The sequence below is a fragment of the Spirochaeta dissipatitropha genome, from assembly GCF_054657935.1.
On sequence record NZ_BAAHXT010000001.1, the window covers coordinates 1 to 57,671 of the forward strand.

A 57,671-nucleotide genomic window follows, 5' to 3' on the forward strand; every position below is an offset into this window, starting at 1 on the left:
GACCGAATGAAAGCCAAACCTGCGAGCTCAGCTATGCCATTGCGCCCGGTGTTGCCGATTCTGTTTTACCATGGCCCCCAGCGCGAACTCCCGGACCGCTTTTCCACCGCCATGCTCCCGCCGGACCTTCACCCTGCAGACCTGGAGAACCAACCGGATTTTTCTGTACACGTATTCAATCTTGCCACCTTGCCGGATGATAAAATCCAGGGCTCACTTGAGCTGCAGGCGGCCCTGTTCGCCATGAAGTATGCACGCAGCAACTTTAATCTGCTTCTGCGTAAGCTGAACGAACTGGCAAAGACCGGAGGCTTGCTGTTGATTCACACCCCACGATTCAGACTGATCGAGCTTTATCTATTGTATACCGCAGGCTTGACGAAGGAAGAATTGAAGCGGAAAATAGAAAGTGAAGTGACAGACCCCGTACTTCAGGAGGACTTTATGAGCACCGCTCAACTACTGAAAATGGAAGGCAGGCAGGAGGGCCGACAGGAAGGCAGGCAGGAAGGCCGACAGGAAGGCGAAATCCGAAAAGCCCTGAAAGTAGCTCGTAACCTTGAAGGCACAATGCCACTTGAGGAAATTGCCCGAATCGTTGAGCTTCCGATTGAAGAGCTGCGCCGACTTTTGCAGGATCAGCAGATGAAAGAAGACTGAGTTTTTTCTTTCTCTTGCCTGAGCCTACGCCCAAGGTGATCAGACACATAGAACGACAGTTGAAAGAAAAGTTCACCATTTCCAGAAATCATCCCGTGAATTAAATGTAAACAGAGCATAACCCCGTATATATCTATAGGGGGCCTCAGTTTTTGGCACAGAAAAAAGATCATTTCATACACAAGCATGGCTACGGCATACTGTTCTCCAACCGGACCCTGCTTCGTCAGCTCTTTGAGAGTTTCGTTGATGAGGAGTTCGCGCGCCGCATTGATTTCACCCATGCCGAGCCGCTGCTCGAAAAGTCATATATCTCGGAGCACCTACGGGATTTCGCTGATGACTTACTTGTTCGGGTTCACCTTAAAGACCGGAAAGAACCTGCTTACCTTTATCTTATGATCGAGTTTCAAAGCACCCCCGACCGCTTCATGAGCTTGCGCTTGCTGAACTACATTACACTTTTCTATCTTGATTATCTGGCTGATACCAAAGACGTCCGCATGCTTCCCCCAGTGTTTCCTCTGGTTCTGTACAATGGCACCGGGAAATGGAACTCACCAACAAGTATCCGCGATATAATTGAGCCGGATAATTTTTGCCGGCAGTTCACCCCGGACTTCCAGTATCTGACTATTGTCGAAAACAGCTATTCAGAAGCACAGCTGCTGCAGGTGAGGAATGCAGTATCCACGGTTTTTCTGCTGGAAAATACCAGTGATAAGGATTTCGAACAACTCGCCGGACGACTTTCAGATCTACTCGATAGCGAATCTGCTGAAACCATTGCTCTACTCTCGAAGTGGATACGGCATCTGTTCATAAACAAAAAGGTGGACATGAGCGTCTACAATGAGATAACTTTAATAGAGAACACGCAGGAGGCCAAAAGCATGCTTGTAGAAACCATAGAAAAAGTAAAACAGAACTGGTTGGAGCAAGGCCAGGAAAGGGGTATCGAGAGAGGCATAGAGCAAGGCATAGAGCAAGGCATAGAGCAAGGCATAGAGCAAGGCGTGGAAAAGAAAGCTGTAGAAGATGCCCAGAAAATGCTGGAAAAAAAATACCCTCTAAGCGACATTGCCGAAATAACCGGCCTTTCCCTGGAACGTATTGCTGAACTTGAACAGGAAATGCAGAAGGATGACTGAACTTTTCTCTTGCGTGAGGCTATACACTGAAAGGTCAGGCTTCTTTGCCGTATAAATCTTTTCATGAGTATGTGAATAGAAAAAATGTGGTCATATGTCCAAAACCTCTACCTCGTGTGGGAACAACTACAGCAACATGGCAGATCTGCCATGTTCGTGAAGAAACTTCCACAGGACATGGAGATTTTGGATCAGGAGATTCAGTAAGCTTGACGAAGGAAGAATTGAAGCGGAAAATAGAAAGTGAAGTGACAGACCCCGTACTTCAGGAGGACTTTATGAGCACCGCTCAACTACTGAAAATGGAAGGCAGGCAGGAAGGCCGACAGGAAGGCGAAATCCGAAAAGCCCTGAAAGTAGCCCGCAACCTTGAAGGTACAATGCCGCTTGAAGAGATTGCCCGGATTGTCGAGCTTCCGCTTGAGGAGCTGCGCCGGCTTCTGCAGGATCAGCAGGAATAAAATAGCTGAGCTTGAAAAGGAAATGTAGACAAATGTGTGACAATGTAATATTATCTTTTTGAGGTATAGTTATGAAATTTATTACAGTACGGGATTTTCGGACCTCTCCAGCTAAAATATGGCAAGAACTACCAGGCGAACATGAAATGATAATAACTAATAATGGAAAACCAATAGCCCTCTTGACTCCAATAAGTGATATCGACTTTGAAGAGTCTATTAAAACAATTAGAAAAGTAAAGGCTATTCAGGCTGTAAAAAAGATGCAGGAAAGTTCTGTTAAGAATAACAACTCAAGCATGACAAATAGTGATATCGATGAAGAGATAAGTAATTTTAGAAAATCAAAATGAATATTGTATTAGATACCAATGTTTTAATTTCATCATTAATTAATCCTAATGGCTCTCCTTCATCAGTTTTGAACTTAATATTAAATGAGCAAATAACGATACTATATGATAATAGAATTATTCATGAATATCGAAATGTATTATCACGAAAAAAGTTCAATTTCAGCAATGAAATCTACGAGCCACTTCTGGATTTTATTGGTGATTTTGGTAATTTCATTGTGGCAGAACCATTAAAAATGGATTTTGTGGATAAAGACGATTTAAAATTTTATGAAGTCGCTGTTAGCGGTAAAGCGAGATTTCTTATTACTGGTAATATCAAGCACTTTCCTGATGATAGCTTGATCATTACACCTGCAAATTTCATTGATTATTATGTCAGGGAAAAATAGTACACAAAAAGTCTCTTGCCGTTAAATTTATAATGAACACTCGCCCACCGGCCCACAAGCAGGAGGGATATCAGCCTGTGAACTATCTGTGTTCGTAGACCTGGATGTTGATGCCGCTGCGGCTGGCGAATTCGTTGAAGTCTATGTAGATCTGGCTCATGTCGCTGCCGCGGGGGCGGCGGATTTCGAGTTCGAGTTCAAGGGCTGGGCTTTTTTCCTTGCCGTTGGGGCGGAATGCGCTTTCGCCGCGGGTGCTGACAATTTTATATCTGAGTCCAAGCGAGCCAATGTATTCTTCAATGGCTCGCTTTTTTTGTATGTGGTCGGATTTGATCTTGCAGCGGGCTATGAAAAAGTTTCGGCTGGGTAGAATATGCGGGATGCTGAGGACCATAATCGACAGGGTTATAAACGCGACGAGGGAGAGCAGGTACTGATGGGTGCCGACGAGGACGCCAAGTATGACGGAAAACAGTATGAAGGTGATGCCTTTCTGATCGGTCAGCGCTGAGCGGAAGCGGACAATGCTCAGGACGCCAAAGATGCCGAAGAAGGTTACGGCCTGGACGGAGTTGTCAATCTGCATCATGACCGACATGAGTACGGTCAGGAGGGGTATGACTTCGGTCAGGGAATCATCGAGTTTCCGGTATCGGTTGCTGAGGACGTAGACCATGAGAATGGCGAGTCCTGTCAGGAAGCTGATGGTCAGGCTGGCAATGGTGTGGATGCCGACCACGCTGCCTGTTGTGGCAAATGACTGAAAAAGAGATTCCATGCAAAGGATCATAGCGCGGTTCCGGGCATTCTGCAATCGTTACCTTCCAGGCTTTCGGACGGTCCTCGGATTGACTGCTGCATTCTGCTGGATTAGTATTGCAGAAGCTGACGGTAGGCCAGGTGAGAGACCAGCAAAGGATTATTTGATTGAGACGCATGAATGCATTCCAGCGGAGACCCCGACACGTGGTATCATTTCTTATATATGTGATTTTGATGCTCGGGCTTGCGAGTCTGCCTGCGCTTGCTGCCGGGAGAGATGGACCCACGGGACACACGGTTGTGGAGGTCTACCAGGAGCTGCTGCCGGATCCTGCGCTGCGTGATGCGGTTCGGGAGGAACTGGGTTTACCGCCGGATCATCAGTTGAGCCGTGCTGATCTTGAAGAGCTTGAGATTCTTGTGGCCCGTGAGGCTGATATCCGGAATCTGTCGGGTCTGGAGTATGCTGTCAATCTTCGTGAACTTGATCTTCGTACGAATAATGTGCAGGATCTGGGGCCGATTTCCTCTTTGACCGGGCTTGAGTGGCTGAGTCTGCGTGAGAATCCTGAGCTGTCCGATATTTCTCCGCTGGCGGGGCTTTCGGAGCTTTCATACCTGAACCTGAATCTGGCGGTTTCCGTACGGAGCATCCGGCCGCTGCGGCGGCTTCGGAATCTCGATGATCTTTTACTGCGCGGTGTTCGTGTGCTTGACCGGCCTGAAGAGCGCGCGGTCTTACTCGAGATCGGGCCGGTCGACCGACTGAACATTCGGGATACGGGTTTACGCTCGGTTGCCGTACTGATTCCCGGTCTGGATGCCGGTGGCTATCGTGATCAGCTTGATCTGCAGGAGAACCCGATTGAAGATATCGAACTGCTGCTGCCCTACCGCTCGGGGATTGCCGATTTCAGTCCATCGGGTCCTCGATTTTCCGGCCGGGTCAGGGTTCGTGGCGCGGCGGCATACGGGATTCGCTATGGCGACTGGCCGAATCTGCTCCCTGCATCCTGGGAGCTGAACGGCAGCGAAAGTTCGCTTGGTTTTCCCTACGATTTTGATCTGCGGCTGAATATTGATTTGCGTCCACGATCGGATCTGCGTTTCTATGCCCGCTTCGAGAGTGATTGGGATCATGATTCCCTGCGCATGAGCCGACCGGCTGTTGATCAGGCATGGATGGCCTGGTCTCCCTTTGACCGCGGGCTCATCAGTCTTGGTTTGCAGGATGAAAGCTGGGGTCTGGAGGGCCATTTTGCTTCACCGGGAAATCTCATAGCTGGTATTGATGATGGCTACTCACTGCTTTCCAGCCTTGGGCATGGGCCAATTCGCCTGGATGCAGCCGTTCTTGGTCCGAATCGTGCCGGACCCGGCGGGGTCAGCGGGGCTGGCGACGGCAGCGGCGGTGATGGCGTGCCCAGCCGTGATCCCGAGTTCCCGCGTCTGGATGAGCTTCTGTACGCTGGACGCAGCCGTGTATCGCATGGACCCCTGCGACTTGAAGCAGCTATGTCATACAGTCATCTGGCGATTCTGCCGCTGCGGACTGTGCTCGGTGGCGAGCTTCGTGCCTGGGATTTCGCTCTTGCGCTGGAAGCAAGCGCACACTGGAATCTCAACAACCTCCCGGATGGTGACGGCTGGCTTCTCGCCCGCCTCGGCTGGGAATCAGCGGGCCGGTCAGACGGCCAGTCAGACGGCCAGTCAGATGCAAGCGCCGGCTGGCGTGTGGAAGCTGAATATCTCTATGACAGTACCTACTACGATGCCAGAGGCCAGTTCATTGGCCTGCGGATCGACGCCCCCGGTCCGGGCCTGGGGGCCGGTCGGGGCGCCGGCAGCAGCACCGGCGACGACAGGCTGGGAGAGATGCGCATTATCCTTGACTGGGAGCACACAATCATCGATCACAGCGGTCTGGTAGAGGCCAGGCTCCTCCAGAATCTGGGAGATTACTCCCATGTTTATCTGCAGATACCCGTATATTATGGACCGAAAATCAGCAGCTATATGGAAAGTCCTGATTTTCACGGAGGCTTTCCCACCGGAATCGCTATTGGCTTTGAAACCATGTATAGATTTTAGAGACTTAATTCAAAAATCTCTATCTCGTGTGGGAGAAGCTACAGCAACATGGCAGATCTGCCATGTTGCTGAAAGACTTTCCACAAGACAGTGAGATTCTGGAGATTTAACAGAACGCGGAGCTGATCCGGCTCACTTAACTCACGGCCACGAGAGTTTCTGCTCCACCCACCAATGCCCGGGGTTGTTGGCGATAACCCACAGACGTTTTCGTTCCTGTACCACAGGATCGCGTTCGGTCAGAACATCATAGATCTGTGCGGCTACGGTGCCGCGCCGGATCTGCTGCAGGAATCCGAGCCATTCCCGGGCTTCGGTTTCACGACCAAGTTCCCATGCGGCGCGCATAGCCATGATCGCAGGCAAGGGATGCTGTCGCCCATAGCGCTGCCGGATCAAGGACCCCATATACATCCAGGCATAATACGCGTCCTCAGGAAACTGTTCGCCGTACGCTTCAGGAAAATTCAGGTGAAAATATAGATCACGGTTGTTGATCGATGGGTCGCGTCCGGCCAGTCTGCGCATGTCGAGTACTTCATCGACGGCCCGCCCGAGTCCCTGCGGGGCTTTGGGATTCTCCAGACCTTCGAGATAAGCATCGAGCAGCAGCAGGAACATGCCGTCCCGCGGGCTTGGGTTGCCTCCTGCCTGATACAGTACCCAGAATGGAATAAGCGGTTCAGTGTAGATGCGGTCGAGCAGACCATCACCGATTGAATCGAGTATGAATTCTTCCCGGCCGTCCCGATGTTGTCGAAAGCCGAATGCGACGGGGGGAGATCCGGCAGCCTGGACCATGAGCAGCTGCGGTACGTCGCGCATGCCTGGTCGCGGGTACCCAATGAAAACTTCGATGTCCTGCCATCCGAATTCACTCACCGGCTGGAAGGATGCCCTGGCCGGGCGGAACAGGGCTTCCTGGTAAAGCTTGAATGCGGTCTGGTTGAGGTCGGTTCCAATTTCAAAGCGCCCTGGAACCTCGGAAACCTCGGGAACCACAGGAGTCCGGGCACCGAGCTGCAGCGCCGTTGATGTAATCATAATCAGCAGGAAAAACCTGAAATTCTTTCTCATGGCAGCAGTATAACCGCAGAACATATTTTTTGTTACGTCTTCCCGCAATAAATAGATTTTTCCAGACAACATGGATATAATATATTTTATTACCAAATAAATGGTATGATGGAGAAAAACATGAAAAAAAGCGGACCTCTTTTTCCGTGGCTTGCCGGTTTGGTGCTGACCGCAGCCATAATCCTCTCGGCGTGCAGCTCGCCCTTCGACAGGGACAGGTTTGAAACCCGCCGCGTAGTAATCGAAATGAATTCCTTTCTGGGTATGCAGCCCGTGAGTGGATCCGGCGGACGCTTCCTGGCCCCTGACATTACCCGGGTCACCCTGACACTCACCCCCAAAGGCAGCGGCCCGATCCGCAGTGAAAGCGGCAGCCTCAGCTATGACAGCACGAGCGACAGCCTCAGCGGCCGGATCGTTATCGATGCCGTCCACCCGGGCCAGTACAGCCTTCGCGCTGAAGCCCTGGACAGCCGCGGAAAATGCCTTGCACTCTGCATCAGCGACATTGAGGTCACCGCCACCGGACAGCAGCAGATCAGCATACTCCTCACACCGCCTGATGAAGAACTTTTTTCTATCCCTGCGGGATATGAGTATTCCGGCGGGGCGCCTGGTGGGAGCGGAACCATCACATTAGCGCCGGGTCGCCGTCTCGTCATCAGCAGCAGCCAGCAGAGTCTGGCGAATCAATCCTTATTTGGGATTACAGCGCAGAGCAGCCAGCAGGCTCTGCAGATGCAGCTGCGGAACAACAGCGGCGAGCTCGTAATCAATCCCGACATAACAACCGAGGGCAGTACGCAACTTGTGAGCACAACCGCCAGCAGCAAGGAAGCTCCATGGTACCTGCTTCTCTACAATTCTCACAGCAGTGAGGACATCGTACTGGAAAACATAAAAGCCGCGGCCTGCCGACCCGCTGGATCATGGTTCAGCTCGGTACAGGCTGTACCCGTCGACAACGATCTGCAGATAACTGCCGATTATAATGGACCCGGCAGCCCTCAGTTCCAGCTCAGCTGGCAGAATGTCTATGGTGAAGTGCAGCTTTCCGAGCCGTCTGTCTACCCTGAGTTCAGTATTCCCGGGGGCGGGGAGGAAACCCTCTGGCAGATCCAGGCCGTCATCGGCTCAGGCGCAAGGCAGGTATATCACCTGAGCCAGGAATTTACCGGCATCCTCGAGCCCGGCGAACCCGGTGAGCCCGGAGATACCATGCCCAAGGAGCACTATGTAGATGAGGCAGCTGAGCCAGGAGGCGACGGCAGTCAGGATGCTCCGTTTGATAGCATTGCCGCAGCCTATGCTGCAGCCGCCCCGGCAGGAGATACGATCCGCCTGGCAGCGGGTGAGTATTATATCGGCTCGGAGGGCCAGCCCCTGCTGCTTGAAAAGAGCGTACATATCCGTGGTGATGCAATGAATCCTCCGCTTATAAGGACTATTGCAAGCCCGGACTTCAGCGATACTGTGCTTGTCGGCAGCGGCGTTACTGTGCGTCTGGAAACAATAGAACTGCATGCATCCAGTTTTGAAGGGGAGCGCAGCGCTGTTCGGGTGCAGGACGGTGGAGAACTGGATGTTCAGAATGTAACATTCAGAGGTTCTGCCGGAACCGGTGGATCTTCCTCTCTGATTGTCATGGAGGGCAATTCAAGTCTGCTGCTTCAGGGCAGTGAGCTGTTCCCCTCGTTTGCCGAAGGCGTACCGGAAGTCTACGGAATTTTCGCCCGCAGTACCTTCATTGGTGACATTCAGATTGGCGGCAGCGAGCCCTGGCAGAGCAACTATTTCCTCCCGGATGCCTCACTGGATTTCCAGGCACAGTACGTGCTGCGGCACGTTTATCTTGAAGGTGAGGACCAGGGACCTGGTGCCGCCGGCTCGGTCATGGTTGAGGGAAATGTCTTTGGAGATTTCAGCAGTGACTACGAGATCGGTAAGCATTTCCGGGTTTTCGGTGCTGAGCTAAGCGGCGACTTTTATGAAGACCTCAGTGCGGTTGTATACGCAGAACAGGGCAGCGCCGCGGACATTCGAATCAACGGGAATCAGTTTGCCGGAATCAATATGTATGTTAACGGCGATCTCGATGAACTCATGGGAGTGTTCAGTACAATCAATATTGAATCTGCTGATCGGCTCGACATTTCCGGAAACAGCTTCATAAGTAAAGCCCTTGTACGGGATAGTCTGACCAGCGTAATGATTGGCGAGATCGCGCAGCCAGCGCTTTTTCACCGGAACTACATGCATCTCTCAGGTGATTCCGGTTACTACGGAGTAACAGCATTTGCCAGCTCGTCGAGTGCCTATGTGTTCAGCAATGTCATTCATAGCATGTCCGAAATCGATAAATTTCAGGGACTGGTGGTCGCTCCGGGATCGATTCTCTACGGAAATACTATTATTTCTGATCGCGAACAGGAAGATGGTGACAGTCCTGGACTCATTGTAATAATGGATGAAGGATCCTCCAGCACAGGCGATGTCTGGATTATCAACAATCTTCTGCGTACTGCCTCCGCTGATCAGTCAGTTATAGTTGACGGTGCAATGTATGCGGAGATGGATGTTCATGTGCGTGGCAACCTCATGCAGAAATCGCCGATAACGGAAATCAACGAATTTACCTACACTCATCTTGCTGGCCTGAATAATGTACATGCTTTTTCCATGGGCAACAGATTCCTCGAGTCTGACGTAGACCTGCAGCTGAATACCGGGCTCAAACTCCAACCGATCACCAGCGGTGAGCAGCAGGTGAGCAATCTGATCCGCTTCGGCGGGGTGGATGTTCTGAACGTGCTTCCCTCCGGCCTGCTGTCATCTCTACCTGCAGAGGTGCAGAATGCCCTGAATACCGATTTCTCCGGCATTGATCGCAGCGGCTCGCATTCGATCGGGGCCTATGTAGTCAGTGAGGATGGCTATGTGGATCTGTATTCCGGCAGGATTGCCCAGCTTAAATTTGATGAAGAAATGGGGCCTGTTCCGAGTGTGTTCATAAGTGACATGGTCTATGAAGCAGGTAGTGTTTTTGTTGAAAAAGAGGCTGAACTGAATCCATACAGACAGTCGCCATTCTATGATGATACGACACTGAGTCTGGATTATGGACATGTAACGGTAGATTACTCTGCAGTCAATGCAGTATCAAAGTATGCCATGGGGGATTTTACGACCAGTCAGAGCTGGAGTTTCTGGATTGAACGCCTGTATCAGGATCAGTTCCTTGAATATGGTTCGGGCAGTATTCTATGGTTCGGTGATTCAGAGTATGGCCAGTATGCCTGGAATTTTGGCTATGAGCAAAACTGGGATACAAATCAAGTAGAATATATTCTGAGTTTCGCGGAAGGAGAGTCTATTTCAATTCCTTTTACGGATCTCCAGGATATGTGGAATCAGTTTGTCCTGGAGTGGGATGCCTTAGCCAAAACCTTCCGACTTTACATAAATAATACCGAGTATGTGCTGCGGGAGAATATATCCCTGGACCTTGGTGGTGGAACCTGGGAGAACTTCCGTCTGGGAATCGGTCATGTCTATATGGACTACGGCTATCTCAGTATGACGGATATTCGAGGATTCAACAGGCGGCTGACCGAAATGGAGCGAGAGGCATTATTTCTGGATAACAAACGTCCCGCCCCGTCTTTGGAGTACAATCAGATAGTGAATAATCATGAAGAACTGATAGTAACGGGGTGGCAGGAATTTGCTGACCTTGTATACGTAGAGTTCCTGACTGAGGTAGCCGAGACATATCCGGACCGGCAGATTGAAATCTATTTTTCAGAGGAAGGATCTGAGCCTCAGTTAATTTATATTACCGGAGAAGATAGTGAAGTACTGAGACTGAGCGATGTATTGGGGATTACAGGCCAGGGAGAGCTTGTGGATCCAGAAGTTGAGAAACGATACGAGTGGTTCCTGATTATGAAATATCCTGGTGGAAGCATTGAAGGTGAAAAAATGATATTCAGGTTTGTTCCGGAAGGGCCAGTCGGTACCTGATTGTTGCTGAGCTGAGTTGAGTGGCTCCCGGGGAGGCGCGCGACCATGTGCGCGCCGGGGGGCGCATCTCATGCTGACAGAGGCCTGGCCCGTGGGCAGGCCTCTGCGGGGCGATGCATTAGCGCCCCCCTGATTGTGGAAGCAAAAAAAACAGCAGAAACGCGCAACGCACGCTTCTGCTGTTAATGGAGGATTAAGCAGCCGGAAAACGGCACCTGCAGTGTTGAAAGCCCCAAGGAGGTAAAGGCCTTGAAAGCACTGCGGCGTCATATACATTCCGGGCTGCGGCCTGGAATGCCTCGTCGGTTGGGGATGTCCGGCGGTACGAGGTGCCGCTTTCCTGCTACTTGCAATCAACTGTTAAACCGCTTTCCTGCATTGCCGGTTACAAAAAAATGAATTATTTTCTTGATTACTGATCCCCTGGTTTTTCTGTGTGCAGGCGGGCGGGTATTATGTTACTATGTATTCAACTGTGTGTGAGAGGTGCGGGATGATTATTGTTCGTGGTTATGATATGTACATTCGCAGCGGTATTGATGAGGTTTTTTTTCTGACTGCCAGCCGCAAGGAATTCGATTCCGAGGCTGATCGTTCGGCCTATTATTATCGCTGGGCTGGTTCGTATCTGGATTATTATCCGCAGTGGGTGTATACGGCCCGTGAGGATGACAAGGTGCTTGGGTATCTGCTGGGCTGTCCGGATACCAGGTCAGCTATCGGTACGCTTGAGGTTTCCGAGATTCCCGAGTTTCTGGCTGAGTATGATCGATTTCCGGCGCATCTGCATATCAACGTGCATCCGCATGCGCAGGGGCGGGGGATCGGGCGGAAGCTCATGGATACCTATTGGGCGGATCTGCGGGCTGAGTCTATTCCTGGTGTGCATCTTATAACGACTGAATCGGCGAATAATGCGGGGTTTTACCGCTCGGTGGGATTTAACTATGAAGTGAGGATTCCGCAGGAAAGTGATGCTCTCTTGTTTTTAGGTAAAGAGCTTTAGTGTGCGCTAACGCACAGACTGCCTAGCGCCTTGGTAGTAACTTCTCCATAACCATCAGGTAAAGGAGAATCTTCAGATGATAAAAAGAATCGCAACCCTCGTTCTTGTCGGGCTGCTCGTTTTGTCCACAAATGCATTCGCCCAGAAAGGGCATGATGACTTCGCTATTGGGGCTCAGGTGACGAGCTCAAACTTCAGTGGGGCTGGGGGTATGCTGACGTTGCATATTCCGGGAGTGCCGATGTTTTTTGCTTTCGGTGCAAACTCCGGACCCGAAATGCAGCTCGCGATGACGGCTGACTATTGGCTGCATCACGCGCAGATCGCCGGTATTCTGCATTCATATCTTGGTCTTGGAGTGTACGGCGCGATAACTCCGTCAAACACTACGCAGTCTCTCGCTGGTGTGCGCATGCCCGTGGCGCTTCAGATCTGGCCGCTTGACAGCGAGCTTCTGGAGGTGTTTCTTGAGATCGCTCCAGCGTGGCTGCCGATTACCGGTACCGGGATTGATGCGAACAACTTCCAGGCGCAGCTGGCTGTCGGATTCAGGTTCTGGCCGTAGAGCACTGCTGGTACATGGTCGGGGTTCGGTAACGACGCCCCGGCCATGTCATTGTCCGGACCTGACATTGTCAGGATCGGACATCGATGTGAATCTTTGTCCTCCGGAATTACTTGCCCAGCACGATGTTTCTACTCGTCGCTGCTGACCCACCTTGTACGGTCCCAGTTTCCCTGTATTCCCCTGTCACGGTATGAATCTGCCCAGAATGAGATAACCTGATCCCTGAATTCGGTCGGTTGGCTGACTGACCCGTTCCAGGCGAGTTCGGCGAGGGCGAGGACTCTGGGGTAGGCCATGTATTCCAGGCGTTTCACGCTGTCTATTACCTCGGTCCAGATGCAGCATTGCAGGCCGTCGGCGTCTGCGGGGGGCTGGTAGCTGAGGACCCGCGTCAGGCTGATTGTGTTCGGTCTGAAGTGGCTTGGGCCCAGCTCATCGCTGAGGTCTGTTTGATGATGATCAAGATAGACCCAGTTCTCGGGACAGGCGACAAGAGGCAGACCGGTGTGGCTGGCTTTCTCGATGCCGTCGATGTGCCAGCAGAGGAGTCTGATTCCTTCGGGGAGCTGCTGGTCCTTGAAGGCTTCCAGGACGTCATCCCATAAATCAAGCTGAATTCCAAGTCTGGCAGCGATCTCGATGCTGCGTTTCATAAACACGGTAAACAATGCACGGCGTGCGGGATGCTCGGCCCAGACCTGCATATCCTGGAATTCCATGGGGAAATCGGGAAGGCCCTGCTCAATCGCCCAGCTTCGGCATTCGGGTATGCTCTGCCAGTTCAGTCCCAGGCATTCATCGCCTCCAAGGTGGATGCGACTGGTTTCAAAGAGTTCGCTGCAGCGCAGCAATACAATCTCCAGAAATTCGTAGGTCTTTTCCGAGAGGGGGTTCAATGCCCAGGGGTTGATTCCGTGTGCCTCCCAGGGGCCCTGGGGCTGTCCGCCGTCGAGTTCTCCGAAGGCGAGTTCGGGCATGTAGGCGAGGGCGGCCTGCACGTGGCCGGGCAGATCGATTTCCGGGACCACGGTGATTCCCAGTTTCCCGGCATGCGCGGTAACGCGTTGTATGTCTTCTTCGCTGTAGTGTTCCTGATTTTCAGGGCAGAGCTGCGGGTACTCGAGAATGGGGATGCGCCAGCCCTGGTCATCGGTCAGGTGCCAGTGGAATCGGTTCAGGCTGTGCAGGGCCATGTTGTCGAGCATGCCGCAAACGGTGTCGGCGCTGAAGAAGTTGCGGGCGACATCAAGATGCAGTCCGCGGTCCTGGTAGGTGGGTTGGTCCTCGATGTACAGGATGGTGTCGGTTTCTGCGCTGGATTGTGAGCTGGCGTCGGCGCTGGGGCCGGTTTGTGGGCTGGCGCCGGGCTCGCTTGCGAAGCGCATGCCGCGCTCGAGCATTGTGAGCATCTGGATTATGAGGGCACCGGCTCTCATCGCGCTCTGCTGATCACCGGCCTCAACACGGGCAGATATACCTGATGGATCTGCATTGCTTCCTGCTGGAATGTTCAGCCAGAGCCTGCAGGGGGCCTTGTCCGGGTCGGCGGTGACGGCTGAGGGTTGAATTCGGGGGAAATCAGTCTTGAGTCCGACACGTGAGGCGAGCCCGGGCAACTCCTGGTACCAGTCCGGATCTCCACCACAGAGCATGCTTCCGGCCTCGGGCAGGGTATCTCGTTCTGATCGGGCCTGGTCTGCAGAGAGAATCTGCACAATGGCCGGGGTTGGCAGAAAGGAAAGGTCGTTTGCCTGCTGAATAATTCTTGTTTTTTCTGTCATGATTGTTCTCCTGTTGCTATAATTGCTCCTGTAATATGTTACAGAGAAATACCTTATTCTGCTTTTATGGTGCCATTTTCTGACGACTCATTATGTGATCAATAGCAAATAGTCCAGCACCTAAAATCCCGGCTTCGCTATGCTCGGCTATGCGTATTGCGGTCTGGCTGAGCATGGGGCCGTAGGTGTAATGCACGAGGTATTTCTGGAGGCAGTCCAGAATAAGGTCTCCGGCTTTCATTACTCCGCCGCCGAGTATGACGGCTTCCGGGGCCAGCGATGCAATGACGGCACCGATTCCGCGGGCCAGCATTTCGCTGGTCAGCTCGTTAACGGCCCGGGCCAGGCTGTCACCCTTTTCGAGGGCCTGGTAGAGTTCGTGGGCTTTGACTGTGGCTTCGGGATCGGCTGCCAGTCTATCTGCGAGTCTGGCTGCCAGGGGGCTGTTCTGGAATGCGCCGGTGTCGGCGAGTTCGCGTGCGCTGACCGAGATGCCGGTGGCGCTGGCGTAGGCTTCCAGATTGCCGCGGATGCTGCTGTTGCCTTCGCGGCCGTAGGGCTCGACGACCATCATGCCGAACTCGCCGGCCAGGCCGTTGTGGCCGATGACCAGCTCTCCATCGGCAATTACTCCGCCACCGAGTCCGGTTCCCAGGGCCAGCATGACCATGGAGCGGCAGTCGCGGCCGGCACCGGTTTTGAATTCTGCGTAGGCGGCGGCGTTGACGTCGTTTATGACACACACGGGCTGGCTGCAGTGCTGCTGCAGGAGTTCCTGAACTGCGAGCGGGCCCCAGCCCTGGATGTTTTCCGAGGTGCTGACGAGGCTGCCTGTCTGGTCGACAAGTCCGGGGGTGCCGATGCCGATTGCGTCGGCCTGGCTGTTGCGACAGAGTTCGCTGAGCTGCTCCAGTAGTGTGTGTCCGGCTCCGGGGCCTTGGGGGGTGGGGAATCGCTGTGGATTCTCGAGACTGCCGTCTTCGCCGACAAGACCCGTTTTTACGGTGGTTCCTCCGACGTCAATTGCCAGGGCTTTTTTCATCTCTTACTTCTCCAGGCGTGAAAATATATAGTCCCAACTCAGATTGACGCGGTCCTGCTGGGCACCGACCTGCGGAATCGTAAAGAGTTTGTTCAGCACCATGGCGGCTGCTCCGAATGCGATTTCATTCTGGCCGAGGCTGCTGGGAATCAGTTTGCTGAGGTTCATGTCGGCTCCGAGCCAGGTGTCCTTCAGTCGCTCCCGGATCACTTTCTGAACCATGGGAAAGGAGCTCTGCAGATCACCGCCGACATAGATTTTCTCGGGGTCAAAATTACCGAAGGTCACCGATAGCTGGCCAAAGACATAATACAGAAAGCGCTCCATGAGCTCCGGCTTCTCTGTCAGCTGCAGTAGTTCGTCCTCATCCAGTCCGATGTATTCGGGGCCGTTCTTGCCGGTCCAGTACTGACTGTAGTACTCACCGCCGCGGTAGTTGGCACCGTAGTAGATATTTCCGTCGATTACCATGCCCAGCCCGATACCGGGACGGTCCATAAGTGTGCTGTGATGGTAGAAAAACCTGGTCAGCAGATAGAGAAAATTGCTGGAACCGTTGCCGTTCTGTTTCCAGAGTTCTCCGAGCGCGCAGCAGTTTGAATCGTTCTCTATATACAGTGGCAGCTGCAGCCGCGGGCTGAGTTCCTCGAGGTAGTTGAAATTCTCGATTTTCAGGGTATGCGATTGCAGAATAATCCCGTTACTCTGATCGATCGGGGCGGGAAGTCCAACGCCGACGCCGACCAGAGGGCTTGTCAGATCACCGAATGCATTCACGGCTTTCTCGTAGACTGCGAAGAAGAAATCGGTAAAGCTGCCGTATTGATCGGGGTCGAGGCTTTCTTCGGTGGAGGCAACGGCTTCACCGCTGAGGTTCATGAGTACTGCCCGGTAATATCCAATTTCGATTTCCAGCCCCAGAATATGGACTGCTTCCGGGTTGATTCCCAGGAAGGATGGGCGCCGCCCGCCCTGCGCAGTGGACGTACCCTGCGAAAGGGTGCGGACAATGTCGTATTCCATAAGATTAGTTACGATGTTGGTGACAGTGCTGCGTTCCAGACCGAGATGCCGGGCGATATCCACCCGGCTGATTTCAGTGTTCTGCTGTATGGTCTGCATAATCAGGGCAATGTTGGCCTGCCGCTGAAAGGTGCGGTTTCCCGCCCTCATCATATGCTGTTCGTAGCTCATAGGCGTTTATTTTCAAGTTTAAGATTGATTTCCGCGGCTTCGATCTGGCGAAAATATTTCACGGTTCCAACCTTGAGCTCGTTGGTGGCTTCTTCATCACATACAATTATGGTTTTTTCATGCATCTGCAGGGCGCTGAGGGTGCACATGTGGTTAATGCCTTCCTCTATGCCCTGGCGCAGGGCGACCGCCTTGGATGCACCGCATGCCAGAATCATGATTTCGGCAGAATCGAGAATGGTTCCGACGCCGACTGTCAGTGCCTGGGTGGGAACAGCGCTGGCATTTCCATCGAAGAAGCGGGAGTTGGCAGCAATTGTTTCCTGATTCAGACTTTTGACTCTTGTGCGTGATCCCAGGGATGATCCGGGTTCGTTGAATGCGATATGTCCGTCCGAGCCTACACCGCCGATAAACAGTCTGATTCCGCCATAGCCCTGGATTTTCTGTTCATAGCGCTGGCACTCAAGCTCGGGATCGCTGGTTGTTCCGTCGAGTATGTTGACGTTTTCTTTTTTAATATCGATGTGCGAGAAAAAGTTGTCCCACATGAAATAATGGTAGCTCTGCGGATGGCTGCTTTCCAGCCCGAGGTATTCATCCATATTGAATGTCACAACATGCGCGAATGATACCTTGCCGGCTTTGTGAAGCTCGATCAGTTTCTGGTACATTCCCAGTGGGGTTGATCCGGTGGGGAGTCCCAATACAAAAGGGCGGCCTGCGGTTGGTGCGAACTCATTGATCCGCTCTACAATGTGAGCCGCAGCCCAGTCTGCTGTCTGCTGCGGGTTGTCCTTGATAATCAGTCTCATTGCTCAAGCTCCTTTTTTGTAGCACTGGCGGCCCTGAACGTAGGTCGCCTGTATTTCTATGTTTTTATCGCAGATTACAAGATCTGCGTTATGACCCGGTAGCAGGGATCCGATCTGCTTGTCCTTCTGCATTATATGCGAAGGATTGCTGGATGCCATGGCCAGGGCTTCATCGAGGGCCACCCCCCATGAAATAAGATTGGCAACTCCGACATCCATGGTTAATGCGGATCCGGCGATAATGTCATCCTCAACCCGGCGGAAGATATTCTCGTCGAGATATACCTGCTCTCCATTAGCGATGAGTGCGCCACTGGTTTGTTTGGTAGTCTTGAGGGCATCGGTAACCAGAACAACCTTGTTGGCTGCTTTTTCTCCGAGCAGCAGCCGAACAATGGCTGGGTGCACATGGAAGCCGTCGGCGATTATTTCACAGGCGATTTCGGGGTGAATCATAATTGCACCAACTACTCCGGGATCACGGTGATTCAGCCGTCGCATGGCATTGAAGAAGTGGGTGGAATGCAGAATGCCGGCTTCGATTCCTTCGACCATATTCTCATAGGTGGCATTGGTGTGCCCGGCCTGAAGGACAATTCCTTTTCTGGCGCAGAACAGGGCGAGATTCCTCATGTTCTTCAGTTCGGGGGCGACTGTCATGTTCAGAATGTTGTTGCCGCTCTCGTCTATGTAGCGCTGCATGGCATCGAGATCTACTGCCTTGAAGTGAATGGGGAGCTGGACTCCGGGTTTCTCCGGAGAAATGAAGGGGCCTTCCAGATGGATCCCCAGTATTCTGGCTCCGGGTTCTTTTCCGATGGCGTCGCGGCAGGCATGAATCGAGGCAATGAAGTCGTTCTCGGCCTGCGGGTAGATAGTCGGGCAGAATGAGGTAACACCGTATCGGACCAGTTCCCGGGACATGTTGAGAATGGCCTCGGTGCTGTGATCTTCGGTTCCCCAGCCGCCGATTCCATGTATATGGGTATCTACGAAACCGGGTGCGACGATGTTGCCTTCGGCATTGATCCATTCTGTATCTGCCGGGAGATCTTTCTGTTCAGCCCGCTTGTCGGAGCAGACATCTTCTATTATTCCGTCCTGAAAAATGACGGCGCTTTTTTCTACAACGGTTATTCCGGTGAAAACCTTGGCGTTGTGGATAACACTAGCTGCCATACAGCCTCCTGCTTTTGCTGTCTTTCAATATCATACCATTTCCGGGCAATCTTTGCTTGACAGTTCTTCTTTATAGGTACTACTATACACTCATAGGTTAGTTCTGTAAATGAAAAAACTAACCTATGTGCTTGAATACTCAAATTTTTGCGCTTTTACATATTATAAGAGGTAATTATGAAGAATACTACCGCTGAGTACAGCGTTCGTGATCTGAGCCTGGAACAGAAAATCGGGCAGATGTTTCTGCAGGAGTTTATCGGCACCAGGGATCTTCCTGACTCACTGCTGGCCAAGGCGGCCGATGGCCTGCTTGGCGGTGTAATTTATTACAGTGGCTCGAATGTCGAGGACTCTGATCAGCTGCGGGAGCTTACCTCATCTATACGCCAGGCCGTTATGGCCGGGGCGCTTCCGCTGCAGCCGATAATCACCCTCGACCAGGAGGGCGGACAGCTCTGTGCAGTGCACAGGAAAGCGGTTGTGTTCCCCGGGAACATGTCGCTGGGATTTTCGAGAAATCCCGAACTGGTTTCCCGCGTCGGAGAATATGTCGGACGCGAACTGCGCTCGATCGGAATCGATGTGAACTTTGCGCCGGTGCTCGATGTTACCCACGACGCCCGGGACGGGGTGCCGATTGTCGATAACCGCATGTTCTCCTGCGATGCCGAGGTGGTGGCGGAGCTCGGTGCGGCCTATATCGAGGGGCTGCAGAAGTCCGCGGTTATTGCCTGCTGCAAGCACTATCCGGGGCAGCGCCTGGCCGACCGCGATTCTCATCATGATCTGGATACGGTTGATTACAGCATGGAACGCCTGGAGTCGGTCGAGATGCTGCCATTCAAGCGGGCGGTGGAAGCCGGGGTGGGGGCGGTTATGGGCTATCATGCCTTGTACACGGCCTTCGATTCCCGGTATCCGGCATCTATTTCTATTCCCGCCATGAAATATCTGCGTGAGACAATCGGGCATTCGGGCCTGGTTATTTCTGATGATTTGATTATGGGGGCGATCAAGGCGAACTACTCCGATGAGGAGGTAATCCGTCAGGCGATTCTCTCTGGTGTGGATCTGATTATCTTCTCCGGCGTAGGTGAATGGATTATTCCCTTTGTGGTGAAAGAGGTGCAGGAAGGCCGGATTCCAGAGTCAGTGATTGATGCCTCGGTCAGCCGCATTCTGAAGGCCAAGTATGCAATGCTGGCAGAACAGTCGGCACGGCCGGAGCTGGCGGAGATGCCGGATTATGAAGAGGGGATGCAGCTGGCGGCCGAAGCCTGCCGTCAGTCGATCGTTCATTACTCAGGCAGCGGGAATCTGCTGCCTCTGAAACTGAATCCTACGGATCGATTGTCGGTGATTCTTGCCAACCCGGCGCGCCTGGTTATGGCAGATACGGTGAATTTCTACGACATCAGTATAAAGCAGGTCATAGAGCAGCAGGGCCTGCATCCCTATGTGAAAGAGGCGATTATGCCCTGGACGCCGACCGAAGAAGAGGCCCTGTCGGTTTTTGATATCGGCTTTGTGACTGACTACCTGATTTTTGTTACGACAAATGCCTACCGCTTCAGCGAGCAGCTGGAGATTCTCAAGCGGATTTATGCCCTGCGTGAGAGAGCGATGGTTGGCGGGCGCGATAACCGAGCCGATAAGGCGGCAAAGATTATAGCGGTGGCTGGCCGGAGTCCCAGCGATGCGGCCTTGCTCAAGCCCTACGCCGATGAGGTGCTGGTAACTGGAGGTATTACCCCGATGCAGATCCAGGCTCTGGTCGATGTTATTTTCGGTCAGGCCGTCGCAGTGAAAAATCCGGAGGCAGCCTGGTGAAATGGGAGCTGAATGAGCAGGGGTTCTGCCTGCACGAGCCGCAGCGGCTTCGGCCCTGGTATAATTATATGAGCAATGCGAGCTACGGCATGAAGCTGTCGCATCTGGGTGATGGCTATGCCGAGACCATCGTCGAGCCGCGGCTCAGGATTACCCACAGCGATCCCCTGTCGGCGCTGAAGGGGCGCTATGTTTATGTGCGCGAGGCCCAGGCCCCGGCGCCCGCGGGCGCGCCAGCGACTGCAGCCGCGACGGCTCAGGCTGCCCCAATCGTGTGGAATCCATCGTTCCGCCCGGCCCAGACTCCTCTGGACGGATACGAGTGCCGGCATGAGGCTGGAATAACCATAATCAGTGGTAGAAAAAACGGTATCCAGGTAACCAGCAGTCATGCGGTGCCTCTGGAAGGAAGCTTCGAGCTCTGGCACATCAGGGTGGTGAATCAGTCCTCGGAGCAGCGCAGCCTGCAGCTTTTTACCCAGACCGAGATGCTCCTGAATCCCACCGCAGATGTCAGTCCGGTTTATTTTTCCTGGTTTACCAACAGCCGGTATTCGGCCGAAGAGCGGACGATTCACTACTTCCGTACTGATTTGAATCCGGTATGCGGTTTCTGTACTTCGCTGGTGGAACCCGATGGAATGGATTCCAGTCTGCGTGAATGGTGCGGCGACGGGGACATGAGTGATCCCCAGTCAGTCCGGGATGGCCGGGCCCGCAATTCCATTTCTGCCGGTGATCCCAGCATCGGGAGTTTTCAGTATGACCTGGATCTGGAAGCCGGTGCGGAGCGCTGTTATGCGATTATCCTCGGACCCGGTAGTCCGGAGGCTGCCTTGCAGCGTTTCTCCAGTCCTGCCCATGTAGAGGAAGAGCTGCAGAGATTGCAGGAGGATTGGCGGCGGAAGCTTGACCTGCCACAGCTGCAGAATCTCCCGGAAGGTATTTTCGCTTCCTATGCCCGCAGTTTCCTGGGTTACCAGGTACTGCAGCAATCCACCGGGATCGTCCGTGAAGGCTTTCGCGGATACCGCGATGTGGCCCAGGATGCCATCGGTCTTGTGTATTATGATCCCGCCGGGGCCAGAAAGCTCATAATCGACTTATGCCGGAATCAGCATGATACCGGGCGCCCGGTACGTCAGTGGAGCGTGGATGGAAGTCACCATGACGAGCGCGACTTCCGTGATCTCGCCTTCTGGCTCCCCATTGCCATCGCTCGATATCTTGATGCAGGCGGCGATATCGCGCTTCTGCAGGTGGATGTTCCTTTCCTGGAGTCGGGAAGCTCGGCTCCGGTCTGGGAACATGTTCGCCGCGGTGTGGAATTCAGCCTGCAGTACGGTCCCCATGGACTGCTGAAAATCGGAATCGGTGACTGGAACGATGCCCTCAGCGGGCTTGGTCTGGAGGGAGAAAGCCTCTGGCTGAATCAGTTCGCGTATTATGCCTGCGCAGCTCTTGAGCGGATCGAGCAACTGAGCGGCGTGAATTTTGGAATCGATCTTGATGCTGAACGTGAGTGCTTGTATGCCGGTGTGCAGCAGCACTGGACGGGCAGCTGGTTCGCCAGGGGCTTCCATGAGGACGGCACCATGATCGGCGGCAAGGAGCGGATTTTCCTGTTGCCGCAGGCCTGGTTTACCATCAGCGGCATGGCCGAGCGCGATCCCGAACGCGGAACAGCCGCTCTGGATGCCATGATCGCCGGCCTTGATCACGATCATGGTCTGTTGATCTGTAATCCCGGTTTCGAGGAGTATGATGCGCATGTCGGCAACCTGAGCTGCCTGGCTCCCGGAATGGCCGAAAACTACGCTGTGTACAACCACGCCTCGGCATACGGAATATACGCCCTTTTTCAGGCAGGACGGAATGAGGATGCCTTGCGCTATCTACGGCGGCTGCTGCCCTTTTATCAGGATGCTGAACGCAGCGGCTCGGAGCCCTTTGTACTTGTTAACTTCTACAACGGCGGCGCAGTCGAAAGTAAAAAGGGCCGTGGTGGAATTCCCTGGCTCACAGGCACCGTCCATTGGCTGGCCATGATGCTCTTCGAGTTCATTATCCCGCAGAAGATTGAGGTCTGATCTTCAGGAGGCAGCGGCAGTCCGCTGTCTCCGGCTCTTTTTCAATCGATTGAAAGGATTGTTCCGCAGATTATCCTGCTTCAACAGGCAGTCTTCTGCTGCTCTTGAACCCTCAGGCGCAAGAAGCAGCTGAACCGGAGTTTTTTCGTGTGACCAGTAACGGAAGAATCCATGGAATAGCCTTAGGTTGTGGTCGTGAGGTTTGTGTGGCTCGTGAGGCTCGTCGGTCGCTTTGAAACCGATCTCCTTCAGAATCGATTCCAGCTCGGCAGGATCCGTGGATGCACACAGCAGAATATCGATTATCGGACGGCCCGTGACTCCCCGAACCGCCGTGGTCCCTATGTGGTGAATCTGATGCGGGGGAATTCCAGGCACTTTCAGTAATGATTTCCTCGCAGCCTCGAAAATGAGCGGATACTCCGGTGAATATGCCTGCCGTTGCTGCGGGTTGGTAAAAGTGATACCTGATGCAAAGTTTGGGTAAGCCTCAAATTCTGACACCGGGCGCGGAAGGAAGTTCTGGTAGTCGCAGGAGAAGACCGGAGCAAGCCTTCTCGCTGTGTTTATGCTGATAGGTCGGGACTCACACTCAAATTTGGTGATGTTCGTTGACTGTAGTCCTGTGGCAAATGAAAGCTCTTTTACTGTGAGCTTCCAGTGCATTCTGTAATTATACAGGATTGCACCAGGGCTGAAACAGAGATAGGGCTGAAGAAACCAAAATGATTTTAGGGCTTCCATGACAATATCGTATATCGCTGAGTGTTAAAATACCAGTAAAATTATCGAAGTTCTAAAATCTCCAGGTCTTGTGGAAGTAATTTCACCAACATGGCAGATCTGCCATGTTGGTGAGGCTTGCTCCAAGTCAAATAGAGATTTTGGTCAGAGCAATCCAAAATGTCAAAGTCTTGTGGGGAAAGATACATGAACATGGCAGATCTGCCATGTTGCAACGGGTCTTCCCACATGGCATAGAGTTTCTGGAGTTTCTCATTCGCGCCACAGCCGCTCCAGCCCCGCCACAGCCACACAGTCGCCCCAGCCCCGGCCGCCGACCAAAGCTGCCACAGCCACCGGAGTTCCGGCCTCGGCCCCAGCCCCGGCCCCCGAAAAAAACGAGATTCTTTCAGCAGGGCGCGATCCGGGGTATACTGTACGCAATGCTAATAAATGCAATGCGTGAGAAAAAACGAATCCGTCCGCTGTTTTCGCGGCTGCTTATTTCCTATTCCCTGATCAGTGTAATTCCGATTCTTGTGGTCTGGTTGTTTATTCTGATCTGGGGCAGCAGTGTGCTGGCGCTGGTTCTGGATCTGCGCGGGCGGGTGCGGATTCAGGATCTTTCGGCTGAGGTGGATACTGCGTTCTCAAGGATTCACTCCGAACTTAATGCTCTCTTGCTTGAGCCGGTGATCCTGGATGCATTGTCTACAGTGGAAGGCGACTGGGATTCTTCCCGGGAGCTCGAGCTCTATACAAGCTTCTACAATCTGATCCGAGGACTTAACAATGCTGCTGAAGTGCACATCAGCGATGACAGCGGGAGCAGGAGATTTTCAACTGCGGAATATCCGGCAATATACGATGTCAGAAATTACCAGAACCGGGAGCGCTGGTTTGAAGCGGTCAAGGCAGCTCCTGAGATGATTCATCTGCTTGTTGGTGACAGGCAGGCTGGATACGGGCTTGCTGTTATGCTCAGAATAGATGGTGGTTTTCTGATCCTGGATATCGATTTATCAAAGCTGCTTGGCAGTTTCAGCCGCGGTTTTTTCAACGAGTTATATCTTGTTGATTCTATACGCTTCCGCTCGATGGATGTTTTGTCTCCGGGAGAGCCGGCAGGTTTTTCTGTTCAGCCCTATCTCGGAATTGTGTTTGGGGATCAGTCTTCCTGGAGGCCGGAGCATGAAATTCTGGTTCATCGTTCGGATCTGTCCATGGAGCTCTATGAGGGGTCACGGTTGTCTTTGGTGGGGCTTACGCAGATGGGACAGTTTTTCAGGACCATTGATGATCTGCTGCTGGGTGGACTTCTGCTTCTGCTTGTTCTGTCCCTCATGACGGTGTTTGTTTCCTATAGAATCAGCCGGAGTATCAGCGATCCTATTCATCGGGTGGTAACTGCAATGCAGTCACGAGGCCGTAGGCCGCAGAAGGTTCCTGAGACACATCACGGTGGTAAACTGATGGATGAGCTTGATTTCCTGACCCAGAACTATAACTCGATGGTGGATACAATCCGGGATCTGCTTCTGCAGGTGCAGCAGGAAGAGCAGGCTTTGCGGGTTGCTGAGCGACGCGCTATTCAGGCACAGCTGAATCCTCATTTCCTCTATAATACCCTGGGCAGTATAAAGGCTATGGCAAAGTTGGGCCGCACCGGGGAAATAATCGAAGTGGTGCAGGATCTTGGAAAGATTCTGCGTTTCAGTCTTTCTGATTCCGAGGCTATGGTTGCCCTTTCCGAGAGTCTGGATCAGGTTCGCCGCTATATAAATATCCAGAAACGTCGGTTTTCAGAGAGGATGACGGTAAGCTACGATGTTGATCCTGTGGCCCTGGAGCTGATGCTTCCCAAAATGCTGCTGCAGCCTCTGGTTGAGAATGCGTTGGTGCATGGGGTGGAAAAGACTGCTGAGCATGTCAACATTATAATCAGAATCAGGATTTTGTCCGATGAACTGCTTCTGGAGGTTCAGGATGACGGGCCGGGTCCACAGCCGGCTGGGGTTCGAGCCGCGTCCGGGTCTGGCGATCAGGCGGTGAGCGAGGGATTTGGCATCGGTATGGACAGTATTTCTGCTTTGCTGAATATTCTCTATGGTGCTGCGGCGTCCCTGAGACTTGATTATGATGGTATACTTACCACCGCGGAAATCCGTATTTCTCTGGAGAAACTGGAATGAATGTTATGCTTGTTGAAGACGAACAGCTGCTTCTTGAAGAGCTTGCTGAGACTTTCTCCTGGGAGGGCTGTGGGTGCCGATTGCTGGGGACTGCGGGGAGCTATGCAGAGGCGGTCGAAAAGATCCCAGGGCTCAGGATTGACCTGCTGATCACCGATATCCAGCTGCCTGACGGGAATGGTATCGAGCTGGTGGAGCAGATCCGACCGAAGGCTGCCATTATAATTACCGGGCACAGTCAGATTGACTATGCCCAGCGGGCGCTTCGGGCTGGTGTGGCTGACTTTCTGCTGAAACCGATCGATGATGCTGAGCTTCGTAAGGCTATCCAGCGTGCTGCGGAGCGATGTGCGGATTTTGTGGTGCATTCAAAAGATGCTCAGCCCGGATCCGATGTGCCCCAGGCCGGCGCAAATCCCCTGGTAGACGAGGCTTTGCGCTTCATTCAGCGGAGGTTCCGCGATAATGTGTCCCTGTTCGAGGCGGCGGAGGATCTGCAGATTACCGAAGGGCATCTTGCTTCTGTGTTCAAGGCCCAGACTGGTCAGACCTTTGTGCAGGCGCTGACTAGCTATAGGCTGAACATTGCCTACACCTTGTTAAAGGATCCCCGTTATCAGATCCTGGAAGTTGCCCGCAAATGTGGGTTTAACGATCCTGCATACTTCACACGGGTGTTCAAGCGCCGTTATGGACTAAGTCCCAGTCAGTTTCGTACTGGAAAATCCTGAACTCTGCTAATTGGGCTTTCAGGTTTTCCAGGTAGGTATACTGGAGTGCATGTATTCCCAGGCTGGCGGCTGAATCAATATTCTCCCTGAGATCATCTACAAAAATGCAGTCGTCTGCTTCCCAGTTTTCTTCGCGGAGAATGTAGCGGTAGAATTCCGGGTCTGGTTTGACTATGCCCATTATGTGGCTTGCATATACCTTATCGAAAATACTGTGCAGTCCCATCTCTTTCAGTTTGATGTGGTGGCTGTGGATGGTGTTGGTTCCGCAGACTACCCGGTGATTATTTCGGCGCAGCCATGAAATAAAGTTGATCATTCCGGTGTCGGTTTCCGGTTTGAAGCAGTCATCCAGTAGATCGCGGTTTACGGAACAGCCGAACTGCTTGTTGAATGCCTGCCAGAATTCCCGGGGTTCCAGACTGCCGGAAGATATCTGCTCGAAGTCCTGACCGGAAAAATCAATTATTTCCTGAATGCTGACCCCGGTTTCCTGCTGGATTCCGGGGAGTACGTCTACGTTCTGCACGACTACATTGCCCATGTCAAAAATAAAATTCATTACAATATCCTTCCTGCTCAGCCTTTTCTTGCCGAGTATACTGATGCTCCGCCGGTAAAATAGCGTGATAGGCTTATAAAAAGTATAAACATTGGAATGCTGGCAATTGTAGCGACTGCCATCATGGCGCCATAGTTTGAATGCCGTTCGGCGGCAAACTGCACGATATACAGAGGAATGGTCTTCATGGTTTCCGACTGTGCAATCAGCAGGGGCCAGAGCAGGGTATCCCACTGGGATCTGAAGGCGAGAATCGCCAGCGTTGCGATTGCCGGGCCGGTATTCGGGAGGATGATCTTGGTGAAGATCGAGATCTCGCCCATGCCGTCGACTCTGGCGGCGTCCAGGAATTCATCCGGGAATGTCGTGTAGTATTGACGCATCATGAATACCCCGAAGGCATTTACCAGGAAGGGGAGAATCAGTCCGGCGTAGCTGTTCTGCAGTCCGAGTCTGGTAGCTACCATGTACAGTGGAATCATGATTGCTTCAAAGGGAATCATCATGGTCGCCATAATCATCATGAAAACCAGGGTTCGACCGCGGTAGGTGAACTTGGCAATGCTGTATCCGGTAAGAGATCCCAGAATAATCGTTGTAATGGTGACGCTGGACGATACAATCAGAGAGTTGAGAATGTTTCTGCGGAAAATGAATGATCCGTCATTACCGGCAATAGCATGGTAATAATTTTCGAATGCAGCCCGGCTTGGAATCCATGGGTAAGGCATGCGCATGATCTCACCTGAGGGCATGAACGAGGCGGTAATCATGAACAGCAATGGCAGTACCGTGAATCCCAGGAGCACGGCAAGGACGATATAGATTATGCTTCGGCTGCTGAAGGCAAGGGCAAATGACTTGGCTTTTGGTATAGTTAAGGTTTTCATTAGTAGCTTACCTCATCTGTTTTAGATGCCTTGAACTGAATATAAGTGAAGGTCATCATGATAATAAGCAGGATTATACTCATGGCACTAGCGACACCAATGCGGTGATCGCGGATTCCGGTATTATAGATGTTCAGGGTAATTACATTGATCGGGGCTTGCGGTGCTCCGGATTGGGTGAACAGGTATTGGGTACTGAAGGTCTTCAGACATTGCAGCATCGACATTATGGATACCAGCACAACTGTGGGTTTCAGCAGGGGGAATGTTATCCGCCAGTATCGCTGCCAGCTGTTGGCGCCGTCGATGGTCGCTGCTTCATAGAGTGTGGTCGGGACCGAAGCCATGCCTGCAAGAACCACAATCACGAAGTAACCGATGTATTTCCAGAAATAGACCATCATCGTGGCAACCTGTACCCTGATCGGGTTGGAAAACCACTGGTGGTCAACGCCTGGGGTGTTCAGAATAGTGTTTATATACTGATTGGCAATTCCGCGGGGGTCGAAGATCAGCAGCCAGATAGTTGCTGCAACGACGGATGAAAGTACTGCCGGGGTGTAGTAGGCCATCTGGAGAAATCGACTACCGCGTTTCACCTGAAACAGCAGGGCACCGACGAGCAGGCTGACAATCAGCAGTGAAATAAATGTGCCGGCGGTGAATACCAGCGTTGCCCGGATACTGTTCCAGAAACTGCTGGAACCGAGCAGGTTCACGTAGTTTCGAAGACCGACGAAATCGGGTCTGGCGAAGCTCAGTATTCTTCTGTTGAACATACTGGTCCAGAGGGCATTGAAAATCGGATAAAAGCTGAATATGGAAAAAAACAGGATTGCAGGCAGCACAAACAGGCGTCCCCAGAGATTCTGGTTATCCTGCAGGGTGCGCGTCCGTTTTAATGTACCTGGAAATTTCATGTTTTATTATCTCCTGTAGATTGGAATGGAAGAAGCCGCCGCCTGGGTGGCTGACAGCGGGTGCTGGCAGCCGGGCGACGGCAATCTATGATCAGCCCTCGTCGAGGACAGTCTGTGCCTGTGCTTTCAGGGTGGCGTATGCGCGTTCCGGGCTGATGCCGCTGAGCATTACTGACTCGACAGCTACGCGGATTGTTTCCTGCAGTCTGCTGCTGTTGCCGGCATGGTACACAACGTTTGCCCGCTCCATGTCATAGGCGAATACTTCTGCATTCGGCATGCTCTTGTACAGGTCGCTTTCCATAAGTGCCTTGGTAGGCTGGATCAGACCCATGCTGAGGTAGTCTTCCCCATGACTCTGCATGTAGGCAAGGAATTTCCAGGCCATTTCCTGGCGTCGGCTGGATGACTGGGCGTTTACCATCCAGTAGTGACCGTAGAATGCGGCTGCGACATCGTTCACTGCATTTTCAAATACAGGGAAAGGAACTACCGTCCAGTCGCCGCTGTCATAGAATTCCTCATTTTCGGCCTGGATACGTGCCTGCTGATACATGCCTGTGTGTGCCATTGCCATGTCGTTATTGTCATGGTTGAACAGGGCACGGGCGTTGCGGTAGGTTGGTGAACCAAGATTACGACCGTTGGGACCCCATTCCTGCATATAGCGCAGAAACTGCAGCCATGCTTCTTCTCCGACGATGGCTTCACGGCCGTCATCACTGATCAGTTTTCCACCGAGCTGTTCTACCATCGGAACCATTGCTACCAAATAGTATGGATAGCGGAAGTCAAAACCGCGGCGCAGGATAATGTTTCCATCACGGATAACAATCTGCTCGCTGATGTCCATCATTTCTTCCCAGGTTTTGGGGTAATCAGTATCGGGATCCAGGCCTGCATCACGGAAAATACGCTTGTTGAGAAAGATTGACCAATTGGTGATCTCAAGCGGTACACCGTAGACATTGCCGTTCTTCATCATGGGATCCATGGTGCCGTCAACGTAGGTGTCGACCAGGGCCTGAACGGACTGAACGCCGAATGCGTCTGTATTCAATGGTGCCACCCGCTCGTTGTAGATATAGGCGTAGCTGTCTTCGAGCTGTACATTGAAAATGTCGGGTCCCTGGTTGGCTGCAAATGCAGTCAGCAGGAGCTCTGCCATTCGGTTTGATGCGTGGGTGACCCGTCGAATAGTTACTCCGGGGTTGGCTGCTTCGAACTCGGCAATCAGACCTAATTCGAATGGTGTCCGGTTCGGGTCCTCATGGGTCCAGTAGGTAAGGGTAATCGGACCGGTTTCGCTTTCTCTCTGTCCGCCTGCGAACAGAAATCCTGTGCTGAGGCTGAGTGCGAGCACCAGCACAATTGAAACTGAAAGAATCTTCTTCATGGTTTCCTCCTTGAAAGATGTCTCATTGTCAGCCCTCGGAGCCTGAACTGACAACAAGACAAATTGGCGAAAACCCGGATGATTTTCCGTTCAGTCCAGGATTACAGCAGCATAGCCGATCTCGCCCAGTCATAATGTTCATTATGCAGGGTGTTCAGGTCGGGCATGGGGAAAAAGAGACTGCTGCTTCCATCACCTATATAGAGCCCGCTGTTGATTACCTGAAAACTGAATCGTTCGATGTTGCTGCGATACACGGTCTTGGTTGGTTTTGAAGCCAGTTCCTCAACTTCGCGGATGCAGTCATGCAGATGATCAGAATTACGGTCGTAAGCGGGGCCGACATTGCCGGTTGGGCCGTCGGTGTTCATGTCGACAATCTTTACATCGCAGAAGACCAGGCTGGGTACGGTGATCTTGGTTTTGTCGGGATTCGTTATGAATAATGCAAAATCAGCAGGATTCAGGACGCTGACTACCAGAGGATGTGCAGGACAGAGTTCCTGATACAGGTGGAAACGCCGGTTTTTCTGTGGAGGAATCTTCTCTGACTCGAGTTTCAGTGAGCGGCCGTCCCTGGTGGTCAAATACATGTCTTTCATTTTATCCAGGGGGACATGCTCCAGGGTGCGGTAGACCGAGAGATACAGGGTGTGTTTGGGTCTGCCGTCGGGGTGAGCCACACAACGCTTGTGTGCATAGTCCCAGTCAAAGTAATCTCCGAAGCCGCTTTCGACTTCAATAAAAATTATCGGCTCGAATTTGCTTTTCCTGGTTCCGGTGGCCATATAGGCGCCGAATTCTTCAGGCGGGAGTTGACTGGCAATCATTGCTTCAATCGGATAAATGGTCAGATAACAATACATAAGAATCCTCCTAAAAAATAACGTTAATGTCTCTTGTACCCTGCTATCTACTAGCATAAGCTACAGTTACAGAACCAGCAAGTCAGGGAGGTCACATATGTTAGCTTTTGTGCTATTGGCAGCGGTAGCAGCACTCGCATTTGCAGCCGTCAATTTTATTGTCGTTCGGCGCAAGGATCCGGGTAATGAACTAATGCAGGAGATTGCCGGGGCAATCCAGGAAGGGGCGGATGCCTTTATCTACCATGAATACAAGGTGATTTTTTCCATGGCCCTGGTCATTGCAGTGCTTCTTTCCGTGGTGGTGTCCTGGTTTACCGGGGTTGCCTTCCTGCTGGGGGCCGTCATGAGCGGTGCCGCTGGTCTGGTGGGCATGAAGATCGCAACCATCGCCAATGTCCGGGTGTCAAATGCAGCCCGACTGACCGGCAAGCTCGGACCGACCCTGAAGGTCGCCTTCCAGGGCGGAAGCGTCATGGGGCTGGCCGTCGGAGGCTTTTCCCTGCTTGGACTTGGCATGATCTATGTGGTTTTCGGCCGGATTATGGGGCAGACTTCGCCGGAGCAGCTGACTGTAATCAGCAACTGGATCGGAATCAACTATATACCCTTTACCATGACGGTCTCGGGCTATGCCCTTGGCTGCTCGATTATCGCCATGTTCGACCGTGTCGGCGGTGGTATTTTCACCAAGGCTGCCGATATGGGGGCTGATCTTGTGGGCAAGACCGAGGCTCATATTCCTGAGGATGATGCCAGAAACCCGGCCACAATCGCAGATAATGTGGGAGACAATGTCGGGGATGTTGCTGGTCTCGGCGCTGACCTGTTGGAAAGCTTTGTCGGATCGATAATCGCCAGTGTCGTGCTGGCGGCCTACATGTACCATACCCAGAGTACCTCAGCTACTCCAATCTCCACAGATCTGGTTCAGCGGCTCATGCTTTTCCCACTGGTTTTTGCCGGAATCGGTGTTATTGCCTGTATAATTGGAATCTATACCCTGATTCTCAAGCGTATTTCCGATCATCCGCACCGGGAACTCAATGTTGCAACCTGGACATCCGCTCTGCTCACGCTGATTGGTACCGGGGTTTTCAGCTGGTTCTACTTCGGGAATGCAGATCTGACCGGTATGGCCTTTGCGGTCGGTCCGATGTCACCCTGGCTGGCAGCGGTAGCAGGTATTGTGACCGGTATTCTGGTCGGGCAGTCAGCAGAATACTACACCAGCTATGATTATCTGCCGACCAAAAATCTGGCGGCGGCATCGCGGGAGGGTACAGCCCTGACGATAACCGAGGGTCTGTCGCTGGGTATGCGCTCGGTCTTTGCGCCGGTTATTCTGCTGGCACTGGCCACGATTACTGCCAATGCTATCGCTGGTCTCTACGGGGTGGCGATGGCTGCAATTGGCATGCTTTCATTCGTGGTTGCGACGGTTTCTGTGGATACCTACGGGCCGATTGCCGACAACGCCGGGGGAATCAGTGAAATGGCGAAGCTGGATCCCAAGGTCCGCGAGATTACCGATCATCTTGATTCAGTCGGAAATACTACCGCTGCTATCGGCAAGGGTTTTGCGATCGGCTCGGCAGCATTCGCGGCACTTTCACTGTTCTCATCCTACCTCTTCAGTCAGGCATCTGCGGATGATACTGCCGGTTTCGAGCTGGTGCTCAATATGATTGATACCCTGACTCTGGCCGGAGCTCTGGTTGGAGCGGTGCTTCCATACCTCTTTTCAGGGATTCTGATCCGGGCTGTAGCCCGTGCTGCCCGCAAGATGGTGCAGGAAGTCCGCCGGCAGTTTGCAGAAATTCCCGGTATTCTGAACGGAACCGAGAAACCCGACTACAAGACCTGTATCGAGATCTCCTCTGCGGGGGCCCTGGCGGAAATGAAGCTGCCGGCCCTGCTGGCTGTTCTTACACCGATTGTGAGCGGTTTTCTTTTCGGGGCTGATTTTGTCGGCGGTCTGCTCATCGGCACGACCCTGTCTGCGATCATGCTGGCGCTGTTCAGTGCCAACTCTGGTGGTGCCTGGGACAATGGAAAAAAACTGATCGAACAGGGTTATCATGGTGGTAAGGGTTCTGCGGCCCACGATGCCGCCGTTGTCGGTGATACCGTTGGTGATCCGCTCAAGGATACGGTTGGACCGTCCCTGGATATCCTGATCAAGATTATGGCAGTTGTGTCACTTATTACCGTAAATATCTTTTTGCGCTATAATCTGCTGGACTGGATCAGCAGCTTATAAGGAACAGAAAGAAATGAAGAAAGCTAGTGCCCTGTGTGTTTTATTGCTCTTCGTCGCTGGAGCCGTTCCGGCCCCGGCAGCAGCAGAATCGCCGCAGGGACTGCAAGGCAGTCAGGCCCCTGTCAGTCAGGCTGGAAGAGTCTTTGCAGTCGGGCATCCGGTGTACCGCTACCTGGAACGGGCCTACCGGGAAGCCGGGCGAGTGCTTCCCGAGACTGTATTTCCGGCCAACGGGCAGCAGCTGGGCTTTTATACTGATCTGTTGCCGGATTTTCCTGCGGGCAGCCCCGGGGCCTACTACCTGGCTGAAATCCGTTCGTTGCTTTCCGGCAGTGACGGCCCCGGCCCCCTGCTCTCCGAGCCGGATACCGGCCTGGAGCTGGAGTTCGTACCCCTGCTGAATCTCGAATATCGGCATGATGATGCCCGCCCTTCCTACCGCGTGCTGGACAGACCGGAGGATGTGCTCCGGCTCGAATCCCGGACAACAATGGGGCCCCTCTACGCCGAGATTGACTTTATAATCCGCCAGGAACCGAACCATGGATACCTCGATGGTGAATCGCGCAGCAATCTTCCCTCTGAAATCAACTACACCGACTTCAATTTTCCCGATCGGGCGATTATGGCTACCGGTGGCCGGCACTGGTCTGCACAGATCGGCCGCGACCGCCTGTCCTGGGGTAGCTCTCGTTCCGGATCGCTGACATACGGCGGACCTGAGGACTATCTGGATTATGCCCGGCTGAGTACCTTTTTCCGGAGGTTCAGCTATACCGGCCTGTTTCTGCGGCTGGAGCCCTTTGCACGCGCTTCCGAGCTTCCGACCGGCGGACCGTACAAGCCGCCATTCCTGGTCGACGGCGGTGCGGAGTCGCAGTACCGCCTCTGGCGCAAATCAATCGTGACGCATCGCTTTACCTTTGTTCCACATGACAGTCTGCGTCTGTCGCTCATGGAGAGCACCTCGGTCGGCGGCTACACACCGGATCTGCGCTTGTTCAATCCATTCATGATCCTGCACAATTATTTTGATTTTACCCTCATGAGTTTTGCAACATCGGCGGAGCTGACCTGGGTTCCCGTCACGGGGCTGGAATTCTATGGGCAGTGGTATATGAACGATTTTCTGCTCGAAGCCGAGGCTCAAGCCGGAGCCCAGGAACCGAATGCCATGGCCTGGCTCGGCGGGCTGCACTACCAGAAGGCTCTGGCCCCGCTTCAGATGGATGGACTTGAGCGGATGTTTCCGCTGATCAGTCTGGGAATCGAGGGCTACTATGCTGACCCCTATGTATATATCCGTGAATCGATTCTTCGCAGCTTCACCTACCGGCAGCGGGTACATACCAATTACAGCCGGAGCACGGGCGAGTACCGTCTCGGCGTAATAGACTGGCACGATGGATTTCTCGGTTCCCCCTACGGCAATGACTCCGCTGCCTGGCTCGTCTTTGCCGGCCTGGATCTCGATCCCCTGGCCAGGCTTGATCTGGAATATTCAGAGCACCGCGACGGAGAACTGGGGCCGGCCGATATTCTGACACCCGGACCCGAAGCGGTGCAGCTTGAGGGTCCCAGCGGTACGGTTGAGCTGCAGCGTCAGTTTACCGCCAGACTCGGACTTTCGAGCCGCGGTTTTCAGGCTCTGCAGCAGGTCCTTGGATCCGCAGTTCTCGGTCTGGATTTCACGGGTCGGCTGCAGTGGCTGGAGAATACTGCGCATGTTTCCGGCAGCAGCGATTTCCGCTCGGCACTGGGGATTGGTATCGGGCTTGAGTGGCGGCGCTGATAACAATCTGCTATAGTTGCAGCTATGAAAAAAACATATTGGCTTCGTGTTCGAGCCCTGCTGCTGACGGCTATGCTGCTGTTTTCTACGGCTGCTCTACTGTCGGCAGAGCAAGCGTCTCCTGACAGCCTGTTTGCTGAAATCATTTTCGGCCAGAATTTCGGGCAGGCGGCTGCTCCGGCTCTGGATTCAGCAGAGAACTTTCCCAATACCGATTTACGAGGCCGTCTGGGCCTCATGCCGGAAGGCGATGGCTTCAGCTTTGTTATGGATGTCGCCATGCGCAATGACGGTCGCTATCGAGGCAGCCATGGCGAGGAATTCTATGGCAGTTTCTACGAAACCCTGATCGAGGGGGGCATGGGCTACCGCTTCCGCGGTCTGCAGGCGCGCGCCGGAAGATTCTTCCATGACGACGCTCTGGATTCTCCCTATTCACTCTTTATTAACAGCAGGGATATTTCATCCTTTCTCTATGAGATCCAGTATGACGGCGGATTTTTCTACGCCGAAAGCCGCACCGTCGAGCTGAACCGCAACAGTGACCACGGGTTCCCCGATCGGGGACTGACCTACCAGAATTTTGCTCTGCGCTACAGGGGCTGGGAGCTGGGCTATCAGGATGCGATTGTGTCGGTGGCAGCTGCGGAGCAGCAGACCAACGGTGACGACCCTGATGAAATCCGCTGGCGGCAGCCGCCTCCCGGCGACGGGACGGGGCCGTACTTCGTGCCGGAGTACTTCTTCAATCCGATTCCATCCTTCCTGCTGCAGTACGGCCTGGGCTCGGGCAGCAATCCCTGGCGTATGGACAAAAATCATACCACGCTCATGGGTGTGTACCTGAAGTACACAGCCGATACCTGGGAAGCCATGGGGCAGTGGCTGGTGGATGACATTAACATGAACCGCTTCCTGAATCCGGATTCCTTTCAGAATCCTGACAAGATGGGCTGGATGATCGGCGGTCGGATGCAGACTGATTACGGTCGGTTCGGTCTCTGGCATGCAGGTGCACACCGCTACACCTTCCAGCCATACGGCAGCGGTTCCGATGCCAATCCCCTGGATCGCATGTACGGCTACACCTATTATCCGGACACCCGCTATCCGGCCGGCGGGGGGAATCTTCGCAGCATTGCCAACCGGGAGAATCAGCTTGGCTTGTACCTGGGTGAGAACTCCATGGGCTTCCGCCTGGACTGGGATCATGTCCTGGAGTTCCGCAATCCGGAGCTGCCAGCTCTTTTACGATCCGAGCTTGAGCTGGCAGCCTCCGCCGAGTTCACGCTTACCGGCAGTCAGAGTCCTGCGAATCCCTGGGGAGAGTATCTCTGGTGGCGAGAACATCACACCGAAGGTACCCGATGGCTGGATGATGATGTGCTCGAGAAGGGCTATCTTGGCAGTCTGCAGGCCGTCTGGAATCCTGCACCGCAGCGCTTCGGACGCTTTTCACTGACTACGGCCCTGAATTTCGGCTGGCTGCAGAATGTTCTGCAGCTTGAAGCGCCCAGAGAAATTGAGGGCATGGAAATCAGTACTAATCCGGTTAACCAGCGTTATATATGGTATCCATCAGATGACAACCACGGATTTGTACAGATTCATGTCGGAATTCGCTATTCTTTTGGCAAAGAAGTGAGCCGTGTCTTGCAATCTCCTTGATTCCACGATAAAAATGCTAGTACACTTGAGATACTAAAATCCGGAGGTAACCATGGAAAAACCGACTCGAATAGTGATATTGGGAGGCGGATATGGCGGTGTTGAAGCTGCCAAGAAACTACACAAGAAATTCAAGCGCAAGAACGTAGAGATTACGCTTATCGATAAAAACCCCTACCACACGCTCATGACCGAGCTGCATGAAGTGGCGGGATCACGGACGGAGCAGGAAGCAGTAGAGGTCAGTTTTGCCAAGATCTTCTGTGGAACTACCGTTCGGGTAGCCTGTGACTACATTACTGAGGTTGATTTCGAGGGCAAGGTTCTCAAAAGCGATACCTGTGAGTATGGCTATGACTACCTCGTACTCGGAACCGGTGGTGAGCCGGAATTCTTCGGAATTCCAGGTGTTCAGGAAAACAGCTACACCCTGTGGTCGCTTGAGGATTCAATCAGAATCAAGGAACGTGTTGAAAACCGTTTCCGCGAAGCAGCGCGTCAGGCTAACCCCGAAAAGCGCAGACAGATGCTTACCTTTGCTATTGCAGGCGCTGGTTTTACCGGTGTCGAGCTGGCAGGTGAACTTGCCGAGCGCCGTGAAACCCTCTGCCGCGATTACCATATCGATCCCCGTGAAGTACGGATCCTTATTATCGAGGCCATGGGTACGATTCTCCCGAGCTATCCCGAAAAGCCCCGCAAGAAGGCCGATGCCTACATGCGGAAGGTCGGCATAGAAACCCTGCTGAACTCACCGATTGTCAGCGCAGAAGAAGGTGCAGTTAGTCTGGCCGACGGCACGAAGGTTCATACCGATACCTTTATCTGGACTGCGGGTATTCAGGGATCAGAGTTTACTGCCAGGGTTGATCTTACCAAGGGCAAGCATTCACGGGATGAATGCAGCTATGCCTCAAGTGAAGGTATTCATGGCATGGCAGGTTGTAAGTTCGATGAAGACGAGCGCTATATCGTTGGAGAACGCGGCCGTATTCTCGTTGACGAGCACATGCAGTCAGTAGACCATAAAGAAGTATATCTGGTCGGTGACATGATCTGGTTCCTTGAAGGCGATCATGTTGTTCCCCAGATTGTTGAAACAGCAATCCAGACCGCTGAGGTAGCTGCACATAATGTGGCGGCTGATATAACAGGTAAAGAGAAAAAAGCCTTCAAGTCGAACTTTCATGGAAACATGGTAAGTATCGGTGGAAAATACGGTGTTGCTCACGTAATGGGTGTATCCATGTGGGGCTTCCCCGCAATGGCCATGAAGCATCTGGTCAATGTGCACTACCTGCTTTCTCTTGCCGGTGTAAACGCGGTATGGAATTACCTGCAGCATGAGTTTTTCCAGATCAAGGAGAAGCGTTCTATCCTCGGCGGTCATGCCTCCGCCAAGGTTCCAACCTACTGGGTTGTACTGCTGCGCATGTTCCTCGGCTACAAGTGGCTGAATGAAGGTATCAAGAAAGTTACCAGCGGCTGGCTTGATCCAGGTGCCGGTGGTATTTTTGATGCTGATCCTATGAAGGTGTACCTGCCTGGGGTCGAATTCTATGGTGTCAGCGCTGCAACCAGCGCCACGTCCGAGCAGGTTTCTGCTGCAACCAGTGCAACTGCCAACGGTGGTGGTGATGCTGCTGCAGTTGCATATCAGCCGATTCTCGAGGAAGCACTGGGAATCTACAACTGGTTCGCTGCTACCTTCCTGAGTATTCACCCGAGCATCGCATGGATGGCTCAGTCTGGCGTCGTAGTTGCTCAGCTTGTAGTTGGACTCTGTCTGATTGCTGGTCTGTTCACTGTTCCGGCAGCCCTTGTTTCTATCGCTATGGGACTCATGTTTATTGTTTCCGGTTGGGCAAACGTCGAACTCTGGTGGTACCTCACTGCAGCAATTGTAATGCTGGGTGGTGCAGGTAAAGGTTTCGGACTTGATCACTGGGTAATGCCATGGCTCAAGAAGTTCTGGAACGGAACAACAATCGCGAAGAAGACTTACCTCTATGTGGATGAACCACGGCTGTAGACAGCCGTCCATTCACGGTTTATAAAGGGCGTTATGCACAATTTCTGGAGCGAAGATCCTTCTGTAATGGAGGATCTTCGTCATTCTCACGAAGCAATGCGCGAAATGCTGCTGGGACGGGGTTCTGTTCTCGGCAGCACAGCGCAATCTATTCTCGATAATCAGGGAAAATTGCTGCGGCCGGCACTCCTCTTGCTGGCGGCCCGCTTCGGTGCGCCTTCCGTGCAGCCGGTTCGCGGCAAGCGGCAGACCCTGAAGGATGCCGTGCGCAGAAAATGGAACACGCTCTGGTTCCGGCGCTGTCACGCCGACCGCCGAGTGCGGGTACAGGAAGGGCTTCTGCCTGACCGGATGTACCGGCTGGCAGCAGCAGTGGAGCTGCTGCACATTGCGACACTCATTCATGATGACATTGTGGACGAAGCTGAAACCCGCAGAGGTGAACCCGCCATGCACAAGCAGATTGGGCCCAGAAAGGCCGTTCTGCTCGGGGACCTCTTGTTTGCCTCCAGCTTTCAGACCCTGGTTGAAGACGGTAGTTATGCAACCATGAGCGGAGCTGTCGGCGCGGTAAGAAACCTGAGCAGAGGCGCAATCAGCGAGGTTGAGGATCATATTATACCCAGCCGGCGCCAGTATAACCGCCGGATTCTTGGAAAAACCGCTGTCCTGTTTATGGCCGCCATGCACGTCGGGGCAGAAGAGGCTGCTGTCCCCGGTGACTGCCGCGAAGCGCTGCTACGGGTGGCATATAATCTCGGTATGGGCTTCCAGATAATCGATGATATTCTCGATCTTATCGGCAATCCCGAGACACTCGGCAAACCCGCCGACAACGACCTCCGCGAAGGAATCTACACACTCCCACTGGTCTGCACCATGCAGAAAGGCGGCCCCGCTGCTGCAGAACTGCAGACTATTTTGCGTGTTGCCGCCAAAGGGACCAGCGCTGGTCCTGCCACCAGCAGCGCCGATCCGGCTGAGCTGACAGATGGGCAACGCGACCGCATACGTGAAATCGTGCATGAAAGCGGCGGCCTCGAGGCTGCCCGTGAAATCGCCGGACAGTATACCCGCCGCGCTCTTCGTGAAATCTCACGCCTTCCAGCTATTCCTGCCCGCGAAAGCCTGCAACGCGTGCTGCTCCGCCTGCTGGAACGTAAATACTGATTTTTTGACATAATTATGTCATCGGTGTTATACTAATGTCATGCGAACTACCATACGAATGAATGAGGTTGTTCTCCGTAAGGCAAAAAAGAAAGCGCTTGAAGAACACATGAGTCTTACATCATTTATTGAAAAGGCAGTGCTCGCTCAACTCAAATCCGAGACTGAATCTTTACAGAAAGATTTCGAGCTGATCACCTTTGGGGGGTCAGGAGTCCAGAAGAATATTGACCTGAGCAGCAATTCTCATGTACGAGACAGGATGGATCTGTAATGCTTCTCTGCGATGTGAATGTACTTATATATGCACATCGGGAAGATTCTGAAAAACATAGTTCAGCTGCAGATTTTCTATATTCTGCAATCAAATCCCGTGAACCATTTGCGTTTTCTCAAGACATTCTGAGTTCATTTCTCAGAGTGGTTACCCACCCGAAAATATTCAAAGAGCCTAGTCCTTTTGATATTGCTGTGGCTTTCTGCGATAGAATTATTCATAGTCCTTATAGCGTTGCTGTTCAGGCGGGGGAGACACACTGGAATATTTTTTGCCATTTATGCAGGGCTCTGAATGCTGCTGGGAATGTGGTTCCTGATGCATATCTTGCTGCCTTATCAATCGAATCGGGTTGTAAATGGGTCAGCTTTGACAGAGATTTTCTTCGATATCCTGGTCTCGATTTTCTTCTGCTTGAATAGTTCGCTCATCTGATTATCCCTGTTTTCTGCCGACTCCTACCAGAAATGACTCAAATGATTCCTTACGGCAGCTCATTGGTTTAAAAAGTTTTGCGATTTCATAGCGCTCGCGCAGCATTTTCAACAGATTCTGCTCTTCACCGCCACGGAAAATCTTTATGACCAGGTTTCCACCGGGTTTGATGTACTGGTCACCCATAAATATAAGGTGCTCAGCCATGCCTGCGCTGGCCAGGGTGTCCACTGTTTTATTTCCCATGGTAGACGGGGCAGCATCACTCAGCATGGCGTCGTAGGGGCCGAAATCTGCTATCTCTTTCTGCACCTTGCGGTCGAACATGTCGCCGATCAGCACATGGTGGGAATCATCCGGGCCGTGAAACTTCATTTCCTGAATATCTACCGACATCAGTTTGATTTTTGATCCGAAGGTACGCATCATGAACTGCGACCAGCTTCCCGGTGCTGCTCCCATATCCAGATATACTCCGCCTGGTCTTATTACCGAGAATTTTTTCTGGATTTCCTCGAGTTTATATACCGATCTGGCGAGATAGCCCTGGGCTCTGGCCCGCTCGCTGTAGTGATCGGGTTTGCTGCGTTTACTGTTGATTTTTTTTCCGCTTGTTCTGGCCATACTGCATGGTAGCGGGCTGAATCGATCAGAGCAATAGCAATTGGGGGCGTGGGTAAAAACATCTTCAATTGCTGTTGTTGATTGATTGACCATTCCTGTCCCGGGAAGTAATCTATATCTGTGAACAATATTCGAATGAAAAGAACCTTCCCCTTCCGTCAGTGGCACACTGTACTTCTGATAATCGGGGTTAACCTGTTGATTTATTTCATGACTATGATCTCTCCCCGGCTGGTGCATTACCTGGCAATGAACCCTTTAGCTGTTCTGTACCGAAACATGTTCTGGCAGCCTTTTACCTATATGTTCGTGCATGCCAGCTCGACCCATATTCTGTTCAACATGCTGATTCTATTTGTCTTCGGGCAATATCTGGAACGGGAAATGGGCAGTATCGAGTTCCTGCTGCTCTACCTGGGAATAGGTTTGCTGGCTGGTGTCTTTTCACTGGCTGTGTACTGGTACAGCGGGCAGTATATGGTATTTCTGATGGGTGCCTCTGGAGCTATCTACGGAATGGTGTTCCTCTTTGCGGTACTGAATCCGCGGGCAATGCTGTACATTATGGGTATTATTCCTATATCTGCCAGAATGCTGGTGCTGCTATATACCGCTATGGACCTGATCAGTCAGTTTCGCGGTGGGAGCAATGTCGCACATATGACGCATCTGGCAGGTTTTGCCTTTGCCGGTCTGTATTGTGTCCTGCGACTACGTATCAATCCAATTAAAAAACTGATAGATAATCAATAAGCGGCCGATATTCAGAAGACATGTTAGCACCGACATATAGATCCAGGTCACCGGTTCTCCTTCTTGTTCTGCTGCTGGCATTGCTGCCGCTGTCGGTCCGCGCCGAGCGTCTGGAGGGAACCTTCTGGTATATGCTCGAGCGGGAATCGATGCCCGGCGCGGGAGAGACAGATCCCGATATGCTGATTCTCGAGGAAGCCCGCTATGTTTTTTCCGGTATGATCTACGGGTGGCAGTTCCGCTATATTCCGCAGAATACTGCGCGCGGTTATGAAGAGACCTTCGAGCTGACACCGGTCTTCCAAATTCCCTTTGGTGACAAGGGCCTCGTTGTCCGTCAGATCTGGCTGGATGACGGACTGCAGAAAATCAGAATCGATTACAGAATGGACGAGGATCAGATCCGACGGCATGCTTCATGGCGTAGCGGACGCATACAGGCTGTGCAGGGAGCGGGCGAGGCTTCATTCTACCGCGGATTTGATGGCAGAATCGAGAGTATGGAAGATGCCCTGCGAATGTCTGTGAGGGAGCACCTGCGTGCGCGACATAATACCCCACCCCGAGAGGTTCAGGGTCGGATCGTTCTGGATTCAGTGCCTCTGATTGGAGTCAGCGGAGGATCATATACTGCCCGGCTGCGGGCCAGAATGCAGATTTCCTCAATCAGAGAGTATGATGTGTTCTAGGCCGGATCCGGCTTGTTGTCGCAAAATGATTTTCCTATTACCATAGGTATATACACAAGGAGTTAGATTATGGTGAAGACGGTGCTGGATATGCTGCAGAAAGCGGTAGAGCGTCATCCCGACCGGGCGTATGCGTTTCGTAAAACAGAAATGGGGTGGACACCAAAGAGCTTTTCCCAGGTTCAGTCCGAAGCCCGTGCGGTTGCGGCTGCTTTGCTGCAGCGTGGATTCGGGAAAGCCGATACAATGGCGATTTTATCAGAGGGATCTCCCGAATGGATCGTCAGTGAATTTGCTACAATAATGGCTGGCGGAGCTGCTGTGCCTTTGTCGATAAAACTACTGGCTGATGAGGTTCCATTTCGCCTTAATCATTCAGAATCCAGGGGATTGTTTTTCTCGAAGAACACCTCCGAGAAGGTTCTGTCAGTCAAAAATCAGGTAGAAGACAAGAATTATCTGTATATACTGCTCGATGATGATCCTGAGTTTCTGGAATCGCTGGCTAAAGAGTACGGATTGAAAGCCGGTACACAGCTGGTAAGTCTGCAGCAGCTGATCGAGGCGGGGCAATCCGATTCCGGATCCCTGGAAAAAGTAGATAAGATTGCGGCTGAACTCACGGCTGATGATATTGTAACCGTTTCCTATACATCCGGTACTACCGGAAACCCCAAAGGGATAATGCTGACACACAGCAATTATATTGCCAATTCAAGTGAAGCGATTGAGGTGTTCCGGATTCCTGCCGGATACCAGACCCTGCTGATTCTGCCCTGTGATCACAGTTATGCACATACAGTCGGAATTTACGCTTCAGTTGTTGCTGGAATTTCCCTGTACTTTGTCGATGCCAGGGGTGGCTCTATGGCCATTCTCCGGAATATCCCTGTTAACCTTATAGAGGCCGATCCTTTCTTCCTGCTGACGGTTCCGGCGCTGACCGGTAATTTCATGAAGAAGATACAGACCGGAGTGGCCGCCAAGGGTGCCTTTGTCGAAGGTATATTCAACCGCGGTATCCAGGCCGGGATTGCACGTAATGGCGATGGATTTCACAAGGTTCCCTTCAGTGTACGGGCGAAGAACTTCTTCCCCTGGATTATTGCCGAACTTCTCGTGTTCCGGAAGGTACGCACTATTTTCGGAAAGAAAATAAGGTTCTGTGTTTCCGGGGGAGCGTTGCTTGATCATGGTCAGCAGCAGTTCTTTTTTGCACTCGGCCTGCCGGTGTATCAGGGTTACGGTATGACTGAGGCCAGTCCGATTATTTCCTCCAATCATCCCTGGTGCTACAAGATGGGAACATCGGGTAAGCCCTTTCCGACGGTTCAGGTGAAGGTTGTGACGCAGGATGGTCATGAAGCATCCCCTGGAGAAAAAGGTGAGATCTGTGTGCGCGGGCCGAATGTCATGCGCGGATACCTGAAAAATGAGTCGGCTACAGAGGAAGCTCTGAGGGATGGCTGGCTGCATACCGGCGATCTGGGATTCCTGGATACTGATGGTTTTCTGACGGTAAGCGGCCGTGAAAAGGCCCTGCTCATTTCCTCCGACGGTGAGAAATACAGTCCGGAAGAAATCGAGGAGGTGATCGTCAGCAACTGTCCCTATGTTCAGCAGGCAATGCTCTACAACGATCATAACCGATTCACCGGCGCACTTATTGTGCCCGATGTTGATGCAGTGAAGAAATATCTGTCAGAGCACCCGGATGCTGGTGTAGAGGATGTACTCAAACTGTATGCGGTGTTCCTGCAAAGCTTCAGGACCGATGAGGATCTCAAGCGCCGTTTCCCTTCAAACTGGGTGCCACCGACCTTTATGCTGCTGGATGAAGCCTTCTCCGAGCAGAACGGTATGATCAATTCAACCATGAAGCTGGTGCGATACCGGGTAATCGAAAAACATCGGGATCAGCTGGATTATATGTTCAGTGATGAAGGCGATCGCTACAGCAACGAAAGAAACCGGAAAACTGTTCAGAAATTATTTGATATTAAGTGATATAGCTGTATATTGATTGAATGAAAAAATTAGCGCTGTACCTGAGTGTTTTACTTGGGTTTGCCGGGCTGCTGTCCGGCTGCGGTGTTCTGGGCGGGCATAGCGAATATGCCCGCGTAATCCGTGGTGTATGGACTCCTGACGGCAAGGATCTGCTGATGGTGGTCTGGCGCTTTGAAGCGACCAGGCCGAATCATCCGTACCATGCAAATGACAGCATCCGAAATTCGCGTATCGAGGGCTATCTGGTCGGACGCAGCCGGATCAGTTCCTGGGAAGATGGCCGCTGGCTTGATGCCGGTGATCTTCTGGAGAGCGAGCGTGTTTTCCATTTTTCCGATACCGAAGTGCCAGGCAGCAATTCTGTTGCAGACGGGCTGGCTGGTGAAAGCTATTATTACAATACATATTTCGTTAATCTCGGCGGCACTAAAGGCTACCGCGCCTTCATGGGCAGTGGACACCATGTGCGGATAATAGATTTCAAGGCTGGCAGCGTTCTGGACTTCAAGGTCAGCGATATTAAACTACCTGAGAATCAGATAAAGCCGCTTCTGGATAATCATATACTCGGAGACCTCTGGCCCTATTTCGGGATCAGGGACATGGTTCCTTCAGCTGACGGGCAGAAGCTTGCGGTGTTCGGACAGGTTGGGTATTACCCCGATCCAGATCAGGGAATCAATGGGCCGCTTTATTTCAACAATGTCATGACGTTTTTTGATGCGGGAAGTCCGCAGTCTGCTGAGCGGGTACTGCGTTTCAGTGAGGATGCGCCGGAAGTTGCCTCCGGTCAGAGCTGGCCGGATGATCCGGATCAGCAGATTAAATTCCCGATTGCTGCAACAGTATCTGCTCTCTACCCCTATTCCATTCTTGGTGAACGCCTGAATTACAGCTACATGTCATCTGTAGATAATGAATCCGGGAAGTCCTTTGTCCTGATTCGCTCTGTCCCTGGAGACGATGCAGCAGTTCTGCTTCCCTTTCAGCCGGAAAATTCCGGTGATATCACAGAAACCGTTCAGCGCTATGCCCTGGATTCCTTGCCGGATTCCATACAGATCAGAGAGGATTATTCAGGAGAACCGGTCCCGCATGCATCGGGTCCAGTCAGGCATGACAACACAGGAGTGGAGGTCGAGATACCTGACCTGACCGGAGAAAAAACCCGCTTCCGCCTGCGAAAGTTATAGGGGCGCGCTTAAATCATGTCCCAATCAGGCAAAGCCGATGCAGTGTAGAGGTACCTCAATTATGCTGTTTTGATCCCTGCCAGGCGCCAGGTTATGTGTAGAGTCTCGGAGTATGATTTTTTTCTTGTACTGAATATCCTTGAACTGGGTTCGTCCTTTGCCTTTTCCTCCCACTTCCAGAATTGCCGGGATACCATCTATTTCCAGCAGGAAATCTGGTGTCTTGCTGCCTCTGGTTGATTTTGCATACTGGAATTCCATGCCATGCTGGCGCATGGCAGATGCAAAGAAGTCCTCACGCAGTCCTCCGATGCAATCTTCGCGTTCTTTATACTGTAATCGGTATGGCAGTTCCATGAGTATTTTAGGTTCCCTACTGACGCTCGTTCCTGCAGGGAATATCTGCTGCAGAAGAAAACTTTGCTCGAGGAGGCTTACCAGCTTTTCAGCCATATATTTACTGATGCCGATGTTGCGAGAGAGGCTGCTGTAGCTGATTCCATCTACGGAGGATTTACCTATAAATTTCATGATTTTTTCCAGCTGTAGTAGCTGATCAATATTGAGTCTGGCCGCACAGGCAGGGATATCACTCTGGATTATTTTATGAAGAATTCCCTTGAACTGCTGACTGCCGAATCCTGGTTCGAGGGATGCCGGGTACAGACCTCCGGTGAGATAATCCTGGAAGTGTATCGAACTCCGTAAGTATTCAGATGGGATGTTACCTTGAAAGACTGATTCCAGACTGAGCGCTGTATGTTGCTGTTCATGGTGAAAGTATAGATATTCCCGGAAACTGAAGGGGTGCAGAAATTCAGTCTGTACACGGCGAGATAGGTCATATGCGGATTCCTGCAGCCTGACTGCTGCCGAGCTGCTACACCATATTTTTAGATTGGAAAAATCATGCAGCTCCTTCAATGCGGCTGGAAAAGTCCTGAGAAAGTGGATTTCATCTATAAAGAAATTTTCTATACCGAAAGATGCATTAAGTCGAGGCAGTAGCTCTTCCAGTCTGGTTCCTGGATCCATGGTATCTGCAGAAAGATAGAGTGAATGTTCTCTGTTGCTGCGTAGCTGTCTCAGCAGGACAGACTTTCCGGCTCCACGGGGGCCAATCAGAAGAACGAATGGTCTTCCTTCCAGCGTGCTCAATGTACTCCAGGCAAAGCGTTTTTTCTGGTATTTTTCTGCCAGCTTCACGGCTGTATCATCAAGGCGTAGTATTTTCTGGATATCCATGCTTCCAGTATAAGGCCGTTAATTACATTTCGTCAAATCATTGAACGAAATGTATGTCATTTCGTTCAATTCGGGGGGGGGTCCTGAGTAACATGAAAAAGGCACCTTGAACCTGGAAAAAATCATGACGGACAAATTACCTGAAAAAGGGGGAGGGAGAGAGGATTATCTGCAATGCTGAACTTCTGCTGGCTGCGTTTTACTGCAGAATCTCATGGCGGCCGGTTTTCATGAGAATACGGGCCATGCCGTGACAGAGTTTTGACTCTATCTCTTCCTGGCAGAGGCAGGCAAAGATCTCTCTGCGGAAGGATTCCTGGCGCACCAGGGTCACAAGGCTGCTGAGCACCTTCAGATAGTTCAGTTGTTTTTCCGGGTGGGTTGCTACAACGAACAGCAGGTGTACAGGGCGGTTATCCAATGCCTGATACTCGATACCCTGTCGGGAAATCCCGAGAGCTACTACACTGTCCTCCACCATGGAAGTGCGGCCATGGGCAACGGCAACGCCGTGACCGAAACCGGTTGACTGAATCGCTTCGCGCTCTGCTACTATCTCAAAAAACCGTTCCGGGTCAAACCCGGGCAGCTGTTGAAATACCGGCGAGTGGAAGATCACTTCCTGGATGGCCTCAAGCTTTATTTCGCTCTCTAGTTCCCAAACAACGCTGCCATTGTCGAAGAAAACCTGCGACTCAACTGCGTTCATTAATAATATACATAGACTTAATAACTGCTTTGGTCAAGCGTGTCATGCGGAATTGTTGGATACTTAAAAATATTCAGGGACATGAATTATGCCGCGTACTGAAGGTGACTAGACAGGCGTTTTCTGATAGTTTGGCGTATGCGAATAGAAGTACGATACCGGCAGGATGATCCGCGGGCTTTACGGGTCCGACGCGGCATAGCTGCATCGGTTGGGGTGGAATTGCCGTGGCTTTCCATGGCGGATGTGTATATTGTGCAAGCGGATTCACTGCCGGCGGAAGCTGTGCTTGAACAGGTTTTCAGTGATCCGGTCGCCCAGGAAATGGCTGTCGGGGGGTTTGCCGATGAGGGATCCCTGATTGTCGAGATCGGGCTCAAGCCCGGGGTGACCGATACCCAGGGGATTACTGCCCAGCAGGCGCTTGCGCTGCATGGTTCGGCGAATGCGGTTGTTCAGACCGCGGTTCAGTACCGGATGCCTGCAGAAATTGCTGCGGACGAGCAAAATCTCGAGCGTATCGTTTCCTATCTTCATAATCCACTGATTCAGACTGCATGTATTCCTGGTGGACCTGCTGTCTATGCAGGCGATCTGAGAAGTATGCCTCAGCCGGTACCCGAAACAAGTATCCCCGAGGTCGAGCGGGTACAGCTGCAGGGCCTCGATGATGAGCAGCTGCTTGAGCTTTCCCGCCGGCGTCTGCTTGCCCTGTCTGTTGCAGAAATGCGTGCGATACAGGAATACTTCGCTGAAAGTGCAGTAGCTGCCGAAAGAGAAAAGGCCGGTATCGGTGCCGAGGTGAGCGATGTAGAGCTTGAAATGCTGGCACAGACCTGGAGTGAGCACTGTAAACACAAGATCTTTGCTGCTGAAGTTCGGTATCGGGATCTGGACAGTGGTGAGCAGCTTGAGATCAAGGGTCTGTTCAAGAGCTTTATTGCAGCAGTAACCGAACAGGTTTCCGAGCGCAAGAAAGCAGCTGGCCAGGATTTCCTCAGATCGGTTTTTACGGACAACGCCGGTGTTATTGCGTTCAACGATGAGTACGATATCTGCTGCAAGGCGGAAACCCACAACAGTCCTTCTGCCCTGGATCCCTATGGCGGGGCCATAACCGGTATCGTCGGGGTTAACCGTGACATTCTCGGAACGGGAATGGGCGCCAGACCGATTTTTAATACCAATGTTCTCTGTTTCGGGTACCCGGATACCGCTGAGGAGCTTGTTCCTGCCGGTCTCATGCATCCGAACCGGGTTATGCACGGGGTTCACCATGGAATAGTGGATGGGGGGAATCAGTCAGGCATACCGGTTGCAGCCGGAGCCTTCCTTTTTGACAACAGTTATCTCGGCAAGCCTCTGGTGTTCTGTGGCACCGGTGGAATTATGCCGAAAACCCTGCATGGCAAGCCAGGTTGGCAGAAGGAAATTCTGCCTGGTGATTTTGCGGTTATGGTGGGCGGTCGTATCGGAAAGGACGGGATTCACGGGGCAACCTTCAGCTCCGAGGAGCTGAGTGAATCCAGCCCGACCTCTGCGGTTCAGATTGGCGATCCGATTATCCAGAAGCGGATGACCGACTTCATGCTTGAAGCCCGTGACCGTGGCTTGTACCGCTCGCTGACGGATAACGGTGCCGGGGGCTTGAGTTCAAGCTTCGGCGAAATGGCGGAATCTGTGGGTGGCGTCTATATTGATCTGGATGCCTGTCCCCTGAAGTATCCCGGTCTGGCTGCCTGGGAGATCTTCGTTTCCGAGAGCCAGGAGCGCATGAGTCTGGCAGTGCAGCCTGAAAACTGGAACAGCCTGCTGGAACTTGCCGGCGAGTACGATGTCGAGGTTTCGCACATTGGTGAATTCCGGGATTCCGGCTTGATCGAGCTGGATCATCTCGGCAGCAAGGTCTGCCGTCTGCCTTTGAGTTTTGTACATGATGGTGTTCCGAAGATGCAGCTTGAGGCGGAATGGACTGCTCCACGCGGCGGGAATGACGATTCACTGCTGCCTCGGATAGAGAAAGCACTGGATACTTCCGAATCTGGAAGGGCCGATGCGACAATCAATCATCTAGAAGAAATTCTGCTGCACATACTGAAAGACCCGGTAGTAGCCTCCAAGGAACATCTGGTTCGTCAGTATGATCACGAGGTTCAGGGCGGATCGGTGGTCAAGCCCTTTACCGGTCCCGGCATGGATGGTGTCAGTGATGGAGGGGTGGTTCAGCCGCTGTACGACTCGACACAGGGAATCAGTATTACTCACGGGGTTTGTCCCCGCTACAGCGATGTAGATGCCTATGCGATGGCTCAGTGTGCGGTAGACGAGGCATTCCGGGCACATATTGCCCTGGGCGGTGATCCTGAGCGTGCCGGGGCACTGGATAATTTCTGCTGGCCGGATCCGGTTCAGTCGGAGAATACCCCTGACGGTACATACAAAATGGCACAGCTGGTTCGATCCTGTCGTGGTCTGTACGATATCTGCGATGCATACGATCTTCCTCTCATTTCCGGTAAGGATTCCATGAAAAACGATGCCCGGTTGGCAGGGAAGAAGGTTTCTGTACGGCCGACGCTGCTGGTGACCCTGATGGGAATTGTCCCGGATGTAGAGAAATGCATCAATACTGATTTTCAGAGTCCCGGGGACAGCATCTACCTGATCGGCACTACCAAAGCCGAGCTGGGTGGCAGCCGCCTTGAAGCTGCCTATCAGGAGGGACGTCTGGGTCTTCCGCAGGCTACTGAGGACTGGAGCGATGTTACCGCAGAGAAGAATATACTCTCCGAGTATAGCAGAATCGAACTTGGGGACTGTCCCCGGGTTGATCCGGTGACTGCACTCGAGCGCTATCGCTGGATTGCCGAACAGCTGAACTGCGGCAGCATTGCTACGATTCATGATCTGAGCGACGGTGGTTTGGCTGCTGCCCTGGCAGAGGCCTGTATCGGAGGACGGACCGGGGCGGATATACAGCTTGATTGCGGGCTTCATCCGTTGGCGGCGCTGTATTCGGAATCAGCATCGAGATTCATAGTCTCGGTTGCAGCAGAGCATCGGGATTACTTCGAATCAGCGGCCAGCGGCCGCAGCGATGTAGTCAGAATCGGTGAGGTTATAGAGCATACAAAACTTAAAATCAGAATGCCGGAAGGCAGTCTCGCCTGGAAACTGACAGATCTGCAGCGGGCGTTCTTTGCTATGAGGAGTCAGGATCATGAGTAAGCAGCAAAATAAAGCTGGTGCCCCGCGGGCGGTAGTACTGTCAGGCCACGGGATCAATGCTGACCGTGAGCTGTGTACAGCCTTTGAGGCAGCTGGTGCAGCGGTGGACAGAATTACCGTCAAGCGGATGCTGGAGCAGCCAGAGCTGCTGGACAGCTATATGATTCTGGCTTTTCCGGGAGGCTTCTCCTTCGGGGATCATCTTGGATCCGGTCTGGTGCTTGCCCAGTGGATAAAAACCCGACTGCGGCCGGCTATTGAACGGCTTGTTGATCGTGGTGGTCTGGTGCTGGGAATCTGTAATGGATTTCAGGTGCTGGTAAAAATGGGTCTGCTTCCGAACCTTGGCGGGAACTGGAATCCGGAGGTTTCCCTGGTGCATAATGAGAGTGGAACCTTTATAGACAGCTGGGTTCCGGTTGAATGGACCGCTGCTGGAAAGAGTGCAGAAGAATCTCCCTGGCTGCATGATCTCCCGGCTATGATGCTTCCGATCAGGCATGGCGAGGGCTGTTTTATAGCTAAAAACGAGGAAATTCTGGCCCAGGTCCAGAAGGACTGTGTGGCACTGAGGTACCGTGAGAATCCAAATGGTTCCCGGGATAATATTGCCGGAATTACCGACAGAAGCGGTAGAATTCTCGGTATGATGCCGCATCCTGAAGCATTCATCCGCATGACGCAGCATCCGCAATGGCAGCGGCTGAAACGTGCGGGAGCGAATCCGGCGATTTTTCCAAGCGGACTGCTCCTGTTCAGGAATGCTGTTGATGCATTATTGTAATTTTTCGCATGTGAGGCTTTGAGATGTTGAAAATTTCGCCGTGCAGTTGTATCTTGATAATAGAATGAAAAAGCATATGTTGCTGGAAGCAGAAATCTGGACCGTCGCCCGTACTGACAAGGGGAATGCCGTACTCGTACGGCCAATCCACTCGGATCAGGTGGTTCCGATTTTTATCGGCCAGCTGGAAGCACAATCAATCCTCATCGGCCTGGGTAATGTTGCGATGCCCCGCCCGCTGACTCACGACCTCTTCGGCAGCCTGCTGAAATCCCTTTCAGCCCGACTGCTGCGGGTAGAAATCGTGGAACTGCATGAGGGAACCTACTTTTCCAACCTCGTCATTCAGGAAGGCAAGCATTCTCTGACCGTCGATTCCAGACCCTCAGACGCAATCGGTCTTGCCGTCCGAAGCGGCTGTCCTGTTTTCATATCTGAAGATATTGTCGAGGAAGTCGGCGTATCGACTGCACTCATAATCGAAGAGAATCCTCACATGAAGGACAGTCATCTGATGCATGCCTCTGAAATGTTCGAGGATGAGTTTGACGGCCTTGAGGAGTTTGATGATCACGATGCCCATGAGCTTATCGATGAGCATCAAGCTCCGCGGAAATCTCTGAGGGATAACCTTCAGGAACAGCTTGCACGTGCAGTAGATGAAGAAAACTACGAGGAAGCCGCCAGAATCCGTGACCGCCTGGCAGCCTTGAAGTAAGGTATTTTTCTGTTCTGAATCCCGGCTATTCGTGCTGGAGCACTGCCGCTGCCGACCACGGACCATCGTGGCTCAGGCTTATATCAAGCGAAGAAATCGAATTATTGACATCCGTATTGTTATCTGTACTGTAGAGTCGGGGGGGTGACAGTCGCCCGTTCTCCAGTGTGTTCCGGATTATGCGGAGAGAACTGCTACCGAAGCCTGAGACGCTGCCGGCTATCCTGCAGGCGAGGTGGCGAACGGCGGCTGAGGCGTTACCGGCGAAGCCGAGATAATCATGGCAGGCTGCATGATGGCTTATCTTCTGCCATATTCCCTGGTCTGTATAGTTTTCAGATCTCACAGGACCGGCTGCTACTGCGTGAACGAAATCTTCACAACTGTGCCAGATCAATTCGAAATCGAGGTCCCGGATGCGCGCTATTCCATGTGAGAGTGCTTTTTCGGCTGGTGTAATCTGAATCGAGCCGGGGCTGAAAATCAGATCGGGAACGGCCTTGACGGCAGCCTTGTACACGGCTTCCTTGGCAGCCCAGAGTGCCCAGAGCATCTGGGTGGGAGAGAGTTGTTTGTCCTCTGTGAGCAGGCGGAATTCGTTCCGGTGCAGCACCCGCTGGATAAATCTCTCCGAGGACCTGCCGGGGACGGCTTTTTCCCGGGCATCCGGGCCGTTCCAGTGGACGATGTCGTTACCTATGTGCATTTGGGTCGGCAAGGTACTGCTCCTCCATTTCTGCAAGTCTTGTAATGATCTGGGTGGAAATGTCGCGCTGTGCCCGCAGACCATTAAGCTCGCTTCGTGGCTCCAGAATTGAGAAGTTCAGATAGAATGTCTCGCCACGTTTTGGAATGGTGCTGTAGGTTTCCTGATCGCTTCCGCGTAAATACAGACATAGTACCAGGGGTTCTGCTCCCAGTTCCTGCAGGTCATCGATGATCTTGCCAACACCGTAGGAAAAATCATCGGTATCGACGCGGCCGCTGCGACTACGCTTGCCTTCCGGGAAGATCATTATACTTTGTCCACGGACCAGCAGGAGTTTGAGTTTTACCAGCAGTTTCTGGGTTTCCTCCCGCGGAGCACGGCGGACTATCTCGATACAGCGACCGATGTAGGTGAAGAATCGCAGAATCGGTATATGTGAAAAATTCGTTTTTTCCGGGGTGTTCCAGGCAAAGAAGCGGAGATCCCAGAAGCTTCGCCACCATGGGGTCAGGGCCCATAAGAGCACGATTGAGTCGATCATGGTGAGGTGGTTCGGGCAGATGATGAGGGGGCGGCGCTGCCGCCCCACTGCGCGACGGATGTCAGCGCGTACCCTGCGGTATCCCGGTACGGAATAGCCCAGTGCAAAGCGCATCAGTACATGATAAAATGGATACAGCAGCGGCAGAAAAATCCGGGCCAGCACGGCTTGCAGCTTGAGGCCGAAGCGTGCTGCCCGGTTCAGCAGATGCCTGGCGTCCTGATTAACGGTACGCGCGTGATCATCTTTGCTCAAGAATTACCCCTTGAGCTCAAGAATCTTGGTCACAGCATCGCCAAGAGTCTGGATCTTGTCAGCATCCTCGTCATCAATGGCGATTTCAAACTGATCCTCAAAATCCAGGATAATGTCTACCAGACGGGCTGAATTGACCTTGAGATCACTCAGGATATTGGTTGATTCTGTGGCGTTCTTGAGTGCCTCATCATCTTTGGCGAATGGACCGATAATGCCCAGTACCTTGTCGAAAACTTCTTGTTTGCTCATAGTATCCTCCTCAGGATTATTTTGTGTCTCTGCGAAATATTACGCAGGCGTTTACGTCTCCAAAACCAAAACTTGCTTTTGCCAGAATGCTGGCATCGCTGTTGCGGGTTTCGCGTACAATACGGCTTTCAAATGCTTCGAGATCCGGGTGCAGATCCTCGCAGTTTACCGATCCGTGTACAAAACCCTTGTCCAGCTGCAGAACAGCAGCTACACATTCCATTCCTCCAGCTGCTCCGAGTCCGTGGCCGATCAGCGATTTGGTACCGTTAATCAGGGGGATCTCATGTGGAGCTACATCCAGGGCGGCCCGCCAGTTTTCTACTTCCAGCGGATCTGCCATTGTTCCTGTCAGATGACCGTTTACAAGTTCGATGTCCTGCGGATTTATACCGGAGGCAGCGATCGCCCCCTGGATACAGCGTCGCACACCCTCAGGATTCGGGGCTGTCATGCTGCCCTTGCCGCGCTGACCACCGCTGTTAATGTATCCGCCCAGAACCTCGGCGTAGATTTTTGCTCCACGCTCAAGGGCGCTTTCCAGGGATTCAAGCATAAGTACGCCGGCACCTGAGCCGGGTATGAATCCGCCGGTACTGGCACTCATCGGGCGGGAAGCCTTTTCAGGGGTCTCGTTGAACCCGCGGCCCAGGACACGCATGGCATCGAATCCGGCCCAGATGTAATGACTGTGACCCTCGGCCCCACCGGCCAGCATTCGTTTGACGCGTCCGCTGCGGATGTAGTCGTATGCCATTATGATAGCTTCAGTCCCGGTGGAACATGCGCTGGAGTTTGTTGTGACCTGTCCGCCCAGGCCAAGCAGGCCACCGACGCGTGCGCTTACGGCACTTGCCATTGTCTGTTCAACCATGGTGCTTCCCAGGCGACGGGTCCGGCCGTCATTGACGTTCGGAACGACCTTGTCTCCCAGGGTGTCCGCGCCGCCGATACCGGTGCCGATAATCGCGCCGGTATCCCAGTCAACCACAGCGTCTTCAACGGGATGTTCAGGCAGTCCGGCATCGCGCCAGCAGTCGATGGCCGCGATTCCGGCATAGATCATCGAACTGTTCATGGCCCTCAAAAGATCAGGAGAAAAATAGTCGCCCTGAACTTCCTCTATGCCCTGCGGTATTCCGCCTACCTGACAGCTGAATTTGAGTTCTTCCAGCTTCGGAACAAAGCGGATGCCGGATCGGCCTTCGCGCAAGGCGGTTTCGTAATCCTTGAGTCCGTGCGCATTCGGCGCAACAATTCCCATTCCGGTAATAACTACTCTTTGATTGTGTGCCAGCTCAGACATTTCTTACTCCTATTCCTGATGCAGTTGTTGTTGCAACGACTTCACCGTGCTGATTCGTCATGGTGACTCTGGCTCTCAGCTTCCGCCTGCGCCAGAACAGCAGCTCACCACGGATATCTACCGTATCGCCGGGGAGTACGCTTTTGCTGAACTCGACCTCGGCATCTGAAAAAAGTGTCAGCCAGTTGCTGTGTTCTTCCGGTGGCAGTTCCAGTCCAACAAGGTAAATACCAAGGCAGACGACCCCCACCTGACACATGCTTTCCAGCAGAATAACCCCCGGGGTTATCGGTTTTCCGGGGAAGTGACCCTGGTAAAAATATTCATCTTCCCGGAAGGTGTATCGTCCGTGAATGCTGGTTTCGTTTACTTCCAGGATCTCATCGACATAACGGAAGGGATGCTGCTGCGGCAGCAGCTCCAGCAAACGCTGCGGGCTGAGTTTTTCTCCTCTGAAATTTTCCATACTTACATCCTCCCGCCCAGGGATTGTGGGCTCTGGTGTGGGTAATTGGCATACTGAATGCCCTTGAAAATACCGACCTTGGCATCTTTCATGGTGTAGATCAGTTCATCGTCTACAAAGACCTCGGCATTGCCTATTGCTACTGCGCTGCCGGAAGCCGGCAGATCGGCATAGCGTCGGATAGCTACTTCGTAGCGTACCACCTTGTTGTGCGGACGAATCTGGCCCTGGAATTCTATTTCCTTGATTCCGAGCGCCCGCCCGTAGCCCTGCGCTCCGCGAAGGCCAGCGTACAGACCGATGAGCTGCCAGACTGCATCGACTCCCAGACAGCCGGGCTGAACCGGGTCATTGCGGAAGTGGCACTGGAAAAACCAGGCGTCGAGGTGTACATCCTGTTCGGCTACTATGCGGCCGCGGTTGCCACTGTGCTCGATGAGCGGAATGCGGTCGATCATGAGCATGGGTGGAGCAGGAAGGCAGGCGAGTCCGCCCTCCGGTGGATCATCCACCAGGCTGCCCCATGCCAGAGCCATGATTTCTTCCTTATTCAGTGATGATTTTTCCAGGTAGTCCTGATATTTCATGATTGATCCTTTGTTGATTGAAGTACTTTCAGGGCGAGTGCGCCCCAGGTCAGTCCTGATCCGACAACTGCCAGTGCGATTTCGTCCTCGGCCTGGAAACTGTTCCAGTTCTGTGAGAGAACCCCGGGTGCTCCGGCGGCTCCGCAGTTTCCGAAGTCGTTGACGTTGTAGAGGTGGCGCTCGGGGCTGATGCCGGCGCGGCTGATTACCGACTGCAGCATCAGCAGGTTGGCCTGATGGCCGATAAACCAGTAATCCTTGCGACTCAGTTGCGCGGACAGTTCTTTCAGACAGGCACCGCTTTTACGGATTGCAAAGCCCTGCACAGCCGGGCCGTTCTGGCGGAAGAAGCCGCCGGATGGAATGCAGACTTTGTCCCAGCCCGTGGGGTCGGAGTGCAGCAGGCTGTGTGTGACTGCTATGGGGCCTTGGAGGCGGCTGGACACGATTGCGGCGGCGGTGCCGTCGCCCCAGAGCACGGCGGTGTTGCGGTCTGTATAATCAACTGTTTTAGTGGTGTTCTCTACGTTGACTGTAAGGATGTAGTCTGGCATCCGTTCCGAGCGCATCTGCTCGAGGAAGCCGATCTGGGCAGCGAAACTGGAACAGGCTGAACCAAGATCAAAACAGGGAGCGCTGATTCCAAGCTCGTTGGCGATGGTGCAGGCTTCCGCTGGAATGCTGTACTGCGGAGAACAGCCGCCGGCGATTACCATTCCTACCTGATCGGGGCTGATTCCCGCACGGTCCATTGCCATTCGTGCAGCCCGGGCTCCGCATTCAGCGTTGCTGTAGGCGGCCGCCTCATGGGCTGCCCGTGGGTCAGCATTCCGGGTGTCACGAATGTAGTCGAGCGGCAGTACACTCCGCCTGGTACGAATACCGACCCGCTCCATGATCCATGAATCACTGGTACCGATATCGAGGTCTTCCAGGAATTTGTTATCTATCACGGTATCGGGGTGAAAATGCCCGACACCATGCAGATACAGATTATGCAGAGGCAATATGCTCTCCTCCGTCTACCCTGATAAGACTGCCGTTCACCCATCCGGCTTCCGGCATGCTCAAAAGAGTAATGACGTTGGCGACATCCTCGGGTGTCGTCAAGCGACCGAAAGGATTCCGCTGGCGAGCAGCTGCTTTCATAGCACCGCTGCCGGGAATAAGTTTAAGTGCAGGGGTATCGGTGACTCCAGCCTGG

51 protein-coding genes (1 of these 51 running past the window's edge) are annotated in these 57,671 nt (G+C 52.8%); 27 read left to right on the forward strand and 24 right to left on the reverse strand.

Annotated features, from left to right (window positions below):
- The 5 genes from ACYQ2L_RS00005 to ACYQ2L_RS00025 form a co-directional block, all read left to right on the forward strand.
- Positions 1–660: Rpn family recombination-promoting nuclease/putative transposase (locus ACYQ2L_RS00005; RefSeq protein ID WP_460049706.1), on the forward strand; the 660-nt coding region annotated here is incomplete at its 5' end.
- Between the two features lie 152 nt (positions 661–812).
- Positions 813–1,811 carry an Rpn family recombination-promoting nuclease/putative transposase gene (locus ACYQ2L_RS00010; RefSeq protein WP_460049708.1) on the forward strand — a complete coding sequence of 333 codons (999 nt, stop codon included), beginning with the start codon at positions 813–815 and terminating at the stop codon, positions 1,809–1,811.
- Positions 1,812–1,882: 71 nt separating this feature from the next.
- Entirely contained in the window at positions 1,883–2,272 is a 390-nt protein-coding gene (locus ACYQ2L_RS00015) for an RpnC/YadD family protein (protein ID WP_460049710.1), read from the forward strand.
- Between the two features lie 71 nt (positions 2,273–2,343).
- Complete coding sequence (locus tag ACYQ2L_RS00020) at positions 2,344–2,625, forward strand: type II toxin-antitoxin system Phd/YefM family antitoxin (protein ID WP_460049712.1); 282 nt, start codon at positions 2,344–2,346, stop codon at positions 2,623–2,625.
- On the forward strand, positions 2,622–3,020 hold the full coding sequence (locus ACYQ2L_RS00025) for a putative toxin-antitoxin system toxin component, PIN family (RefSeq protein WP_460049714.1): 399 nt from the start codon (positions 2,622–2,624) through the stop codon (positions 3,018–3,020). Before ACYQ2L_RS00020 ends, ACYQ2L_RS00025 begins: the two co-directional genes overlap by 4 nt.
- Before the next feature lie 82 nt (positions 3,021–3,102).
- Here the strand turns inward: ACYQ2L_RS00025 and ACYQ2L_RS00030 are convergent, their stop codons facing one another.
- On the reverse strand, positions 3,103–3,798 hold the full coding sequence (locus tag ACYQ2L_RS00030; RefSeq protein WP_460049716.1) for a DUF4956 domain-containing protein: 696 nt from the start codon (positions 3,796–3,798) through the stop codon (positions 3,103–3,105).
- Between the two features lie 188 nt (positions 3,799–3,986).
- Between ACYQ2L_RS00030 and ACYQ2L_RS00035 the strand changes: the two genes are divergently transcribed.
- On the forward strand, positions 3,987–5,873 hold the full coding sequence (locus ACYQ2L_RS00035) for a leucine-rich repeat domain-containing protein (RefSeq protein WP_460049718.1): 1,887 nt from the start codon (positions 3,987–3,989) through the stop codon (positions 5,871–5,873).
- 141 nt (positions 5,874–6,014) lie between these two features.
- On the opposite strand, the gene ACYQ2L_RS00040 is transcribed toward ACYQ2L_RS00035, so the two are convergent.
- Complete coding sequence (locus tag ACYQ2L_RS00040) at positions 6,015–6,950, reverse strand: hypothetical protein (protein ID WP_460049720.1); 936 nt, start codon at positions 6,948–6,950, stop codon at positions 6,015–6,017.
- Between the two features lie 120 nt (positions 6,951–7,070).
- On the opposite strand from ACYQ2L_RS00040, the gene ACYQ2L_RS00045 reads away from it, so the two are divergent.
- From ACYQ2L_RS00045 to ACYQ2L_RS00055, 3 genes are all read left to right on the forward strand, one after another.
- The gene (locus ACYQ2L_RS00045) at positions 7,071–10,973 is read left to right on the forward strand and encodes a right-handed parallel beta-helix repeat-containing protein (protein WP_460049722.1); all 3,903 of its coding nucleotides are present in this window, start codon (positions 7,071–7,073) and stop codon (positions 10,971–10,973) included.
- Positions 10,974–11,466: 493 nt separating this feature from the next.
- The gene (locus ACYQ2L_RS00050; RefSeq protein WP_460049724.1) at positions 11,467–11,979 is read left to right on the forward strand and encodes a GNAT family N-acetyltransferase; all 513 of its coding nucleotides are present in this window, start codon (positions 11,467–11,469) and stop codon (positions 11,977–11,979) included.
- Positions 11,980–12,055: 76 nt separating this feature from the next.
- Positions 12,056–12,544 (forward strand): hypothetical protein, encoded by a 489-nt coding sequence (locus ACYQ2L_RS00055; RefSeq protein ID WP_460049726.1) that lies wholly within the window; start codon positions 12,056–12,058, stop codon positions 12,542–12,544.
- A gap of 131 nt (positions 12,545–12,675) precedes the next feature.
- Here ACYQ2L_RS00055 and ACYQ2L_RS00060 read toward each other — a convergent pair whose 3' ends face one another.
- The 5 genes from ACYQ2L_RS00060 to nagA all read right to left on the reverse strand — a co-directional run bounded on the left by ACYQ2L_RS00060 (position 12,676) and on the right by nagA (position 18,558).
- Positions 12,676–14,328 (reverse strand): family 20 glycosylhydrolase, encoded by a 1,653-nt coding sequence (locus ACYQ2L_RS00060; RefSeq protein WP_460049728.1) that lies wholly within the window; start codon positions 14,326–14,328, stop codon positions 12,676–12,678.
- A 64-nt stretch (positions 14,329–14,392) separates the two neighbouring features.
- Positions 14,393–15,370 carry an ROK family protein gene (locus tag ACYQ2L_RS00065; RefSeq protein ID WP_460049730.1) on the reverse strand — a complete coding sequence of 326 codons (978 nt, stop codon included), beginning with the start codon at positions 15,368–15,370 and terminating at the stop codon, positions 14,393–14,395.
- 3 nt (positions 15,371–15,373) lie between these two features.
- Positions 15,374–16,564 (reverse strand): ROK family transcriptional regulator, encoded by a 1,191-nt coding sequence (locus ACYQ2L_RS00070; RefSeq protein ID WP_460049732.1) that lies wholly within the window; start codon positions 16,562–16,564, stop codon positions 15,374–15,376.
- Positions 16,561–17,379: a glucosamine-6-phosphate deaminase gene (nagB, locus tag ACYQ2L_RS00075; protein ID WP_460049734.1), complete on the reverse strand. Its 819-nt coding sequence runs from the start codon at positions 17,377–17,379 to the stop codon at positions 16,561–16,563. Before nagB ends, ACYQ2L_RS00070 begins: the two co-directional genes overlap by 4 nt.
- 3 nt (positions 17,380–17,382) lie before the next feature.
- Complete coding sequence (nagA, locus tag ACYQ2L_RS00080; RefSeq protein ID WP_460049736.1) at positions 17,383–18,558, reverse strand: N-acetylglucosamine-6-phosphate deacetylase; 1,176 nt, start codon at positions 18,556–18,558, stop codon at positions 17,383–17,385.
- A 177-nt stretch (positions 18,559–18,735) separates the two neighbouring features.
- Here nagA and ACYQ2L_RS00085 point away from each other — a divergent pair, with 177 nt between their 5' ends.
- Both ACYQ2L_RS00085 and ACYQ2L_RS00090 read left to right on the forward strand, forming a co-directional pair.
- Positions 18,736–20,391, forward strand: a complete 1,656-nt coding sequence (locus ACYQ2L_RS00085; protein WP_460049738.1) for a glycoside hydrolase family 3 protein — start codon at positions 18,736–18,738, stop codon at positions 20,389–20,391.
- Entirely contained in the window at positions 20,388–22,481 is a 2,094-nt protein-coding gene (locus ACYQ2L_RS00090) for a GH36-type glycosyl hydrolase domain-containing protein (protein ID WP_460049740.1), read from the forward strand. The genes ACYQ2L_RS00085 and ACYQ2L_RS00090 overlap by 4 nt, the downstream gene beginning before the upstream one ends.
- A gap of 3 nt (positions 22,482–22,484) precedes the next feature.
- Here ACYQ2L_RS00090 and ACYQ2L_RS00095 read toward each other — a convergent pair whose 3' ends face one another.
- On the reverse strand, positions 22,485–23,147 hold the full coding sequence (locus ACYQ2L_RS00095; protein ID WP_460049742.1) for a GrpB family protein: 663 nt from the start codon (positions 23,145–23,147) through the stop codon (positions 22,485–22,487).
- Positions 23,148–23,647: 500 nt separating this feature from the next.
- Here ACYQ2L_RS00095 and ACYQ2L_RS00100 point away from each other — a divergent pair, with 500 nt between their 5' ends.
- Positions 23,648–25,396 (forward strand): sensor histidine kinase, encoded by a 1,749-nt coding sequence (locus tag ACYQ2L_RS00100; protein WP_460049744.1) that lies wholly within the window; start codon positions 23,648–23,650, stop codon positions 25,394–25,396.
- Positions 25,393–26,127, forward strand: coding sequence for a response regulator transcription factor (locus tag ACYQ2L_RS00105; RefSeq protein WP_460049746.1), 735 nt, complete (start codon positions 25,393–25,395; stop codon positions 26,125–26,127). Before ACYQ2L_RS00100 ends, ACYQ2L_RS00105 begins: the two co-directional genes overlap by 4 nt.
- Here the strand turns inward: ACYQ2L_RS00105 and ACYQ2L_RS00110 are convergent.
- From ACYQ2L_RS00110 to ACYQ2L_RS00130, 5 genes are all read right to left on the reverse strand, one after another.
- The gene (locus ACYQ2L_RS00110) at positions 26,075–26,689 is read right to left on the reverse strand and encodes an HAD-IA family hydrolase (protein WP_460049748.1); all 615 of its coding nucleotides are present in this window, start codon (positions 26,687–26,689) and stop codon (positions 26,075–26,077) included. The two genes, ACYQ2L_RS00105 and ACYQ2L_RS00110, sit on opposite strands and share 53 nt — an antisense overlap.
- Before the next feature lie 17 nt (positions 26,690–26,706).
- Complete coding sequence (locus ACYQ2L_RS00115; protein ID WP_460049750.1) at positions 26,707–27,579, reverse strand: carbohydrate ABC transporter permease; 873 nt, start codon at positions 27,577–27,579, stop codon at positions 26,707–26,709.
- Positions 27,579–28,499, reverse strand: coding sequence for a carbohydrate ABC transporter permease (locus tag ACYQ2L_RS00120; RefSeq protein WP_460049752.1), 921 nt, complete (start codon positions 28,497–28,499; stop codon positions 27,579–27,581). Before ACYQ2L_RS00120 ends, ACYQ2L_RS00115 begins: the two co-directional genes overlap by 1 nt.
- 91 nt (positions 28,500–28,590) lie before the next feature.
- Positions 28,591–29,895 (reverse strand): ABC transporter substrate-binding protein, encoded by a 1,305-nt coding sequence (locus tag ACYQ2L_RS00125; protein WP_460049754.1) that lies wholly within the window; start codon positions 29,893–29,895, stop codon positions 28,591–28,593.
- A 101-nt stretch (positions 29,896–29,996) separates the two neighbouring features.
- A complete protein-coding gene (locus tag ACYQ2L_RS00130; RefSeq protein WP_460049756.1) occupies positions 29,997–30,761 on the reverse strand; it encodes a hypothetical protein in 765 nt (254 codons plus the stop codon).
- 97 nt (positions 30,762–30,858) lie between these two features.
- On the opposite strand from ACYQ2L_RS00130, the gene ACYQ2L_RS00135 reads away from it, so the two are divergent.
- Genes ACYQ2L_RS00135 through ACYQ2L_RS00165 form a run of 7 tightly spaced genes read left to right on the forward strand, consistent with a single transcriptional unit; the run spans position 30,859 to position 40,385 of the window.
- Entirely contained in the window at positions 30,859–33,024 is a 2,166-nt protein-coding gene (locus ACYQ2L_RS00135; protein WP_460049758.1) for a sodium-translocating pyrophosphatase, read from the forward strand.
- A gap of 13 nt (positions 33,025–33,037) precedes the next feature.
- Positions 33,038–34,816 (forward strand): hypothetical protein, encoded by a 1,779-nt coding sequence (locus ACYQ2L_RS00140; protein ID WP_460049760.1) that lies wholly within the window; start codon positions 33,038–33,040, stop codon positions 34,814–34,816.
- A 24-nt stretch (positions 34,817–34,840) separates the two neighbouring features.
- Positions 34,841–36,484 (forward strand): hypothetical protein, encoded by a 1,644-nt coding sequence (locus tag ACYQ2L_RS00145; protein ID WP_460049762.1) that lies wholly within the window; start codon positions 34,841–34,843, stop codon positions 36,482–36,484.
- Positions 36,485–36,536: 52 nt separating this feature from the next.
- Positions 36,537–38,516, forward strand: coding sequence for an FAD-dependent oxidoreductase (locus tag ACYQ2L_RS00150; RefSeq protein ID WP_460049764.1), 1,980 nt, complete (start codon positions 36,537–36,539; stop codon positions 38,514–38,516).
- 33 nt (positions 38,517–38,549) lie between these two features.
- Complete coding sequence (locus ACYQ2L_RS00155) at positions 38,550–39,686, forward strand: polyprenyl synthetase family protein (protein ID WP_460049766.1); 1,137 nt, start codon at positions 38,550–38,552, stop codon at positions 39,684–39,686.
- A gap of 40 nt (positions 39,687–39,726) precedes the next feature.
- Positions 39,727–39,960 carry a hypothetical protein gene (locus ACYQ2L_RS00160; protein ID WP_460049768.1) on the forward strand — a complete coding sequence of 78 codons (234 nt, stop codon included), beginning with the start codon at positions 39,727–39,729 and terminating at the stop codon, positions 39,958–39,960.
- Entirely contained in the window at positions 39,960–40,385 is a 426-nt protein-coding gene (locus tag ACYQ2L_RS00165) for a type II toxin-antitoxin system VapC family toxin (RefSeq protein WP_460049770.1), read from the forward strand. Before ACYQ2L_RS00160 ends, ACYQ2L_RS00165 begins: the two co-directional genes overlap by 1 nt.
- Before the next feature lie 13 nt (positions 40,386–40,398).
- On the opposite strand, the gene ACYQ2L_RS00170 is transcribed toward ACYQ2L_RS00165, so the two are convergent.
- Positions 40,399–41,022, reverse strand: coding sequence for an SAM-dependent methyltransferase (locus tag ACYQ2L_RS00170; RefSeq protein ID WP_460049772.1), 624 nt, complete (start codon positions 41,020–41,022; stop codon positions 40,399–40,401).
- Positions 41,023–41,157: 135 nt separating this feature from the next.
- On the opposite strand from ACYQ2L_RS00170, the gene ACYQ2L_RS00175 reads away from it, so the two are divergent.
- From ACYQ2L_RS00175 to ACYQ2L_RS00190, 4 genes are all read left to right on the forward strand, one after another.
- Complete coding sequence (locus ACYQ2L_RS00175) at positions 41,158–41,775, forward strand: rhomboid family intramembrane serine protease (RefSeq protein ID WP_460049774.1); 618 nt, start codon at positions 41,158–41,160, stop codon at positions 41,773–41,775.
- A 20-nt stretch (positions 41,776–41,795) separates the two neighbouring features.
- Positions 41,796–42,464, forward strand: coding sequence for a hypothetical protein (locus ACYQ2L_RS00180; RefSeq protein WP_460049776.1), 669 nt, complete (start codon positions 41,796–41,798; stop codon positions 42,462–42,464).
- A gap of 69 nt (positions 42,465–42,533) precedes the next feature.
- On the forward strand, positions 42,534–44,471 hold the full coding sequence (locus tag ACYQ2L_RS00185) for an AMP-dependent synthetase/ligase (RefSeq protein ID WP_460049778.1): 1,938 nt from the start codon (positions 42,534–42,536) through the stop codon (positions 44,469–44,471).
- A 20-nt stretch (positions 44,472–44,491) separates the two neighbouring features.
- Positions 44,492–45,667, forward strand: coding sequence for a hypothetical protein (locus ACYQ2L_RS00190; RefSeq protein WP_460049780.1), 1,176 nt, complete (start codon positions 44,492–44,494; stop codon positions 45,665–45,667).
- 24 nt (positions 45,668–45,691) lie between these two features.
- Here ACYQ2L_RS00190 and ACYQ2L_RS00195 read toward each other — a convergent pair whose 3' ends face one another.
- Together ACYQ2L_RS00195 and ACYQ2L_RS00200 are read right to left on the reverse strand one after the other, a co-directional pair.
- Positions 45,692–46,912 (reverse strand): ATP-binding protein, encoded by a 1,221-nt coding sequence (locus ACYQ2L_RS00195; protein WP_460049782.1) that lies wholly within the window; start codon positions 46,910–46,912, stop codon positions 45,692–45,694.
- A gap of 199 nt (positions 46,913–47,111) precedes the next feature.
- Positions 47,112–47,621, reverse strand: a complete 510-nt coding sequence (locus tag ACYQ2L_RS00200; protein WP_460049784.1) for a PTS sugar transporter subunit IIA — start codon at positions 47,619–47,621, stop codon at positions 47,112–47,114.
- Between the two features lie 138 nt (positions 47,622–47,759).
- Between ACYQ2L_RS00200 and ACYQ2L_RS00205 the strand changes: the two genes are divergently transcribed.
- The 3 genes from ACYQ2L_RS00205 (at position 47,760) to ACYQ2L_RS00215 (ending at position 52,351) form a co-directional block, all read left to right on the forward strand.
- On the forward strand, positions 47,760–50,849 hold the full coding sequence (locus tag ACYQ2L_RS00205) for an AIR synthase-related protein (protein WP_460049786.1): 3,090 nt from the start codon (positions 47,760–47,762) through the stop codon (positions 50,847–50,849).
- A complete protein-coding gene (locus ACYQ2L_RS00210; protein WP_460049788.1) occupies positions 50,842–51,633 on the forward strand; it encodes a phosphoribosylformylglycinamidine synthase subunit PurQ in 792 nt (263 codons plus the stop codon). The genes ACYQ2L_RS00205 and ACYQ2L_RS00210 overlap by 8 nt, the downstream gene beginning before the upstream one ends.
- A 64-nt stretch (positions 51,634–51,697) precedes the next feature.
- Positions 51,698–52,351: a bifunctional nuclease family protein gene (locus ACYQ2L_RS00215; RefSeq protein WP_460049790.1), complete on the forward strand. Its 654-nt coding sequence runs from the start codon at positions 51,698–51,700 to the stop codon at positions 52,349–52,351.
- Between the two features lie 25 nt (positions 52,352–52,376).
- On the opposite strand, the gene ACYQ2L_RS00220 is transcribed toward ACYQ2L_RS00215, so the two are convergent.
- The 8 genes in view from ACYQ2L_RS00220 to ACYQ2L_RS00255 are tightly spaced (at most 16 nt apart) and all read right to left on the reverse strand, a layout consistent with a single transcriptional unit that may run on beyond the window.
- Positions 52,377–53,069, reverse strand: a complete 693-nt coding sequence (locus tag ACYQ2L_RS00220; RefSeq protein WP_460049792.1) for a 4'-phosphopantetheinyl transferase family protein — start codon at positions 53,067–53,069, stop codon at positions 52,377–52,379.
- Positions 53,044–53,856, reverse strand: coding sequence for a 1-acyl-sn-glycerol-3-phosphate acyltransferase (locus tag ACYQ2L_RS00225; RefSeq protein ID WP_460049794.1), 813 nt, complete (start codon positions 53,854–53,856; stop codon positions 53,044–53,046). Before ACYQ2L_RS00225 ends, ACYQ2L_RS00220 begins: the two co-directional genes overlap by 26 nt.
- Before the next feature lie 3 nt (positions 53,857–53,859).
- The gene (locus ACYQ2L_RS00230) at positions 53,860–54,108 is read right to left on the reverse strand and encodes a phosphopantetheine-binding protein (protein ID WP_460049796.1); all 249 of its coding nucleotides are present in this window, start codon (positions 54,106–54,108) and stop codon (positions 53,860–53,862) included.
- A gap of 16 nt (positions 54,109–54,124) precedes the next feature.
- On the reverse strand, positions 54,125–55,414 hold the full coding sequence (locus tag ACYQ2L_RS00235) for a beta-ketoacyl-[acyl-carrier-protein] synthase family protein (RefSeq protein WP_460049798.1): 1,290 nt from the start codon (positions 55,412–55,414) through the stop codon (positions 54,125–54,127).
- A complete protein-coding gene (locus tag ACYQ2L_RS00240; RefSeq protein WP_460049800.1) occupies positions 55,407–55,880 on the reverse strand; it encodes a 3-hydroxyacyl-ACP dehydratase FabZ family protein in 474 nt (157 codons plus the stop codon). Before ACYQ2L_RS00240 ends, ACYQ2L_RS00235 begins: the two co-directional genes overlap by 8 nt.
- Positions 55,881–55,882: 2 nt before the next feature.
- Positions 55,883–56,467 carry a bifunctional 3-hydroxydecanoyl-ACP dehydratase/trans-2-decenoyl-ACP isomerase gene (fabA, locus tag ACYQ2L_RS00245; RefSeq protein ID WP_460049802.1) on the reverse strand — a complete coding sequence of 195 codons (585 nt, stop codon included), beginning with the start codon at positions 56,465–56,467 and terminating at the stop codon, positions 55,883–55,885.
- A complete protein-coding gene (locus ACYQ2L_RS00250; RefSeq protein WP_460049804.1) occupies positions 56,464–57,474 on the reverse strand; it encodes a 3-oxoacyl-ACP synthase III family protein in 1,011 nt (336 codons plus the stop codon). Before ACYQ2L_RS00250 ends, fabA begins: the two co-directional genes overlap by 4 nt.
- On the reverse strand, positions 57,461–57,671 hold the 3' end of the coding sequence (locus ACYQ2L_RS00255; protein WP_460049806.1) for an SDR family oxidoreductase. Its footprint extends 746 nt past the window's final position; the window shows 211 of its 957 coding nt (coding positions 747–957); its start codon lies off the right edge, out of view — the gene reads right to left on this strand; its stop codon occupies positions 57,461–57,463. The genes ACYQ2L_RS00250 and ACYQ2L_RS00255 overlap by 14 nt, the downstream gene beginning before the upstream one ends.

Coding starts and splice junctions, on each gene's coding strand:
- ACYQ2L_RS00020 (WP_460049712.1), top strand. CDS start 2,344: ATGAAATTTATTACAGTACGGGATTTTCGGACCTCTCCAGCTAAAATA.
- ACYQ2L_RS00025 (WP_460049714.1), top strand. CDS start 2,622: ATGAATATTGTATTAGATACCAATGTTTTAATTTCATCATTAATTAAT.
- ACYQ2L_RS00030 (WP_460049716.1), bottom strand. CDS start 3,798: ATGGAATCTCTTTTTCAGTCATTTGCCACAACAGGCAGCGTGGTCGGC.
- ACYQ2L_RS00040 (WP_460049720.1), bottom strand. CDS start 6,950: ATGAGAAAGAATTTCAGGTTTTTCCTGCTGATTATGATTACATCAACG.
- ACYQ2L_RS00045 (WP_460049722.1), top strand. CDS start 7,071: ATGAAAAAAAGCGGACCTCTTTTTCCGTGGCTTGCCGGTTTGGTGCTG.
- ACYQ2L_RS00050 (WP_460049724.1), top strand. CDS start 11,467: ATGATTATTGTTCGTGGTTATGATATGTACATTCGCAGCGGTATTGAT.
- ACYQ2L_RS00055 (WP_460049726.1), top strand. CDS start 12,056: ATGATAAAAAGAATCGCAACCCTCGTTCTTGTCGGGCTGCTCGTTTTG.
- ACYQ2L_RS00060 (WP_460049728.1), bottom strand. CDS start 14,328: ATGACAGAAAAAACAAGAATTATTCAGCAGGCAAACGACCTTTCCTTT.
- ACYQ2L_RS00065 (WP_460049730.1), bottom strand. CDS start 15,370: ATGAAAAAAGCCCTGGCAATTGACGTCGGAGGAACCACCGTAAAAACG.
- ACYQ2L_RS00070 (WP_460049732.1), bottom strand. CDS start 16,564: ATGAGCTACGAACAGCATATGATGAGGGCGGGAAACCGCACCTTTCAG.
- nagB (WP_460049734.1), bottom strand. CDS start 17,379: ATGAGACTGATTATCAAGGACAACCCGCAGCAGACAGCAGACTGGGCT.
- nagA (WP_460049736.1), bottom strand. CDS start 18,558: ATGGCAGCTAGTGTTATCCACAACGCCAAGGTTTTCACCGGAATAACC.
- ACYQ2L_RS00085 (WP_460049738.1), top strand. CDS start 18,736: ATGAAGAATACTACCGCTGAGTACAGCGTTCGTGATCTGAGCCTGGAA.
- ACYQ2L_RS00095 (WP_460049742.1), bottom strand. CDS start 23,147: ATGCACTGGAAGCTCACAGTAAAAGAGCTTTCATTTGCCACAGGACTA.
- ACYQ2L_RS00100 (WP_460049744.1), top strand. CDS start 23,648: ATGCTAATAAATGCAATGCGTGAGAAAAAACGAATCCGTCCGCTGTTT.
- ACYQ2L_RS00105 (WP_460049746.1), top strand. CDS start 25,393: ATGAATGTTATGCTTGTTGAAGACGAACAGCTGCTTCTTGAAGAGCTT.
- ACYQ2L_RS00110 (WP_460049748.1), bottom strand. CDS start 26,689: ATGAATTTTATTTTTGACATGGGCAATGTAGTCGTGCAGAACGTAGAC.
- ACYQ2L_RS00115 (WP_460049750.1), bottom strand. CDS start 27,579: ATGAAAACCTTAACTATACCAAAAGCCAAGTCATTTGCCCTTGCCTTC.
- ACYQ2L_RS00120 (WP_460049752.1), bottom strand. CDS start 28,499: ATGAAATTTCCAGGTACATTAAAACGGACGCGCACCCTGCAGGATAAC.
- ACYQ2L_RS00125 (WP_460049754.1), bottom strand. CDS start 29,895: ATGAAGAAGATTCTTTCAGTTTCAATTGTGCTGGTGCTCGCACTCAGC.
- ACYQ2L_RS00130 (WP_460049756.1), bottom strand. CDS start 30,761: ATGTATTGTTATCTGACCATTTATCCGATTGAAGCAATGATTGCCAGT.
- ACYQ2L_RS00135 (WP_460049758.1), top strand. CDS start 30,859: ATGTTAGCTTTTGTGCTATTGGCAGCGGTAGCAGCACTCGCATTTGCA.
- ACYQ2L_RS00140 (WP_460049760.1), top strand. CDS start 33,038: ATGAAGAAAGCTAGTGCCCTGTGTGTTTTATTGCTCTTCGTCGCTGGA.
- ACYQ2L_RS00145 (WP_460049762.1), top strand. CDS start 34,841: ATGAAAAAAACATATTGGCTTCGTGTTCGAGCCCTGCTGCTGACGGCT.
- ACYQ2L_RS00150 (WP_460049764.1), top strand. CDS start 36,537: ATGGAAAAACCGACTCGAATAGTGATATTGGGAGGCGGATATGGCGGT.
- ACYQ2L_RS00155 (WP_460049766.1), top strand. CDS start 38,550: ATGCACAATTTCTGGAGCGAAGATCCTTCTGTAATGGAGGATCTTCGT.
- ACYQ2L_RS00160 (WP_460049768.1), top strand. CDS start 39,727: ATGCGAACTACCATACGAATGAATGAGGTTGTTCTCCGTAAGGCAAAA.
- ACYQ2L_RS00165 (WP_460049770.1), top strand. CDS start 39,960: ATGCTTCTCTGCGATGTGAATGTACTTATATATGCACATCGGGAAGAT.
- ACYQ2L_RS00170 (WP_460049772.1), bottom strand. CDS start 41,022: ATGGCCAGAACAAGCGGAAAAAAAATCAACAGTAAACGCAGCAAACCC.
- ACYQ2L_RS00175 (WP_460049774.1), top strand. CDS start 41,158: ATGAAAAGAACCTTCCCCTTCCGTCAGTGGCACACTGTACTTCTGATA.
- ACYQ2L_RS00180 (WP_460049776.1), top strand. CDS start 41,796: ATGTTAGCACCGACATATAGATCCAGGTCACCGGTTCTCCTTCTTGTT.
- ACYQ2L_RS00185 (WP_460049778.1), top strand. CDS start 42,534: ATGGTGAAGACGGTGCTGGATATGCTGCAGAAAGCGGTAGAGCGTCAT.
- ACYQ2L_RS00190 (WP_460049780.1), top strand. CDS start 44,492: ATGAAAAAATTAGCGCTGTACCTGAGTGTTTTACTTGGGTTTGCCGGG.
- ACYQ2L_RS00195 (WP_460049782.1), bottom strand. CDS start 46,912: ATGGATATCCAGAAAATACTACGCCTTGATGATACAGCCGTGAAGCTG.
- ACYQ2L_RS00200 (WP_460049784.1), bottom strand. CDS start 47,621: ATGAACGCAGTTGAGTCGCAGGTTTTCTTCGACAATGGCAGCGTTGTT.
- ACYQ2L_RS00205 (WP_460049786.1), top strand. CDS start 47,760: ATGCGAATAGAAGTACGATACCGGCAGGATGATCCGCGGGCTTTACGG.
- ACYQ2L_RS00210 (WP_460049788.1), top strand. CDS start 50,842: ATGAGTAAGCAGCAAAATAAAGCTGGTGCCCCGCGGGCGGTAGTACTG.
- ACYQ2L_RS00215 (WP_460049790.1), top strand. CDS start 51,698: ATGAAAAAGCATATGTTGCTGGAAGCAGAAATCTGGACCGTCGCCCGT.
- ACYQ2L_RS00230 (WP_460049796.1), bottom strand. CDS start 54,108: ATGAGCAAACAAGAAGTTTTCGACAAGGTACTGGGCATTATCGGTCCA.
- ACYQ2L_RS00235 (WP_460049798.1), bottom strand. CDS start 55,414: ATGTCTGAGCTGGCACACAATCAAAGAGTAGTTATTACCGGAATGGGA.
- ACYQ2L_RS00240 (WP_460049800.1), bottom strand. CDS start 55,880: ATGGAAAATTTCAGAGGAGAAAAACTCAGCCCGCAGCGTTTGCTGGAG.
- fabA (WP_460049802.1), bottom strand. CDS start 56,467: ATGAAATATCAGGACTACCTGGAAAAATCATCACTGAATAAGGAAGAA.